The sequence below is a fragment of the Rhodococcus sp. NPDC004095 genome, assembly GCF_053604015.1.
In genome coordinates this window covers 283,633-341,303 of record NZ_JBSGGS010000006.1, presented here as the reverse complement: position 1 = coordinate 341,303, position 57,671 = coordinate 283,633, and the positions used below count along the sequence as shown (strand labels likewise).

Genomic DNA, 57,671 nt, shown 5'->3' with positions numbered 1-57,671 from the left:
GGAAGGGCAGGAACGGCGGTGTCTCGTCCGGGTCGCAGAGCACCTCCACGAACGCCGGTCCGGTATCGAGGGCGACGGCGGCCAGCGCGGCGTCGAGTTCGGCCACCGTGGTCGCGGAATGGGCAGGCACCGTCGGGAACATCGCGGCGACGCCGGCGGCGAGGAACGACGGCGCGAACCGGTTGAGGCTGAACCGGTCCGGGAACAGCAATCGTTCGCGTGTCACGCACATCCCGTGGGCGTTGTTGTTGAAGACGACGAACGTGACCGGCAGCGCATGCTGGACCGCGGTGTGCAGTTCCATGCCGTGCATGTAGAAGGCGCCGTCCCCGGCGATCACGACTGTGCGGCGCCGCCGCTCGAACGCCGACCCGATCCCGGCACCGAAGGCGTAGCCCATGCCGCCCATACCGAGCGCGACGACGAACCTGCCGCCGCGTCGCACCGGCAGGTGGTGCACGGCCGCTGCGCCGGTGTTCCCGGCATCGACGAACACGTCCGCACCGGCCGGCAGGTGCCGGTCCAGAGCGGCCATCGCGTCCCGGTAGCGCAGCCCCGGACCGGTGGCCTCAGGTACGGGCAGCCCGACCGAGCACAGCGGCGGGCCGTCGACCGCGGGGCCCGGGACGGGTCCGAGCAACACGGTGAGGCGGCGGAGCGACGCCCGCAGGTCGACGGAGACGGCATGGGTGGACGGCAGGTACGGGGGCACGGACCCGAGGGACGCGACCACCGAGCCGCGCAGCCCCTCGTCCAGGCCGGTCCGGGCGAGAACCGGCATCCGGGTGCCGACCAGCAGGCACAGCTGCGCACAGTTCAGGGCGTCGAGGACCTCCGGGTGTCCCATGACGCCCGCGACCCCGCAGAATCCGCGGGTGCGCGGATCCACCGTGTCCTTTCCGTCGGGCGTGACCGCGACCGCGGCGTCGAGCACGCGGACCAGATCCGCGAGCTCGCCGCGGGCGTCGGCCCGCGCGACCTCGTCGCCGGCGAGAACCAGGATCTTGCCGCGTCGACGCGCGATTCCCGCGGCGTGCGCGACCCGTGCGATTCCCGGTTTGTCCAGGGCGCGTGCGGGTCTCGGGTCGATCGGCCGCCGGGACGTCGGGTCGGCGGCGGACTGCTGGACATCTTTCGGGAGCAGCAGCACCGCCGGGCCGCCGCGCGTGGCCGCGGACACCGCCCGGGACAGCTGGTCGGCGAGATCTCCGGCCCGCTCGACCCGCGCGCAGTACCGGGACACCTCGGCGAACAGCCGGACCGCGTCGAGCGATCCGGCGCGGCCACTCGAATCCTGGAACGCTCCAACGCCTTCCAGCGTTCGCGGCGGCTGACCGACCAGGGCGAGGACCGGCACCCGTGACGCGAACGCCTCCCCGAGCCCGGCCACGAGGTTCAGCGCGCCGCCACCGGAGGTGGCGGCGACCACGCCGAGCCGTCCGGTGCTGCGCGCGGCACCGTCGGCCATCGTCGCGGCCGCGAACTCGTGCTTGGCGACCACACCGGTGATCGGCGCGCCACAGCGGGACAGCGCGTCGTACAGATCCTCGATGTTGGCCCCGTCCACCCCGAACACGTGCCGGACCCCGAAGTCGGCGAGCGATTCGACGAGGTGGTCGACCACCCGTGTCACCGTCATCGACACCTCCCGTGCCCGGCCCCAGTGCTTCACCGAGGGACACGAACGTCGGCGTCGAACGGTTCACACCGGTCGTGAACCGCGCCGAGATCCGTCAGAAGGTGCTGGTCAGGATCACCTGATCGGTTGTCACCGAGCGGATGTCGACACGTTCGATCCACAGCATCGGCACACTCGTCGTCGCCGACGGCGTCACCGTTTCCCCGGCCGCGGCGGACCAGGTGGCCAGGGTGGTGCGGGTGCCGCTGTGGTCGGTGAGGATCAGCTCGTAGTCGGACCGTTCGGTCCCGTATCCGCCGCCGGGCGGGGCCTCGTAGCGGCAGACCACGTCGATCCGGCTGCCCCACGACTGCGCGATCACCGACACCTCGGCGGTCACCGAGCTGGGCACGACCGGCTCCATGGCCTGCGCCGTCACCGGCGCCGACGGGCCCTGCGGCATGTTCGGCGACGGACCGGTCGGCTCGGTCGGCAGCAACGTCACGGCCGCCGCCAGCGCGGCCGCCGCGGCCGCCGCACCCACCCCGATCGCCGCGGCCCGGCCCCAGTGCCGCCGCGGACGGGTCGCCGCCATCAGTCTCGGCAGCAGGTCGGGCGGCGGGTCTCCGGCAGCGTCCCCGCGCAGCGGGATCGGCGTCGGACCCGCCGGCGAGGGTGCATCGAGTCCGAGTGCCGTATCGGCGGGCACCTTCCCGAGCAGCGCAGGCAGCCCGGCGACCTCGGCGACGGCCAGCGCACACCGGTCGCAACCGCCGAGGTGCTCCTCGTAGGCACGGCGGTCGTCGGCGTCGAGGGAGCCGAGCACGTAGGCAGCGTCCCAGTCCGCGTAGACGTCCGGGTCGGTGGTCACGGTGTCACCCCCATCTCCTGCAGCGCCAGCCGAAGGGCGCGCAGTGCGTAGTGCAGCCGCGACTTGACGGTGCCGTCCGGGATGTCGAGGTCGTCGGCGATCTGGCGCGTCGACATGCCGCGGTAGTAGGACCGGACCAGCACGGCGCGGTGGTCGGGGCTGAGCTGGGCGAGCGCATCCGCGATCAGCCAGGAGTCGAGGGCGGCCTCGGAGGCGTCCGGTGTCGCCTGCTCCGGGGGACTGTCGGTGCCGAACTCCCGTTTCGCCCGGGCACTGCGGCTCGAGTCGACGACCAGATTCCGGGCGACGGTGAACAGCCAGGCCCGCGCGGACCGCTCGCTCTGGTCGAGGATCCGGGGCCGCTGCCAGGCGCGGAGCAGCGTCTCCTGGACGATGTCCTCCGCCTGGACCCGATCACCGGTCAGTCTCATCGCGTACCGCCACAGCGCCGCCGCGTGCTCCCCGTACAGGACACGCATCAGTTCCGCCTGATCCTGCGGCATCCGTCTCCTCCCGACCGGACCACGGTATCGGGACCGGTTCGGTTCAGGAGGGTTCTACGGGTTACAGGTGTCGCTGCCGGATCAGTTGCGATCGACCTCGATCGGGTGAGTGGCGAGCAGCGAGAGCGGGAGCGGTTGCCTGCGCAGAACCTGCGCCCACAGGTCCACGCGCGGCGGGCCGATCACGTCGGACGGCAACGCGGAGACGACCATCCAGTCGTCGCGCTGCAGTTCACCGTCGAGCTGACCCATCGTCCACCCGGAGTATCCGGCGAACACCCGGAGTCCCTCGATGTGGCTGCCCACCTGGTCGGGGTCGCTGTCCAGATCCACCATCACCACGCGGCCGTGGACCCGGCGCAGGCCGTGAACGCCGTCGATGTTCGCGCCGGTCCGCAGCGTGGCCAGGCACAGGGCGGAGTCGAGCTTGACCGGGCCGCCGACGTGGAGGGCCTTCGGGCGGGTGCACAACTCGGCCCACTGCGGCAGGACGGTGTGCACGGCGGCCTCGCTGGGCCGGTTGAGGACGACGCCGAGGCTGCCCGCCTCGTTGTGCTCGATGACGTAGACGACCGTGCGCCGGAAGGCCGGTTCGGTCAGGTCGGTGGCGGAGACCAGCAGGCTGCCCGGCCGCACCACGGGTTCCGTCGAGGCCGTGCGGTCGTCGGGTTCGTCTGCGGGATCCACCGCACAATCATTGCACCGCAGGGGCCGACCCGTGTCCTGGCCGAGGCGGCCCTCCGCTACAGGCCGACCGTGTCGGCGAGCACGGTCAGGTGGTGATCGAACAGTGCCCGCGGATCGGAGAACGTGTCGGTGCCGTACTGCCCGAACACCTCGAACCCCACGGCGCCGAACAGTGACACCCACAGCAGCACCGCCCTGGCCAGCGCCTCGTCCGGCAGGTCGAGGCCCAGCTCCGCGCGGATGCGCCGGGCGTCGCGACGCAGCGACTCGGCCACCGGCGGGGAGGGCATCGCGCGCAGGGTTCCGGCGCGGTGGGCGTCCTCGACGATCCGGACGAGCGCGGTGATCACCCGGGTTCCGGGACCGGTGGTCCGCTCCGCGGGTGCGTGGTAGCCGGGCACCGGGCTGCCGAACAGCAGGGCGTAGCCGGCGGGTTCGCCGAGCGCCCATTCGCGGACCGCGTGCCCGAGTGCCCGCAGCCGGTCCGGCGCATCCTCGGTGTCGACGGCGGCGAGCGCGGCGTCGACGGCGTCGCCGAGTTCGGTGTAGCACTCGACGACCAGCAGGGTCAGCAGGTCGTCCCGGTTGGCGACGTAGCGGTACACGGCCGAGGACACCACACCGAGGTCGCGGGCGACCGCGCGCAGCGACAGCGCCGCCGCCCCGTCGCGGGCCAGGTGATCCCGGCCGATGCGGGTGATGTCGGCGAGGGTCCGTTCGCGGGCGCGCTGGCGGGGGGTGGCGGTCACGTCGTTCAGCCTGACCGCTGAGCGTGAGCACTGTCAACTTTTGAGAGCACTGCTCTTGACTCCGGCGCGGCGGGGGTGCATTCTCAAAACGAGAGCAGTGCTCTCTAAGTCGAAATCCGACAGCAATCCCGACCAGAGGAGAACGTCATGTCGACACTGCACGTGGTGACCGGGGCCGGACCGGTCGGCTGGGCCGTGGCCACCCGACTCGCCGATCGCGGCGACCGGGTTCGCCTGCTCACCCGGTCCGGTTCCGGCCCCGACCACCCCGCGATCGAGCGCCGCCGCGTCGACGTCTCGGTGCCGGGCGCCCTCGACGACGCGCTCGACGGCGCCGCCGCGGTGTTCCACTGCACCCACGGATCCGCCTACTCCGCGGCCGCCTGGCGCCGCGAGCTGCCGTCCACCGAGGCCGCGGTGCTGGATGCCGCCGGCCGCGCCGGCGCGGTCGTGGTGTTCCCGGAGAGCCTGTACTCGTACGGGCCGGTCGACGGCCCGATCACCGAGCACACCCCGCGCACCGCAACCACCGGCAAGCTCGGAATCCGCGCGGAGCTCCTGCGGGCCCGGGAGCGGTCCGCGACCCCGACCGTCAGCGTCGCCGCCTCCGACTTCTTCGGCCCCCACGCCCTGATGGCCCACGGCGGCGAACGGATGGTCGCGACGCTGCTCGCCGGCCGCCGGATCCGGGTGATGGGCGCCCTCGACGTGCCGCACTCGTTCACCTACGTGCCCGACCTCGCCGCCGCGATGATCGCCGCCGCCGACAACCGGGACCTGTGGAACTCGGTGCTGCACGCCCCGACCGGACCGGCGGTGACCCAGCGGCAGATGGTGCAGGCGTTCGCGGACGCGGCCGGGGTCGAGGACCCGAAGGTCGGCGTGCTGCCGGGCTGGGCACTGCGCGCGGTCGGCCGGGTGCACGGACCGACCCGCGAACTCGCCGAGATGCTCTACCAGTTCGAGCGGCCCTTCGTTCTGGACTCGACCCGCAGCGAACGTCTGCTCGGCCTGACGCCGACCCCACTGCCCGAGGCCGCGGCCACCACCGTGGCCTGGTGGCGGGACCGTGGCTCCGCGCCCGTCGCGGTAGGGTCCGGCCGTGGGCAACACTCCGGCGGGCAACACTGACGTACCGGATGAAACCGGACGCCCGCACCACCGGCTGCGCGCGGCGATCCGCGCCACCCCCGGCCTCGGCCGCCTCGTCACGGTGCGCTTCGCCAGCCAGTTCGGTGACGGCATGTTCCAGGCCGCGCTCGGCGGGGCGATCCTGTTCAACCCCGAACGGAACACCGACCCCCTTGCCATCGCCGCCGGGTTCGCGGTCCTGCTGCTGCCCTACTCACTGATCGGCCCTTTCGCCGGCGCACTACTCGACCGCTGGGACCGGCGGGCCGTACTGAAATGGGCAAATCTTTTGCGGGGCACCCTGATCCTCGCCACCGCGGGATGTCTGCTCGCCGGCGCGCCGAATCCACCGATCCTGCTCCTCGCCCTCGCCGCCGTCGGGGTGAGCCGGTTCGTCCTCGCCGGCGTGTCCGCGTCCCTGCCGCACGTCGTGCGCCAATCCTGGCTGGTGTCCACCAATTCCGTGCTCGCGACCGTCGGCTCCGGCGTCTCCGCCGCCGGTGCGGGCGCCGCGGTGACCGTGATCGGCCTGCTCGGCAGCAGCGACCGCAGCTCCGGGATCGCGGTGGCGGTCGCGGCACTCGGCTCCGTGGTCGGCGCAGTCGCCGCCGCCGGATTCGCCCCGCACCGCCTCGGGCCCGGCGCCACCTCCGTGGTGGCGGGCTCCGCGGCGGCGGGGGGTGCGGGCGGCACCGCCGCCTCAGGTGTGGGCGGCACCGCCGCCTCAGGTGTGGGCGGCACCGCCGCCGCGGCGCGGGCGGTGGCCGCGGGGCTCCGTGTCGGGGCCACCGCGGTGTGGCAGGCGCCCGGCGTCACAACTGCGATGACCGGAATCGGCGCGCACCGCATCGTGTTCGGAATCGACACACTGATCATGGTGCTGTTGCTGCGGGCACCGGCGGCCGAGGGCGCACTGCCCGGCGGGCTGGCCGGTTTCGGAGTGGCCGTCGGCGCAACCGCGGCGGGAATGCTGCTCGCCGCCGTCGCAACCCCGTTGCTGATCCCTCGGATCGGGCGCACCCGCACCGTGGTGCTCGGCCTGACCACCGCCCTCGTCGTCCAGGCGACCCTCATCGCGGCCCTGACCCAGCAGTCACTGCTGATCGGGGCGTTCCTGCTCGGCCTCGCCGGGCAGACCGTCAAGCTCACCGGGGACGCAGCCATGCAGATCGACATCGACGACACCCGGCGCGGTCAGGTCTTCGCGCTCCAGGACACCGTCTTCAACATCGCTTTCCTCGCCGCGCTCGCCGCGGCGGCGACGGTTATCGCCCCCGACGGCCGCACCCCCGCGCTGGTGTACGCCGGGGTCGGCGTCTACACGCTCGGTCTCGTCGCGGTGGCCGCGAACTCGCGTCGCACCGGTTGAACCCCCATCACCATCGCCCGTGAAAACAGGGCTTTCTCAGTATGTTTCACTCACCGGGCGGCCTGCCCCCGAGACATCGAGCAGTCCGTCCCCGTCCGAGTCCACCAGCAGCAGATCCATGCCGCCGTCTGCATCGGTGTCGACCTGTAGTTCGGTGACGCTGCCCCGGGTCGCGAGCACCGCGTCGACCGTGCCGTCGCCGTCGGTGTCGAGCGGAGTGTCTTCCGGCAACCCCGCGGCAGGGGATTCGGCCGGGACCGGGTTGCCCCGAGGTGTCGGTGAGTCGACCTCGACCGCCCACGTGCCCGACCCGTCGGGATCGGTGAAGAATCGCACCGACTCCGCTCCGGCGTCGAGGACGGAGAACTCGGCCACCCCGTCACCGTCGCGATCCCACAGCGCATCGTCGCACAGGCCGTCCCCGTCGAAGTCGAGCGCGACGGCGTCCGGCCCGCCGGGCTCGCCCAGGTCGAGGTCCGCCGTCGACACCCACTCGTGCGGGTCGTCGACGCCCGTTCCAAAGACGTACTCCACCAGGTCCATACGGGTAGGACGCACTACGGCCGCGGCCGGTTCCGCTCCGCCGCACTGTCGGTCGAACGGTCGACGCGGCGCGAGAGTCTCGGCGTGCGCTGTTAGATTCGACTCGCACGTTCGCCCGACCGGCCGTCACGGCCACCCGACCGAAGAGGGGGCTCGATGTACCGCCGGATCGGAGCACCGCTGTGTGCGCTCGCGCTCGTCACATCGGGATCACTGCTGGCCGCACCGTCGGCGTCCGCGGCCCCGAGTGTACCGACCAACGCCTGCGGTGAAACCGGTTTCGACCCATCCGCGGCCGCCGGGGGCGGACCGGCCCTCCCCGGCAACATCGACATCCGGTACCCGTGGCCGCAGATCGTGCCGGTGCCGGTGCCCGACCCGCCGCAGGACCAGACCCGCGTACCGCAGGCGCCGTTGCCCGCCGACCCGTGCGCCGACCCCTGCCCGGATCTGACCGACCCTGCGCCCGAGGGACCGGACGGCGACCCCGGCTCGTCGGGTTCGGCGTCGTCGGGATCGGAATCGTCGGGGCCGGAGTCGTCGGGACTCGGGTCCACCGGCTCGTCCTTCGGGTCGTCCCTCGGGTCGAACGGGTCGTCGGTGCCGCGGTTCTCGATCACCCCCGACCCCGAGCCGATCCCGATTCCCGTTCCCGGTCCCGGTCCGTCCGAGCCGCTTCCTCCGGCGCCGGCACCGCAGTCGCCGCCCGTCGAACCGGCACCGGTGACCGCCGCCCCGCCCGCGGCGAGCGTCGAATCCACTTCCCTGGTCGCGCAGCTGACCGGACACGGTTCGATCAACCGCACCGACAAGCGCTGGCAGGTCAACGGCACGGACCTGGGCATCACCTGGGAGTCCAAGCCCGGAGAGGTGACGATCGCGTTCGGCGACACCTTCGGCAAGGACTGGACCCCGCCCGGAGCCAACGGCACCGACTGGCGCTCGAACGTGGTGGGACACAGCACCGACCGCGACCTGTCCGACGGGCTGACCATCGACTCGATGGTGCAGGACAGCCGCTGCCACGCCGCCGAGGTACTCGGCAGCCGCAAGATCAAGAACTGGGAGACCACCACCATCCCCACCTCCGGCTTCGCGCTCGGCGACCGGCAGTACATGAGCTACATGTCCGTCCGGCGCTGGAGCGTCGTCCCCGGACTCTGGTACACGAACTACGGCGGGATCGCCTACTCCGACGACAACGGCCGGACCTGGACCAAGGATCCGTACGCCCGATGGGAGAACATCTTCGGGCTCAACAACTTCCAGGTCGCGAGCATGGTTCCGGCCGGTGACCACGTCTACCTGTTCGGTACCCCCAACGGCCGGCTCGGCACCGTCGCGGTGGCCCGGGTGGCGAAGGACCAGGTGCTCAACAAGACCGCCTACCAGTACTGGGTCAACGGCGAGTGGACGCCGGTGGGGGAGAAGTGGCCCACCCCGATCCTGCACGACACCGCCGCCGAACTGTCGGTGCGATACGACGAGGCGCGCGGGCTGTGGCAGATGAGCTACCTCGACACCGTCGCAGGCGCGATCGTCCTGCGGCAGTCGACGAGTCCGCAGGGCACCTGGACCAAGGGCGTCCCCGTCGTCCGGTCCGCCGACTACCCCGCGATGTACGGCGGCTTCATCCACCCCTGGTCCACCGAACACGACCTGTACTTCACGATGTCCGAATGGGACAGCTACAACGTCTATCTCATGCGCGCGCAGCTGAACTGACCGGCGAGGGCACACTGGTGCGATGACAGCCGACATCATCGCCCCCGCCGATCTGCTGACCCGGCTCGGTCGAGGGGAGGACATCGTGATCCTCGACGTCCGATGGCGGATCGACCGGCCGGACGGGCGAACCGAGTTCGACGACGGTCACATTCCGGGTGCGGCATATGTGGACCTGGAGTCCGAGCTCAGCGACCACGGCGTCCCCGGCCGCGGTCGGCATCCGCTGCCGAGCGGCGGCCGGCTCGCGGAGGCCGCGCGTCGGTGGGGCGTCCGCGCGGGCGTTCCCGTGGTGGTCTACGACGACTGGAACAACGTGCCCGCCTCGCGCGCCTGGTGGCTGCTCACCGCCGCAGGCGTCCCCGAGGTCACCGTCCTCGACGGCGGCTGGGCGGCCTGGCTGTCCGCGGGAGGGGCCGTCCAGACCGGCTCCCACGAACCGGAGATCGGCGACATCGCCTTCACGGCAACGGACCTGTCCGCCGCGGCGCTGCCGACCACCACGGCCAACGGGGCCGCGGACCGGGCCCGCGACGGGGTGCTGGTCGACGCCAGGGCCGGTGAGCGCTACCGCGGCGAGGTCGAGCCGATCGATCCGGTCGCGGGTCACATCCCGGGTGCGGTGAACGTCCCCGCGACGGAGGTCCTCGCCGCCGACGGCCGGTTCCGGTCTGCCGACGAGCTGCGGGCCCGCTTCGCCCGAGCCGGAATCGACGGCTCCCGGCCCGTGGCCGCGTACTGCGGCTCCGGCATCAATGCCAGCCAGCTGATCGTCGCGCTGCGGCTCGCCGGGATCGACGCGGCGCTGTTCCCGGGCTCCTGGTCGGAATGGACCTCCGACCCGGCCCGCCCGATCGGTTAGCGCTCGGCCCACCACTTCAGCAGCTCGGCCTCGGCCTCCTCGCGGGGCAGGGGCCCACGGTCCAGGCGCAGTTCCTTGAGGAACGTCCACGCCTGGCCGACCTCCGGTCCCGCCGGGATGCCCAGCAACTGCATGATCGCGTTGCCGTCGAGGTCGGGGCGCACCCGCGCCAGATCCTCCTGCTCCGCGATCCGCGCGATCCGCACCTCGAGATCGTCGTAGTTGGCCCGCAGCTTGGCGGCCCGCCGCTTGTTCCGGGTGGTGCAGTCCGCCCGCACCAGCTTGTTCAGCTTCGGTAGCAGGTCGCCGGCGTCGGTGACGTAGCGGCGCACCGCCGAGTCCGTCCACTGCCCGTCGCCGTAGCCGTGGAACCGCAGGTGCAGGAACACCAGCCGGGAGACGTCCTCGACCATCTGCTTCGAGTACTTGAGCGCCCGCATCCGCTTGCGCACCATCTTCGCGCCGACCACCTCGTGGTGGTGGAAGCTGACCCCGCCGCCCGGTTCGTTGCGTTTGGTGTCCGGCTTGCCGATGTCGTGCAGGATCGCCGCCCAGCGCAGCACCAGGTCCGGGTCGCCCTCCTCGAGGTCGATCGCCTGCTGCAGCACCGTCAGCGAATGCTGATACACGTCCTTGTGCTGGTGGTGCTCGTCGATCTCGAGGGTCAGCGCCGGGATCTCCGGCATCACCCGGGCCGCGAGCCCCGTCGTGCACATCACCTCGATGCCCTCACCCGGGTACTCGCCGAGGATCAGCTTGTCGAGTTCGGCGCGGACCCGTTCCGCGGTGATCCGGTCGATCTGGTCGGCCATCGCGACGATCGCGTCGTGCACCCGGGGCGCCAGGGTGAAGCCGAGCTGGGAGACGAACCGCGCGGCGCGCAGCATCCGCAGCGGATCGTCGTTGAACGAGATCTCCGGGGCGGCCGGCGTGTCGAGGACGCCGGCGAGCAGCGCGTCCATCCCGCCGAGCGGGTCGACGAACTCCTGCTCACCGGCCGGGCCGATGCGCACGGCCATCGCGTTGACGGTGAAGTCGCGGCGGACCAGGTCCTCGTCGAGGCTGGTGCCGTAGGCGACCTCCGGGTTGCGGGTCACCCCGTCGTAGGCGTCGGTGCGGAAGGTGGTGATCTCGATCTGCTGACCGGCCTTCGCCGCGCTGATCGTCCCGAAGGCGATGCCGGTGTCCCACTGGTTGTCCGCCCACCCCTTCAGCAGCGCCTGCACCTGCTCGGGCCGGGCGTCGGTGGTGAAGTCCAGGTCGGTGCCGAGCCGGCCGAGCACCGCATCCCGCACGCTGCCGCCGACCAGGTACAGCTCGTGCCCGGCGTCGGCGAAGCGCGCCCCGAGCGGGGTCAGCACGTCCGACAGGCCGCGCAGGGTGACGGTCGCTGCGTCGAGCAGGCGCGCGCGACGCTCGGCATCGGGAGTTGGGGAAACCACGACTGTGCAGCTTACCGACCCGAGCAGCCACGGCCCGAGCCCGCCGACGGTCCACCGGTGTGGGATTCGGGAGCACCCGCACGCGACAACTAGTATCGATTGGGTGTCTCCTGCCGAACGCGCGAACCGCAGCCGCCGCAACCCGCGGCGTCGCGGTGGGCACGGCGACCGCCCGAACCCGCGAATGCGCACGGTGCGGGAAACGTCCGCCGGCGGACTCGTCGTCGACGGGCTCGACGGCCCGAGCGAACTGCAGTGCGCGGCACTGATCGGTCGCACCGACCGCCGCGGCCGACTGCTCTGGTCGCTGCCGAAGGGCCACATCGAGCAGGGGGAGACCGCCGAGCAGACCGCGATGCGTGAGGTCGCGGAGGAGACCGGAATCCGCGGCACGATCCTCGCCTCGCTCGGCAGCATCGACTACTGGTTCGTCACCGAGGGGCGGCGCGTGCACAAGACCGTGCATCACTACCTGCTGAGGTTCCAGGGTGGCGAACTGTCCGACGAGGACGTCGAGGTCACCGAGGTCGCGTGGGTGCCGCTGACCGAGCTCGAGTCCCGGCTCGCATACGCGGACGAACGCCGGCTCGCGGAGGTCGCCGGGGAGCTGATCGCACGGATGGCCACCGGCCCGACCGGTGACGACACCTCGAACGTCGGCGACGGGACCCGAGAGAACGGATGAGGACGGCCCTACGTCGGCTTGCCGCGACGACCCTGACTGCACTGGCTCTCGCCGCCCCACTCGGATCCCCCGCCCTCGCCGGCGCGGCTCCGACGACCACGACACCGACGACTTCCCAGCCCGGCACGCGCCCGGGGCAGTCGCAGCAGTTCGTGTCCCTGACGGTCGACACCGTCACCCCCAGCACCGTGACCACGTCCAGCGCGCCGACCGTCACGGTCACCGGCACCGTCGCCAACGTCGGCGATCGCGCGGTCTCCGACGTCCAGGTGCGGTTGCAGCGGGCACCGATGGTGACGACACCGGACCGGCTGCGCACCGTGCTCGCCGCCGACCAGGACGAGTTCGACATCGTCGGACCGTTCGCCGAGATCCGGGACCGCCTCGAGATCGGCCAGTCCGCCCGCTTCACCGTCGCGTTGCCGCTCCGGTCGTCGGACGCGTCGTCCCTGGACATCGACGAACCCGGCGTGTACCCGCTGCTGGTGAACGTCAACGGCACCCCCGAGTACGGCGGGGCCGCCCGCCTCGACGACGCCCGCTTCCTGCTCCCGGTCCTGGGTCTGCCCCGCGACCCCGATGCCGCCGACCCGTCCGACCCGGATGCCGGGCCGGTACCCCCGTCGACCACCGATCCCGTCGCGGTGACCCTGATGTGGCCACTCGCCGACCGCCCGCGGCTGGCGGCCGGGATCCCCGGGTCCAACGACGAGAAGGTGCGGCTCGTCGACGACGAGCTGGCCACGTCGCTGGCACAGGGTGGCCGGCTCGAACAGCTCGTCGCGGCCGCCGACTTCGCCACCGGCGAGGACCTGGACCGCGACCGCCAGCTCGGGCGGAGCATGTGCCTGGCCGTCGACCCGGACCTGCTGGTCACGGTGGCCAACATGACCCGCGGCTACCTCGTCGTCGACGATCCCGACGACCCGACCGGTCCCACCCACGACGGCACCGGGCAGACCGCGGCGAGCGAGTGGCTGGGCCGGCTCCGGGACCTGGCGTCCCGGATGTGCGTCACCGCGGTCCCGTTCGCCCAGACGGATCTGACCGCACTGCACCGGGTGGGCGACGCGACGTTGACCGCCCGCGCGCTCGAGCGGCCCGCCGACATCGTCGACGGCGTGCTCGGCGTGACCTCCGTGCGGGGTCTGACGTGGCCGGACTCCGGCGTGCTCGACCCCGCCGCCGCCGCCGGCCTGCCGGGGCTGGGGCCGACGACACTGCTGGCCGCGAACGCGGTCACCGACACGACCACGGTCGCGAAGGTGCCACTCGAGGGTGGCAACAACGGCGGGCCGCTGTACGCGACCCTGTTCGACGTCGCCGCCGCCACCGCGTTGGCCGCCGTCGGCGCGAGCCCGCAGACCCCGACGTTCACCCCGGAGTCGGCCCGCTACGAGCTGGCCGGCGACTCCCGCACCGCCCGCCTGCAGGACGCCCTGGGAGCGATGACCTGGGAATCGTTGACCGCCCGCAGCACCGCCTCCCGGCTCGCCGACGCGGCGCCCCGCTCCCTGCTGCTGGTGCCGCCACAGCAGTGGACACCCGACGGCGACGAGGCCCGCGCGGTGCTGTCCACGGTGTCGACGATGCTGCGGTCCGGGCTGGCGACCTCCCGTTCCGTGCCTGACCTGCTCGACCTTCCCGCAGCGCCACCGCCGCTGCAGCTCGACTACCCGGACCAGGCGGCCGCGGACGGCGCCCCGGCGGCGGTCGCCACGGACGTCACCGCGGCGGCCCCCGAGATCGACGCGCTGACCGAGACACTGGTGTACGAACCCCAGTCCGCGCTGACCCCGACCGATTTCACCGGACCGCTCGAGGAAGACCTGCTTCGCGCGATGAGCACCGCGGGGCGCCGCGACGCCGACCGGAACGTCGCGACGATCGACGCGGAACAGCGGGTCACGCAGGTGCAGGCCGCGCTCGGCCGGATCTACGGTTCGGTGACGGTGCTCGCCCCAGGTGGCGCGTACACCCTCGCCTCCGAGCAGAGCCCACTGCTGTTCGTCGCCCGCAACGACCTGCCGGTCGGCATCACCGTGCGGTTGCGGCTGTCGGCACCGCCGGGCATGACGATCACCGACATCGGCGACCAGCAGCTGCCTGCGCGCGGCAGCCGCGCGCTCCAGGTCCCGGCAAAAGTGACGGAGACCGGCAAGATGGTCGTCGACGTGGCACTGACCACCGCGAACGGCCGCGAATTGGGCGAATCGACCTCCGTCTCGGTCCGCTCCAACTCGTACGGCAAGTTGCTGGCGATCATCACCGGCGGCGCGGGCACATTACTGTTGTTGCTTGCGGGACGGCGGCTCTGGCACCGGTTCCGGGGTCAGCCGGACCCAGCGGACGAAGGGTACGAAGGCCGATGACGGGCAGCACGCGACGACCACCGGGCACCGGCCCGGAGCAGGCGCGGCAACCGGTCGAAACCGGTCGCGACCAGCAGCCTCATCCCTCACGGGCCCCCTGGGAGCGGAACCCCGCCGGACCGCCGCCGGATCCGCGGCGACAGCCGCCCGCTCCGATGCGGCCGTATCCACCGCAGCAGCCGTATCCGCCGCAGTCCCGGCCGTACCCGCCCCGGCCCCACCCGAATCAGTCGCAACCGGCACCGCCCCATCCACCGCAGCAGTACCCGCCGCGCCCCGCACCGGCGGCGGCGCCCGGCTCCGACGCCACGCGGGCGATGCCGCAGCGTTTCGTGCCACCGGTCGCCGAATCCGGCCCGCCGCCCCAACCGGCAACGACGCGGCCGACGACGACCGCACCTCAGCAGGTGGTGCCGTCGACCGACACCGACGAGTACGACGACGACACCGAGCCGGACAACTCGAACTCCCGGCTGATCGCGTCGACCGGGTCGATCGCGATCGCGACACTCGTCAGCCGGATCACCGGGTTCCTCAAGCAGGTGCTGCTGCTGACCGCGCTGGGCTCGGCGGCGGCGAGCTCGTTCACCGTCGCAAGCCAGCTGCCGAACATGATCTCGGAGCTGGTGCTCGGAGCGGTACTCACCGCGATCGTCGTTCCGGTGCTGGTGCGGGCCGAGAAGGAGGACGAGGACGGCGGCGCCACCTTCGTCCGAAGACTGTTCACCCTGTCGGTGGTCACCCTCGGACTGGCCGCGACCGCCGCGGTGCTCGCCGCGCCGCTGCTGACCCGCCTGTTCCTGCCGAACGACGGCAAGGTCGATGCGCACCTGTCGACCAACTTCGCCTATCTGCTGCTGCCTGCCATCCTGTTCTACGGCCTGTCCGCGCTGCTCACGGCGATCCTCAACACCCGGCAGGTGTTCAAACCGGGTGCCTGGGCGCCGGTGCTGAACAACCTGACGGTCCTCGCCGTGCTGGCCGTGTACTGGCTGCTGCCCGGCGGTGACGAGGTCACCACCACGCGGCTGCTGGTGCTCGGCCTCGGCTTCACCCTCGGCGTGGTGGTGCAGGTGGTGACGCTGCTGCCCGCGATCCGGCGGCAGGGCATCAACCTGCGCCCGCTGTGGGGTCTCGACACCCGGCTCAAGATGTTCGCCGGCATGGGCGTCGCCATCGTGCTGTACGTGCTGATCAGCCAGATCGGTTTCGCGATCGGCACCCGCATCGCGGCGGACGCGGACGCCGCGGGACCGGTCATCTACCAGCAGGCGTGGCTGTTGCTGCAGCTGCCGTACGGCATCCTCGGCGTCACCGTGCTGACCGCGATCATGCCGCGGCTCAGCCGCAACGCCGCCGACGAGAACACCCCCGCCGTCGTCGACGATCTCTCTGTCGCGACCCGCCTGACGATGGTGTCGCTGCTGCCGATCGTGGTGTTCCTGACCTTCGCCGGACCCCAGGTCGGGCACGCGCTGTTCGGCTACGGCAACTTCGGCGAGCACGACGCCGAACGCCTCGGCCACGCGGTGAGCTGGTCCGCGTTCACCCTGATCCCGTACGCCCTGGTCCTCATCCACCTGCGCGTCTTCTACGCCCGCGAGCAGGCGTGGACGCCGACCTGGATCATCCTCGGCATCACCACGGTGAAGGTCGTGCTGTCGGTCCTGGCGCCGGTGGTGGCGACCGACGACGAGCAGGTGGTCAGCCTGCTCGGTGTCGCGAACGGTCTCGGGTTCACCGCCGGTGCGGTGATCGGTGCGGTGCTGCTGCGCCGCAGCCTCGGGTCGCTGCGCATGGCGAACGTCGGCAAGACGGTCGTGCTGGTGGTCATCGCCTCGGTGGCCGGTGGCATCGCGATGCTGGCCGCCGAGGAACTCCTCGGCCTGGACCGGCTCGGGGACCGGTTCGGCGGGCCCGGCGCCTTCGTCCAGGTCGGGCTGTGCGCCGTGCTCATGCTCGCGGTGACGTTCACGCTGCTCCGGATCGCCGGCGTCCCCGAGGTCGTCGCCGGGACGGTCGCGGTGACCCGCCTGGTCAACCGGGTGCTGGGCCGGACGCCGGCACAGCCGGTCGTGGCACCGGCCGAGGCCGGAGCGGTCGCCGCGACGGCACCCGCCGCACGGTCCGACACGGGGTCGATGGCACGCCTCGACGCCGTGTCGATCTACGAGGCAGACACCGAACTGCTACCCGTCATCGGGCGTCCTCTGGTAGAACGCGGCGGCGGCGAACAACTCCCGTACCCTGGTGCCCGACGTACCGGGGCGCCGACCACGGGAGATTCAAACGAGCTGCACGAAGGAGCGAGGGTGAGCGACGAAAACGTTGCCGGCGGCCAGACCGGCAGTTCCACGGTGGAGGCGTCCGCGCCGGCACCACGCGCATCCGAATCCGAGTCCAGTCGCCCCGCCGACAAGCGTCCGGCCACACCGGCGAACGACGCCGACCAGCGTCCCGCCGACAAGCGTCCGGCGGACAAGCGTGCCGCCGACAGCCGGGTCCGCCCGGAGCGCGACCTCACCGTCGACACCGGCGTCATCCCGATCGGCTCGCCGCAGCTGCCCCCGATGCGGGTCGGCGACGGCAGCGGGACGGCACGCCGCAGCGCTCCCCGCGGCCCCAAGCTGATCGCCGGAGCCTCCGTCGCCGGTGGCCGGTACCGGCTGCTGGCCCCGCACGGTGGCGCCCGGGGCCTGAAGTTCTGGCAGGCCCACGACACCAAGCTGGACCGCGAGGTGGCACTGACCTTCGTCGACGCGGAGCAGCGCGCCGGCAACGACACCTCCGACGCCACCGGTCCGCAGGCGGTGCTCTCGCGCACCCTGCGGCTCGGCCGGATCAACTCGCCCGGCCTGGCCCGGGTCCTGGACGTGGTCCGCGGCAGCTCCGGCGGCATCGTCGTCGCCGAGTGGACGCCGGGCCGGTCGCTGCGCGAGATGGCCGACACCACGCCGTCCCCCGTCGGCGCCGCCCGGGCGATCCGGGCACTGGCGTCCGCGGCGGAGTCGGCACACCGCAGCGGCAGCGCCCTGTCCATCGACCACCCCGACCGGGTGCGGATCTCCGTCGACGGCAACGCGGTCCTCGCGTTCCCCGCGACGCTGTCCGACGCCGACGCACCGTCCGACGTCCGCGGGCTGGGCGCGATGCTCTACGCACTGATCACCGCGCGGTGGCCGCTCGGGGAGCCGGCCCCGGCGCCCGAGTCCGGAGCTCCCGCCGACACCCGGCCCGTCAACACGGTCGGTGGCATGAAGCTCGCCGACCGGGACGGCACCGGTCCGGTCGAACCTCGGGTCGTGCGACCGGAAGTGCCGTTCGAGATCTCCGCGGTCGCGGTCCGGGCCCTGGAGAGCGACGGCGGCATCCGCACCGCCGCGACGGTCCAGCACGTCCTGGACCAGGCATCGGTCGTCGACCAGAAGACCGACATGATGCCCGCGTTGCGGCTCGGTCAGCGGCCGGCCGGTTCGACCGGGCACGCGCTGTCCGAGGAGGAGAGCGCGGAGGTCGCGAAGACCCGCAGCAACCGGATGCTGATCGCGCTGTCGACGCTCGGCGTGCTCACCGTGATCGTGCTCGCGCTGGCCGGCTGGTGGCTCACCAACCTGTTGGCCGGTAGCAGCTCCGACGAGCCGCTCAACGAGCAGAACATCGGCCTGACCACCGGTCAGGAGGCACCCTCGGCCGCGACCAGCGCCGCCCCGGCACCGGTGGCACCCACCCCGGTGACGCCTGCGGGTGCGACGGTGTTCTCGCCCCAGGGATCGGCCGACAATCCGACCACGGCTGCGCTGGCGGTCGACGGCGACCCGGCCACGAAGTGGAGCACCGACGCGTACTTCGACCAGTTCCCGAGCTTCAAGAACGGTGTCGGGCTGCTGGTCGGTCTGGCGCAACCGGCGCGGCTGAGCGAGGTCACCATCACCTCGCCGAGCGTCGGCACGCAGGTCGAGATCCGGACCGCGCCCAGCGACCGGCCCACACTCGACCAGACCCAGGTGATCGGCCGCGCGACCCTCGAGAACGGCGTCACGACCATCCCGGTGACCATGGACAGCAGCACCGGCCGCGTGCTGGTGTGGATCACCAAGCTCGGCACCGACGGCGGCAAGAACCAGACCACGATCGCGGAGATCGGACTCGAGTCCACTCGTTAGACACTTCGCTCCCGAGGGAGTGACTGGAGACCCCCCGGTCGGTTAGCATCGCGCGTGCGAATCAACAGGGGGATCGCCGTGGCTGGGTTGTCCGATGCCCAGCTGCTGGCGGCGCACGCGGCGGGGGAGCCACGTGCATTTGCGGAGTTGCTGGGCCGACATCAGGACCACTTGTGGCAGACGGCGCGCCGCACCAGCTACACGATCCAGGATGCCGAGGACGCGCTGCAGGAGGCGCTGCTGTCGGCGCACCGCACTGCCGCGACATTCCGGGAGGACGCCGCGGTCCGGAGCTGGCTGCACAAGATCGTCGTCAACGCGTGCCTGGACCGGATCCGCCGCAACCGCGCCCGACCGACGGTGCCGCTGGCCGAGGGGGAGGGTGCGGAGCCCGCGGAAACCCGCGACGCGATGGCGGAGCGGGAGACGGCGCTGACGATCGAGGACGCGCTGTCGACGCTGCCACCCGAGCAGCGCGCCGCGATCGTGGTCGTCGACCTCGAGGGCTACTCGGTGGCGGAAGCGGCCGCGCTGCTGGGGGTTCCGGAGGGCACCGTGAAGAGCCGGTGCTCGCGGGCGCGTAACAAACTCGCGCAACAGTTGAAATACATTCGAGCAGAGCGGAACCAAATCGGCCCGCGCGGGGTCTAATCCTTGTGACGCACGGTGTGAACCGGCGCCATCGGGGAGGGTCCACAGTCAACGATCGCAGGGGAGGTGCCATGGTCGCCGAGGGTGACGACACGCTTCGCCCCCCGTTCACTCCCGAACAACTCGCCGATCTGCACGGTGACGTACTGCCCGCCGACGTGTCGGACCGGATGCGGACCGCCGTCGCGCACGACCCGGAGGCCCGCGCGACCCTGACCGCTCTCGACCGGGTCCGCGCCGAACTCGGCGCCCTGCGCACCGACCCCGCACCCGCGCCGCCTGCTCCCGACGATGTGATCGCCCGGCTGCACGCCGCGCTCGACGACGCCACGGCCGCCGGCGACCTGGCGTCGACCGTCGCACCGCGGACCCGCCGTTTCGACCCTGTTCGGGTCGCTGCAGCGGCCGCCGCCGCGCTGGTGGTGTTCGCGGCCGGTGCGATCGGCTTCTCCCGAATCGTGGCCGACGACCCCGACACCGCACCCGGCACCACCGCGCTCGCCGATCCGCCGGGGACCGTCCAGCTGGGCGACGACCTGCGGCCCGACACCGCGCTCGCCATGCTCGGCCACACCGCGCTGGGCAGCCTCTCCGATCCGGGTCAGCGTGCGGAATGCCTGCGTGCCAACGGAATCGACCCAACGACGGCGCTACTCGGATCCGGGCCGGTCCGGTTGCGGGGCGCCGCCGGTGTGCTGCTGCTCTTCGCGGGACCGCGACCGCCTCAGATCACCGCGCTGGTCGTCCGATCCAGTTGCAGCGCAGACGATCCCGCGACCCTGGCGCGCGCCGAAATCGGCTGACGCAGGGCCCCTGAGCTGATCTACCCGGACGGCTCGACCCCGGCACCGGGCAACAGGACGGCCAGGATGGCCTCGCGCACCTCGTCGGTGTCCTCGCTCGGCGCGATCAGGGACAGGAACATCGCCGCGCCTGCCCCCAGTGCGAGCAGGGCCCGGGCGGTGTCCGGGTCGGTGCCGTCGTGCGCGGTGCGTCCGGGGAACAGCGCGGCGGCCGGCCCGGCGAAGTTGCGCCACAGCGCGGTGCGCAGGTCGTCGTGATCGCGGAGGGTGGCCAGCAGCCCCGGCACCGCCGCCCGCACGGCCGGTTGCCGGAACAGTTCGGAGCTGCCGGTGACCACCCACCGGATCCAGCCCTCCCGGTCGGCGCCGTCGAAGGGAGCCAGATCCGGGGTCACGCCGAGGACGGCGTCGAGGACGAGTTGCGCCTTCGAGTCCCACCGGCGCCCGATCGCGGCCCGGCTCACCCCGGCACGATTCGCGATGGCGCGAACGCTCAGCTGGTCGAATCCGACCTCCAGCAACAACTCTCGCGTTGCGGTCAAGACCTCGGTGTCGATGCGGGGGTCACGGGGCCGACCCGATGTGGTGGTGTTCATCGCTCCTGATTGTCGCCCCTGGAACCGGTCGGGGCCACCGGTTCGGGCCCCACGCCGATCTTGACGACTCGGTGTTGGTATCTTTGCCGACACACTGTCGTGAAAATGCCCCCAGGGCTCAGGAGATGCCATGTTCCTCGCACTACGGGAGTTGCGGTTCGCCCGCGCCCGCTTCGGACTGATGGGCGGCGTCGTCGCCCTCATCGCAGTCCTCACCGTTCTCCTGTCCGGACTCTCGTCCGGACTGGTCGAGGACGGCGTCTCCGGGCTCAAACGACTGCCGGTGACCGCATTCGCCTTCGGGGCAGGCACCAAGACGGACAGCGCCTTCTCCCGGTCGGTCGTCGACGAAGAGCAGGTGCAGGCCTGGCGGCAGCAACCCGGTGTCGCGGACGCCGCCCCGTTCGGCAACTTCCTCGTCAACGCCCACAGCGACAGCGGGGTGCCGGTGGACCTGGCCCTGTTCGGGGTCGAGCCGGACTCCTTCCTGGCCCCGGCCGCCGCGGCGGGCAGCGGGCTGGCCGACCCGGACGGCCTGGTGGTCAGCAGCACCGCCCTCGACGCCGGCCTGAAGATCGGCGACACGATCACCATCGACCGGCTCGGAACCACACTGCGGGTGGTCGGCGCGACCGCCGAGCAGCACACCTTCGGCCATGTCGACGTCGCGTTCGTGCCGCTGCGCACCTGGCAGGAGATCCACGCGGGCACCCGCCCCGACGACACCGCACCCGCGCAGGCATACACCGAAGCGACCGCCGTTGCGCTGCAGTCGCTTCCGGGTTCCAAGCTGGATCTCGCGGCGGGTGACGCGGCCGCGAACACGTCCTCCGTGAAGCTCGAGGACTCCTTCGCCTCCTCGCCCGGTTTCTCCGCGGAGACCAGCACGCTGTCCCTGATCCAGGTGTTCCTGTACGCGATCTCAGCTCTGGTGGTCGGGGCGTTCTTCACCGTCTGGACGATCCAGCGCAAGCACGAGATCGCGGTGCTGCGCGCACTCGGTGCGCCGACCCGATACCTGTTGCGGGACGGGCTCGCCCAGGCTCTTCTCCTGCTGCTCGCCGCGACCGCGGTCGGGGCGGCCATCGGCTCCGGCCTCGGGGCGCTGATCGGCGGGGGAGTGCCGTTCGCCCTCGATCCGGCCGCCGTCGTGACCGCCTCGGCACTGCTGATCGTGCTCGGTCTGCTCGGCTCCGCCGCCGCCATCGCCCGCATCGCATCCGTCGACCCCCTGACCGCACTCGGAGGTGCCCGATGACCACCCGGAATGATTCCACCGCAACCGATTCCACCGAAGAGACCACGGACGCCGGTCTGTCGCTGCGCGGGGCGAACCTGACCCTGGGGGACGGGGCCGGCACGGTCGTCGCGCTCGACGCCGTGGACCTGACCGTCGCACCCGGTGAGTTCGTCGCGGTCGTCGGACCCTCCGGCTCGGGCAAGTCGAGCCTGCTGGCCGTCGCGGGTGGCCTCGGTCGCGTCGATTCCGGCACCGTCCTCGTCGACGGCCACGACCTGACCGCGCTGTCCCGCCGGGAACTGGCCCGGTTCCGGGCAACCCACATCGGGTTCGTCTTCCAGTCCGGCAACCTGCTCGCCGCGCTCACCGCCACCGAGCAGCTGCAGCTCCTCGCCCGCATGGCGCCCCGGTCGGAGCGGTCCCGGTTCCGCGACCCGCGCGAACTGCTCGAGGCGGTCGGGCTCGGGGACAAACTGGATCGTCGCCCCGACCAGCTCTCCGGCGGCGAACGCCAGCGGGTCGGCATCGCGCGAGCCCTGGTGGCCCGCCCGTCGGTGCTGCTGGTGGACGAGCCGACCGCGGCCCTGGACCGGGCCCGCAGCCAGGACATCGTGCGGCTGCTGGCGCAGGAGACCCGGCAATCGGGCACCGCCACCGTCATGGTCACCCACGACTACGATGTCCTCGACCACTGCGACCGGGTGGTGACGATGACCGACGGTCGCCTCACCGCCGTCTGAGCCCCGCCCGGATCGGCCGAACCGGGGAAGGGGACGGCGTTTGCCACGGATCACCGCACCGACGGTCGCCGAGCACCGGGCCGCGCAGCAACGCGCCCTGCTCGACGCCGCCCGCGAGGTGCTCGCCGAGGGCAACCCCGAGGTCCTCGGTTTCGCCGAGGTCGCGGCCCGGGCCGGCCTGGCCCGGTCCAGCATGTACCAGTACTTCCGGTCACGGCAGCACCTGCTCGAGGCGCTGATCGAGGACGCGTTCCCGCGCTGGTCGGCGCGCGTGGAGGAGGCGATGGCCGCGGCGGGTCCCGCCGACCGCCGGGTCCTGGCGTACGTGCGCGCCAACCTCGACCTGGTCGCCGAGGGCGAGCACGCCATCGCGTCCGCGATCGCGGCCGCCGCGCCGAGCGAGAAGCTGAACGAGGCAAGCGCGGAACTGCACCACCAGCTCAAGGCCCCGTTGGTGACCGCGCTCGACGAGCTCGGGGTGACCGATCCGGCCGAGACGGCCGACCTGGTGAGCGCCGTCGTGCACGCCGCGTCCCGGCAGATCGAGGCCGGCGCGGACGTGGCGGCGGCGCGGTCCCGGGCCATCGAGCTGATCGAGCCGTACGTGACGTTCCTCGCTGCACGGGGCCTGCCGGGGAACATCACCCCCTAGTCTGGTGTTGAGCCAGTCAACATCCCCATCTCCCGGAAGGCCCGCATGACTACTCCGACCTCGGTTCGTGACCTGATCATCGTCGGTTCCGGACCCGCCGGATACACCGCCGCGGTCTACGCCTCGCGTGCGGAACTGCAGCCGCTCCTGTTCGAGGGCACCCAGTTCGGCGGGGCCCTGATGACCACCACCGAGGTGGAGAACTTCCCCGGCTTCCGCGAGGGCATCATGGGCCCGGACCTGATGGACGAGATGCGCGAGCAGGCCAAGCGCTTCGGCGCGGACATCCGCACCGAGGACGTCGACGAGCTGGACGTGACCGGCCCCGTGAAGAAGGTCGTCGCGAACGGTGAGACGTACTACGCGCACGCCGTGATCCTCGCGATGGGCGCCGCAGCCCGCTACCTCGGCATCCCCGGCGAGGAGACCCTGCTCGGCCGCGGAGTGTCCGCCTGCGCCACCTGTGACGGCTTCTTCTTCAAGGACCAGGACATCGCCGTCATCGGCGGCGGCGACTCGGCGATGGAGGAGGCCACGTTCCTGACCCGCTTCGCGCGTTCGGTCACGCTGGTGCACCGTCGCGAGGAGTTCCGCGCGTCCCGGATCATGCTCGAGCGCGCGAAGGCGAACGAGAAGATCCGCATCGTCACCAACGCCGAGCCGGTCGAGGTGGTGGGCGAGAACAGTGTCACCGGTCTGGTGATCCGCGACACCGTCACCGGTGAGAAGTCGACGCTGCCGGTCACCGGCATGTTCGTCGCGATCGGTCACGATCCGCGCAGCGAGCTGGTCAAGGGCCAGGTCGACATCGACGACGAGGGCTACGTGCGCGTGCAGGCGCCGACCACGTACACCTCGGTGGAGGGCGTGTTCGCCGCGGGTGACCTCGTCGACCACACCTACCGCCAGGCGATCACCGCCGCAGGCACCGGTGCGTCCGCGGCGATCGACGCCGAGCGCTGGCTCGCCGAGCGCGGCGACATCACCGCCAACACCGTCGAGGCGGCCGGCAACACGGTGTCCGTCGACGCCTGACCCCGTCCCCGCACCCATTCGATCCACCCCGTCCCCGAGGAGACACCCATGGCGAACACCATCACCATCACCGACGACTCGTTCAAGCAGGACGTGCTCGACTCCGAGAAGCCCGTGCTCGTCGACTTCTGGGCCACCTGGTGCGGTCCGTGCAAGATGGTCGCGCCGGTGCTCGAGGAGATCGCCGGTGAGCATGCCGACAAGCTGACCATCGCCAAGCTCGACATCGACGCCAACCCGTCCGCGGCCCGGGACTTCCAGGTGATGTCCATCCCGACGATGATCCTGTTCCAGGGCGGCAAGCCGGTGAAGCAGATCGTCGGCGCCAAGGGCAAGGCAGCACTGCTCAAGGACCTTTCCGAAGTTCTGTAACGGTCGCCACGGCCCCCGGGATTGCCGATTCCCCGGGGGTTTCTGCGAGAATCACCCCTGGGTGTTGCCGTCAGGACGAGAAAGGTTTCATACGCATGCATCGACTCTGTCACGGCGACCACGGTCCCGCCGTTGCCGAGGTTCGAGGCACTCTCTCCGCCCTGGGTTACCTCCGCGGTGGCGTCTCCACCTCCCCCAGGGAGGCGGTGAACGGTTCCCAGTGGGTGGCCCCGGACGCGGTGTTCGACCATCACCTCGACAGCGCGGTGCGCGCCTTCCAGCAGCAGCGTGGGCTGCTGGTCGACGGAGTGGTCGGAGCCGCGACGTATCGAGCGCTGCGAGAGGCGTCCTACCGGCTCGGCGCCCGCACCCTCGCCTACCAGCTCTCGGCGCCGCAGTACGGTGACGACGTCGCCGCGCTGCAGACCCGATTGCAGGACCTGGGCTTCTACTCGAGCCGGGTCGACGGCTACTTCGGGCCGAAGACACACGAGGGCCTGTCGTCGTTCCAGCGGGAGATCGGCATCGCGTCCGACGGGATCTGCGGTCCGCAGACGCTGCGGTCCCTTGACCTGCTCGGCACCCGCGTCACCGGGGGCTCCCCGCACGCGATCACCGAGGAGGAGTCGGTACGGCGGTCGGGCCCGCAGCTGAGCGGCAAGCGGATCGTCATCGACCCCGATCTCGGCGGCGACACCAGCGGTCTCGTGCTGCCGACGCCGCACGGTCCGATCACCGAGGCCCAGATCCTCTGGGACATCGCCAGTCGGCTCGAGGGCCGGATGGCCGCGACCGGCATGGAGACCTTCCTCTCGCATCCGGCCAACAGCAACCCGTCGACGGCGGAACGGGCCGAGACGTCCAACTCGTTCGACGCGGACCTGATGATCTCGCTGCGCTGCGCCACCAGCCCGAGCCCGCACGCGAACGGTGTCGCCAGCTTCCACTTCGGCAACTCGCACGGCGCGTCCTCCCGGATCGGACAGGTGCTTGCTAGCTTCATCCAGCGTGAAATCGTCGCTCGCGCACCACTTCAGGACTGCCGCACCCATGGTCGTTCGTGGGATCTGTTGCGGCTCACCACGATGCCAACGGTCCAGATTGACATCGGTTATCTCACAAACGATTCCGACGTGAAGACCCTCATCAACCCGCGCAACCGGGACATCATCGCCGAGGCGATCCTGGTCGCCGTCAAGCGTCTGTACCTGCTCGGGCAGGACGACCAGCCGACCGGCACGTACACGTTCAAGGAACTGCTCGCCGAAGAGCTCGCGAAGGCCGACCGGGCCTGAGCGGGCGGCCTTCGCCCCGAGGGGTTACGGCGCGCCGGTCACAGCACGCCCACGGCCGCCCGCTGGCCGCTGTCGGCCGCGGTCACCGCCGCCGCCATCAGGAGCCGCTCGAGCGCCGATTCGACGTCGGCCTTCCAGCCGTGGTCGCGGTCGAGCTCCAGTCGCAGGCGCGGGTAGCGGTGGTGCGCCGCAACAACTTCGAAGCCCATGTCCTCGAGGAAGCCGGCGTCGATCATGCACTCGGTGGGACCGCACTCGTGCGTACTGCCGGGCGTGCGCTCGTCGTCAGGTCCGCGCACGATGCCGAACGCCTCCAGCGCACGCACGCCACGGCGCACCAGATCGCTCACAACGGCCTGAATGAGGCTCGGCCCCACTCCGTCCAGCTCCGCCGCCGGTTCGAGCCGCATCGTGGTCAGGAGGACCGCGTCCGGGCTCACCGGCGAGGTGGGGAACAGCTTGGACCGGGGCACGTTGCCGGGTGGCGAGTAGAGCGCGCAGCCGGCCGGCTTCCCTTCGAGGGTCGCGACCTGCCCGCACGAACCCCACTCGAGCATGACCATCGACAGCCACGCTTCCTTCTCGAACTCGGGGTCCGCGTAGATCCGAGAGTCCCGCAACGCGTCGGGGTCCATCTCCCAGAAGACGCAGCGGCGGGAATGCCTGGGGAGTTGGTCGAAGCCGTCGAGGGTGAGCGGACTGATGCGCATCGACACCCTGTCTCTCGCCTCCACGACCTCGCACGCGGGGACCACGATCCCCGAATTACCGGCTTCTCACCGTCAAGAATAGGCGATCGGGTCGGTGCCGACCCTCCACGGCCGCACCGGCTACCAATCACCTTGCACATCAAGAGTTTTCGTTCCACGTCGGGGTCGAACCGGGGCCCGCGCCCACCAAAACGTCACGGTGACGTAACGGCCGCGGGTGGTTCGACCCCGACGGACCGGGACTAGTTCGCCCCGTTCGTCTCCATCATCTCGACGATCCGCTGCAGATCGTCCACCGACCCGAACTCGACGACGATCTTGCCCTTCCGCTTGCCGAGGCTGACGGTGACCCGGGTGTCGAACGCCCCGGACAACCGATCCGCGACATCCTGCAGACCAGGCATCTGGATCGGCTTGCGCTTGACCGGGGGAGCGGGGAGTTCGCCGCCGTCCCGGTTCGCGAGGGTGACCGCCTCCTCCGTGGCGCGGACGGACATGCCCTCCGCGACGATCCGGGCGGCGAGCAGTTCCTGCGCATCGGCACCGGCCTCGAGGGAGAGCAGCGCCCGGGCGTGCCCGGCGGAGAGAACCCCGGCAGCGACCCTGCGCTGCACCGGAATCGGAAGCTTGAGAAGGCGGATCATGTTCGTCACGACCGGCCGCGACCGACCGATCCGCGACGCCAACTCCTCGTGGGTGACGTTGAACTCCTCGAGCAGCTGCTGGTAGGCCGCCGCCTCTTCGAGGGGGTTGAGCTGCACCCGATGAATGTTCTCGAGCAGGGCGTCGCGAAGCATGTCGCCGTCACCGGTCTCTCGCACGATGGCGGGGATCTTCTCGAGGCCGGCGGCCTGGCTGGCCCGCCACCGGCGTTCGCCCATCACCAGCTGATAGCTGTCGGGGCCGGTCGTGCGCACGACGATCGGCTGCATGAGCCCGAACTCGCGGATCGAGTGCACCAGTTCGGCGAGGGCCTCCTCGTCGAACACCGACCGCGGCTGCATCGGGTTCGGCTGGATCTGCGCCGCCGGGATCTCCCGGTAGCTCGCGCCGACCGGAGCCAGATCGACGTCCTCGTCGGCGGCCGTTTCCACCTTCGCCGCCTTCGGGGAGGCCTTGGTCCTGGCGGCCTTGCGAGCGGGCGCGGGTGCGCTGGCCGGGGTGGGCGCGGCGGTGGGGGAGGGGACCGGCTCCGGGGCGGGTTCCTCCGTCTTCGGCGGCACCGGGGCCGTGACGTTGCCGATGATGACGTCGGCGGCCGCGGACCCGAGGCGGGGTCCGGCGTCGGGGCCGGTCGGGATGAGCGCGGCAAGCCCGCGACCGAGACCGCCCTTGCTTCTCTGTGCCACTAGTTCTCCTGCGCGTTGGTCGTTGCGGTACGGGCGGCGAGCTCGCGGCCGGCGTCGAGATAACTCATGGCGCCGCGTGATCCGGGATCGTAGTCGAGGACGGTCATCCCGTACCCGGGGGCCTCGGAAACCTTGACGCTCCGGGGAATCACGGCCCGCAGGACCGCGTCCCCGAAGTGGGTCCGGACCTCCTCGGCGACCTGATCGGCCAGCTTGGTGCGGCCGTCGTACATGGTCAGCAGCACCGTCGAGACGTGCAATTCGGGGTTCAGGTGCGACTTGACCATGTCGATGTTGCGCAGCAGCTGCCCGACGCCCTCCAGTGCGTAGTACTCGCACTGGATCGGGATGAGCACCTCGTTCACGGCGACCAGCGCGTTGACGGTGAGCAGCCCGAGCGACGGCGGGCAGTCGATGAGGACGTAGTCCACGTCGAGCTCGGAGAGGAAGGCCTCGGACAGCGCGTTCTTGAGCCGGTTCTCGCGGGCCACCATCGAGACCAGCTCGATCTCGGCGCCGGCGAGGTCGATGGTGGCGGGGATGCAGAACAGGCGCTCGCTGTGCGGGCTCTGCTGGACCGCTTCCTTCGCCGTGGTCTGGCCGATGAGCAGCTCATAGGTAGAGGGCACCCCGGAGTGGTGGGGGACTCCGAGCGCGGTGCTGGCGTTGCCCTGCGGGTCCAGATCGACCACGAGCACCGTCAGGCCCTGCACCGCCAACGCGGACGCCAGGTTGACGGCTGTGGTGGTCTTGCCCACCCCACCCTTCTGGTTCGCCACGGTGAGCATCCGGCGGTGGTCCGGCTTCGGGATGGTCACGCTGCCCGGGTGCAGAACCTGACTGGCACGCTGGGCCGCCGCCCCGATCGGCGTCTCCTCCAGGGAGATGCCGTCGTAGGGGCCGGGGGCGTGCGCACCCTGCCCGTTCGGGGACGTGATGCCGGTGGATCGCGAGGAATTGTGGTCCGTTTCATGTGAAACAGTGGATTCGGGTCCACCCGACATGTATTGCTCCTTCACTGAAGTGACTCGATCACCGGCACGACCCGACGCCGACCATCATCGGCGATGCGACCGCTTCGGAATGCGTTCCGCCCGAACCACAATCGTCGGTGTCGGGAGAATCCCGACACCGCACTCGACGATCTCCAGCTTGCCAGCCCCCAGGCGGGTGAGGGAAGCACGATCGCGTTCGATCTCCTCGGCGGCGCTGGACCCCTTCATCGCCAGCATCCGACCGTGTTCGTGGACCAGCGGCATCGACCACCGAGCCAGCTTCTCCAGGGGTGCGACGGCCCGTGAGGTGACGACGTCTGCGCCACCGACCTCCTGCACCACCCCGGCCTGTTCGGCGCGACCACGCACCACCCGCACGTCCAGCCCCACCGACTCGATGAACTCCGCCAGGTAGACCGAGCGACGCAGCAGGGGTTCGACGAGGGTGATCCGCAGGTCCGGTCGGGCGATCGCAAGGGGGATGCCCGGCAGGCCCGCGCCGCTGCCGACGTCGACCACGGACTCGCCCTCGCCGATCAGTTCACCGAGCACCGCACAGTTGAGCAGGTGACGCTCCCAGAGTCGGGGAACCTCCCGCGGGCCGATCAGGCCGCGCTCCACACCATCCGTCGCGAGGGAATCGTGGTACTTCTCGGCGATCTCGATGCGGTCCCCGAAAACACGGTGGGCAGCTTCTGGGATGGCGACGGGTTCGGTGGGTTCCACGTGAAACATCTTCCCGCGAGAGTTCGGTATTCCACAAACCAACAGGCCGTATCGCGGTGTCCGACATGAGAAGTTCACAGCCGCGGTCCCTGCGTCGACCGGCGGGGCCCGCGCCGATCGAGATCGCCCGCCCGATCGGGTTCCGGTGGCGGGACGGTCCCGCGGCCGGCACCGCCCGCGCCCTCGTCGACGGAACCACCTCGGTACCCCGACCCGGTCGCCGACGGCGCCGACTCACCACCTGCGCCCGGTCCTCCGGTCCCGCCTACGGCGGAGACATCCGGACCGGTGCGAACGCCCCCACGCCGGGTGCCCTTCCGCGCGGTCCGCCCCGGGCACCGAACCGTTCGGATCCCCGCCATTTCCAGATTCGTGGGGGATGGGCGCCCGGGCATATCGACCGGTGGGCAAGGTCGGCGGTGACGGGTTCGTCGTTCCCCGGACGGATCCACGGAGCCGAGACCGCCACGTTCCCCGCGTCCCACCCGCTCGACAATCCCCGGGCCCACGACGACGAAGTGACTGGACGGTGCGCACCGAGCGATGTCGATCAGGCCCGGGCGCCCGGCGGCACCGTCCCCACCACGGTCACCCCCTCCGCGGCCGTCGGATCACGCGTACCCGACCGCCCGAGCGGTCGGGTACGGCAAGGACCATCGCACCCGGATCCGCCGGAGATTCACGTGACCGGACCTTGCCGGCGGACCGTGAGGCATCCGGTCCTGCCGTCCGCCGCCGGGCCGATTCGCATGAGACTCGGAACCGGTGGGGGAGGGGAGGGGTGCACCCTCGAACGAACGCGGCGAACGCCTCCTCATGCGGACGCCACGACACCCCGGCCGATTCACGTGAAACAGTGGCGACGACGGAGTCGGGAGAACCCCCTGCGATGACCGCGAACCGGAAACCGGATCGGGAGGCGCCCGGCGTAGCCGACGAAGGTGCCCGCCAATCCGTCCGGCCCCGCTGCGCCCGGACGGTCGACCCACCTGAGGCGTGGGCTCCCGGAACGACTGCGACGGCAGCCACGTTCGCTCCGCCTCAGGAAGGGCGACCGCGATCGCCTCGGGCTCGAGCGATCCGCGGCCGGATCGGGCGCCGGCCGGGCCACACCCGCAGCGACACGGGATGACGTGGATGGCTACCGGCAACGACCGGACGCCCGCGCCGCATGCGCGGGAACGTCCGCGCTCGACCCGACAAGGGCACACACCGAGTGCCGAGACAACTGTCCCACGTTCGGATCGAGCGGATATCGGTAGGACTACGTCAGGGTGAGTTCGCGGCCCGAGTCGTCGCGCCGCACGGCCGGGTTGCCCGCACCGGAGGCAGGGCGGCGGCGAGGCATCCGACGCCGTTGCAGGGTGGCCTCCCGGCTCCCGAGTCCGGAACTCACGCGAGCAGCGACACGCACGCTGTTGATGGTCCAGAAGAGCACATCGGGGATCGAGCGTGTGCCATTCGTCGCGCGGACGCACGACGCTGCCCAGACGCGGTGCCGACAACACAAGCCCCTTCGACCAACCGGCCCGGTTCGCGTGCACACCGACTCTGCGGGCAGGCGCGTTACCTACCCCCTGTCGATCCGCCGCGATGACGTGCAACCGATGTTTCACGTGAACCCGAGCGCGCGGACGCCAGGATCGGAGGTTTGGCAGACCCGATGCTCCGCGCGCTGGCGGCTCGGCCTCCAGCCGACATCGCGCGGCTTGGCACGAAGTGCCCTACCTTCGGTCCGGCGCTTGGACCGATTCACGTGAAACATGGCCATCACCCGATGGGGGAGGGGAGGGGCGCGGACAGCGGTGCCGGTGGCGAGGCCGAACTCCGACCCCGGGCGGCGCCGAGGATTCCGAGGGTCCGCGGAGGCCGACGCACCGCGAAGAACCCGTGCAGTAGTCGTCGAAGCGGGTCGACTTGAGCGCGCGGCTCTGCACGAAGGCGCCCTCGATCGCCGACGGCAGCAGTCCCGCCGTCGACCGCGCGGTCGCCTCGCCGAACCTCGCCGCGACCACGCCGCCGGCGGGGCGCCTGGTTCACGTGAAACACCGGACCGACGGTCGAGCACGCTCACGGCGTCACCGGCACCGACTGGAGCCCGGGTCCATCGATCAGCCCTGCAACGCCCGGGTTGGGAGCAACGCCCCAAGCGGTGCGAAATCCTGCCGATCCGCCGAATGCCGCACCGGGGTCGCGCGGCACGATCCTCGCCGGCCCGCGTGACATCGCACCCGAGTCCCGGATGCGGCACCTGCCGAGTGGGACCACTTCCCACCGAGCGGCAAGTACCCACACCACATCGCCCTGCGGACACGAGGGACATGGTGGCCTCCGGCCAGCCGCATGGCCTCCAGCCGACATCGCGAAGCTCGGCGCGAAGCGCCCTGCCTCGGTGCGGCGCCTTCCCCATCCCTCTCGGATGTACCTGGCGAAACACTCGTCGTCCGGCAAGACCTGGGAGTCGCACCGCGGGTTCGTTCATCTCGGCCTCGTTCACGTGTCTGAGTCCGTCGAGTACGTACCCCCGGGCGGCGGCATCCCACCGCCGGGAGGTCATCCAGTAGCCGTCGTCGAACTCCTCGGAACGTCCACGGGCCCCGAAGCACGTTGCCGCCGAGCAGGTCGTCTCGATGCCCCGGCCAGCTCCTGCGCGAAGCCGATACCGCTGTTGTATCGGCGCCGACGACAACGCAGCTGGGCGGCGGTTGGACACCGGGGCGTCGAAACGGCGACCGAGAAACGTGCCCCCAAGGTGCGGAAACCTGCTGATTCCGAATGCCGCACCGGGTTCGCGGGGCCCGGCCCTCGCAGTCCCGCGTGACGCCGCAACAAGAGTCCCGGATCCCGCAGCTGCCGTGTCAGACCGCTTCCCACCGAGCAGCAAGACCCAGGTGGCCTCCGGCACCGATTCACGTGAAACATTCAAAACCCGACCATGTCTCCACGGTCCGAGGACACCGAGGACACCGAGGAACCCTCGCCCCATGCCCCGAGGCGGCAAGAGGTCAGTCGACGACGCCGCGCCGTGCGCCTCTCGCCGGAGACGCGGAGACGCGGAGACGCGGAGAGGATCGTTCGAACCCGAGAACTCGGCGGCACCCGCCGGAGGCGCGACCGCCGAACCCGAACCGATCCACTCGTCTGGGCTTCCAGTAGGCGACCGGGCCCTCGCTCCGGCAACAGGGACTCACGAAGAACAACCGCAATGCACGAGACCGCCGCGGCTCGCATTCTGCCGTCCGGCTGCCTCCGCGCACGGCGTGGTCATCGTCGGCCCCACCGGCAACGCACACCACTCCAGAACTCCCCGCGGTCCTGGCGGATCGGAGGGCGAAGCCGATACGCGGCTCCGTGCTCCCCACCGGCAGGACAGGCAACAACCGAGGCAGCCACGGCAAGTGCTCGTCACCCCGCTGCGGGCCGGCCGACACCGGGAGCCTGAACCATGGAGCGTCGCTCGATCCAACTCGAGCGGCGCCTCGATTCCCTTCGACCGCGACCGGGTGGCCCCACCAGTGTCACAGTGACGAAACGGTCCGGTCTGCGCGGTCATCCAATCGCCGCATCCACCCCGTTTCGTGATCCCATCTCCCCGTCACCACGCCTCGGCCGCAGTCACATACTCGAAAGCTGTTGCGCTCCAGTCGATCACGTCAGAATCTCCGTGCACTCCGGGGCCGGGACACCCCGATGGCGCCTCGGGTGGTCTCCCGATCCCTCTTGGATGCACTCGGCGGAACACTCGCCGTCCGACCAGACGTCGGAGTCGCTCCACGGACTCCGCTCCTGCGCGAAGACAGAGCCGATACCGGCCGTGGCACCGGCGCGGCGACAAACGCGTCAGCGATTGAGCGCCAGGGCGCCGAGGCGGGGGAGTGGGAGCGACGTGCCCTGGCTCGCACTTCCCGGGGACGTTGCGAACGCCGCCGAGGTCGAGATCGGCGACCGTCCCGCGATCCCGATGTGGGGTCGGTGTCGGTCGTAGTTGTGCAGCCGATTCCGGTACGCCGCCGAGCGGGCCGCTTCGAACCGGTGGGAGTCGCCCAACGCCCATTCGACGGCGAGGGTTCGGTTGAATCACTCGTCGGTCGTGCACCGGTGATCCGGTGGGCGGTGAAGAGCGCGTGGGCACGGGTCCACAACCGGGCCGCCGTCTCCCTGCGCCTGTCGGTGAGGATCTCTCCGTCGGTGAAGCGCACTCGGAGTAGACGAGCGAGGGCTGGGCACAACCCACGCCGGAGCATGCCCTGCGGCCGGCGCTCCGAACCCTGTGCGCCCACCGCTGTCCGGGATGCCGCCGAGTCCTTTGAAGTCGATGTGGATCAGCTCGCCGCGCCTGCCGTGTTCATGGCGGTGACGTCTCGGTCGGTGAGCTCAGCAAACATGTTATCCACAACCCTGGGGAAACCTCGGCGACGCCATCCTTCGGGGTCAAAGCGCAATATCCACATCGACGACACCGAATTCCACAGGTTCCGGCCGGCCTGGGGATGAACTGGCCGGCAGGCGACGAACTCGCCGAGAGCGCGTTTCGCGGCGTCCGCCGTTGAGCGCGCGACGGCAGGTGCACGCTCGTCGACGGCCCGGAACCAGGGACCTGTCTCGACGCCCCACCAGTTTCACGGTGATTCACGTGAAACATGCGCCCGTGACACGACGAGGGGCTCCCGACCTGATGGTCGGGAGCCCCTTCGCGAGGATCTACGGTCTCAGTCCTTCAGGACCACCACACGACGCGAGGGCTCGGCACCCTCGCTCTCGCTCGACACACCGTCGACGGAAGCGACCGCGTCGTGCACGATCTTGCGCTCGAACGGCGTCATGGGGGAGAGGGACTCGGGCTCGCCGGACTCGAGCACCCGCTTCGCAGCGGCCAGTCCGATCTCGGTGAGCTCCGTGCGTCGGCCGGCACGCCAGCCCGCGACATCCAGCATCAAGCGGCTGCGCTCGCCGGTCGCCTGCTGCACCGCGAGCCGGGTGAGCTCCTGCAGGGCATCGAGCACCTCGCCCCTGCGGCCGACCAGCTTCGTCAGGTCGTCGCCACCGTCGATGCTGACCACGGCCCGGTCACCCTCGACGTCGAGGTCGATGTCGCCGTCGAAGTCGAGCACGTCCAGCAGCTGTTCGAGGTAGTCGCCGGCGATCTCGCCCTCCTCGACGAGCGCGTCCTCCTCGTCGATCTCGTCCACGGGCGCATCCACAGTCACGTCCGCCACGACCTCGTCGTCTCCGTCCCGTCCGGTTTCCGGATCATTCGCCATCGTCGTTCTCTTCTCTGTGAAGGGGGAGCGCTGCCGCGCTCAGCAGTCGGAGCGCCGGCTCAGCGCTTGCGTTTGGTGTTCTTGCCGCGGTTGCCCGACGGTTTCGCGCCCGGTTTGGGCTTCGATCCCGGTCCGGAAGCCGTCGGCGAATCCTTCGACGAACTCGAGGTGTCGGATGATTCCGCGTCGGCGGCGGGTTCGATCGCGGCGGCCTGCTGCGCGGCGGAGGCGCCCTTGCGCTTCTTCGCCGCCGGCTTCGCACCCGGCTTCGGCGCGTTCTCCGCGCGACGCTCGAGGGCCTTGGCCTTCTTCTCTTCTTCTTCCGCGTCGATGCGGCGGAACACCAGGTGCTGCTGCGCGTAGGTCCAGATGTTGTTCGAGACCCAGTAGAGCAGGATCGCGATCATCAGGAACGGGCCACCGACGAGCACGCCGAGCGGGAACACCCACAGCGACAGCTTGTTCATGATCGCGGCCTGCGGGTTCGCGGCAGCGGCCTCACTCTGGCGGGCCACCGACGCACGGGAGTTGAAGTGCGTGGCGACCGACGCGATGATCATCAGCGGGATCGCGACGGCGGCGATGGTCCACACCGTCGGGATCGGCACACCGTATGCCTCGAGCTGCGCCGTCGGAGTGGTCATCGCTGCGGCGATCGGCGCACCGAAAAGACGCGCGTCGAGGAACGACTGAACGTCGGCGGCCGAGAACGCATAGTTCGCGGTGTTCGCGTTCTCCTCCACCGACATCCCGAGCTGGCCGAAACCGGTGCCGGTGCGGTTGAAGGACCGCAGGACGTGGAACAGACCGATGAACACCGGTGCCTGCAGCAGGACCGGCAGGCAGCCCATCAGCGGGTTGAACCCGTGCTCCTTCTGGAGCTTCTGCATCTCCAGTGCCATGCGCTGGCGATCGTTCGCGTACTTCTTCTGCAGCGCCTTGATCTGCGGCTGCAGCTCCTGCATCTGCCGGGTGGTGCGCACCTGCTTGACGAACGGCACGTACAGGATGGCGCGCAGGGTGAACACGAGGAACATCACCGACAGCGCCCAGGCGAAGCCGTTGTCCGCGCCAAGGAAGGAGCCGAAGACCTTGTGCCAGACCCACAGGATCCAGGACACCGGGTAGTAGATGAAGTCGAGCACGGCTCTAGGTACTCCTCTGTTCGCCCACGTTCACCAGATCGTGGGAGTTCTTGCCAGTGTCCAGGGCCGCGTCGGCACGCTCGCCGCGACGGTCGGATCCGCGCAGCGGCACCGGGTCCCAGCCGCCGGGATGCCACGGTCCGCACTTGAGCAGCCGCACCACGGTCAGGACCGATCCCACCACGGCTCCGCGTTCACGCAGGGCATCGACCGCGTATTCGCTGCAGGTGGGGGTGAATCGGCAGGTCGGCATCCGGGTCGGGGAGACGTAGGTCCGATACAGCTCGATGCAGAAGATCAACACCTGCGCCGGGGCCCGCCGGATGGCTCCGAGCCGACCCGTGATCGCCGAGCGGTTGCTTGTCATGCGACTTACCCACCGATGAGGTTCAACTTGCGCAACCCCGACCGGAGCTGCCGGTCGAGGTCGGTCGACGAGGCCGTCGCGGCGCCGGGGAGCGCGCGGATCACCACGTACGTGCCCTCGGACACCTCGTCGACCAGGCCGGCGCAGATATGACGAAGCCGGCGTGCGACTCGATGTCGAATCACCGCCGGCCCGACAGCCTTGCTCACAACCAAACCGAAACGCGGACCCGGGTCGCTGACCAGCGAATCTGCCCGGACTTCCGTCAGAACGTGAACAACCACGTCCTGACGGGCCGCACGTCGGCCACGACGAACGGTGGACGCGAAGTCCGCCCGACGACGTAACCGGTGCGGCTCAGGCAGCACCCCGAGCTCCCGCGCTCAAACGGGTCAGGCGGAGAGGGAAGCGCGGCCCTTTTGGCGACGCGCAGAGATGATGGAGCGGCCCGCACGGGTCCGCATCCGGAGACGGAAGCCGTGAACGCGCGCGCGGCGGCGATTGTTCGGCTGGAACGTCCGCTTGCCCTTGGCCACGGTCGACACTCCTTGTAAATCGGCGGCGCCGGTCGGCACCGTCTGTAACTGAAATCCGGTGGTCCCCCGACGACAGCGGTGCACCGGCCAATCTCGCGTCCGCAGAGGACACCACGTGGTCAGCACGAAACCGCCACCTCGAATTCGGGTGACTGTACGAGACTACGCAGCCCCAGCGGTCAGGTCAAACCGGCGACGTGGACCGACACGCCACGCTCCCCGGGGTGCTTGCGAAGCGACCACCCCTGTGCACAGGGGTGGTGCGTAGTGTGGTCCTCGGCACCCCGGTCCCGAGTGTCAGCGCCTGAGCCCATCGACATCTGCCCAGGTGAGAGCGGCACGCGGCGGCGCCGGCACCCCGCCGGGGTCGTTCGGCAGCGCAGAAAAGGGTTATCCACACTTGTGGATAATTGTGTGGAAAAACAGATCAGGTGGCATATTCGTACCCTTGTGCGGGGAAGTTATCCCCAGGGGCCAACAGCCCGCGAACGCCGACCGAATCGGGCGGACGCGACTCCCCAGGCACGGATTCGGGAGGGCCGAAGTTGAACGAGGAAGCGAACACACTGGCACGAGTGTGGGTGGAGGTCCTCGCCGAGCTGACGGCTGACGAATCCGGTCACCCGCTCACCAAGGCGCAGAAAGCCATGCTCGCGCTGGTTCGTCCGCTCACCCTCGCTCAGGGGTTCGCCCTGCTGTCGGTTCCATCGTCCTTCGTTCAGGAAGCGATCGAGCGTGACCTGCGCGAACCCATCCTGGGAGCGCTGAACCGCCACGTCGGCGAGGGCGTCGAGGGCCTCGGGGTCCGGGTGGCGGCCCCCACCGAAGCGGAGCCCGCCCCGGCAGTACCCCTGGCTCCCGCACTCCCTGCGGTGCCCGCGGCACCGGAGCCGACGCCCCTGCGGCAGAGCGAATCGGACGCAGCGAATGCCGGCACCGTCAGTGTCGAGGCATTCCGCCGCCGCCGACCCGGCATCGGCGACGCCGACCTCTTCGAGCCCGACCCCGGTGAGCACGACGAGGTGGACGAGGACGGTGAGGCCATCGCCAGCGTCAACGAGTCGTGGCCGTCGTACTTCACCAAACCAGCCGTGACGCCGAGGACCGTCGCGGACGGGAACAGCCTGAACGCCAAGTACACGTTCGACACCTTCGTCATCGGTGCGTCCAACCGGTTCGCGCACGCGGCGGCGGTCGCGTGCGCCGAGGCACCCGCCCGCGCGTACAACCCGCTGTTCGTGTGGGGCTCCTCCGGGCTCGGCAAGACCCACCTGCTCCACGCCGCAGGCCACTACTCCAGGCGACTGTTCCCCGGTATCCGGGTCCGATACGTCTCCACGGAGGAGTTCACGAACGACTTCATCAACAGCCTCCGCGACGACCGGAAGGTCGCGTTCAAACGCCGATACCGCGAGACGGATGTGCTCCTCGTCGACGACATCCAGTTCATCGAGGGCAAGGAAGGCATCCAGGAGGAGTTCTTCTACACCTTCGAGGCACTCCACAACGCGAACAAGCAGATCGTCATCACCTCGGACCGGCCGCCCAAGCAGCTCGCGACGCTCGAGGAGCGGCTGCGGACGCGGTTCGAGTGGGGGCTGATCACCGATGTCCAGCCGCCGGAACTCGAGACCCGGATCGCGATTCTCAGCAAGAAGGCGCGGATGGACCGGCTGGACGTCCCCCACGACGTCCTGGAGTTGATCGCGAGCCGACTCGACCGCAACATCCGCGAGCTCGAGGGCGCGCTGATCAGGGTGACAGCGTTCGCCTCGCTGAACCGACAGGCGCTGGACCTCAGCCTGGCCGAGGTGGTGCTGCGGGACCTGATGCCCGACGCGACCCCACTCGAGATCGACGCTTCCACCATCATCGCGGCCACCTCGGACTACTTCGGGATGGCCATCGAGGATCTGTGCGGGCCCGGAAAGACGCGTCCGCTGGCCCAGGCCCGGCAGATCGCGATGTACCTGTGCCGCGAGCTGACCGACCTCTCGCTGCCGAAGATCGGCAACACGTTCGGCCGCGACCACACCACCGTCATGTATGCGGACAAGAAGATCCGCAAGCAGATGACGGAACAGCGCAAGGTCTACGACCAGGTGCAGGAACTCACCGCGCGCATCAAGCAGCGCGCCCGCTGACCCGTTCCCACTGCTGTTTCCGGCGGACCGTCGTCCTCATGACGGTCCGCCGTTTCCGTATTCCCAGCACATCGCCGTGTCCGGCGCATCATCCCCAGGTCTCCACAGGGATGTGAACGATATTGGGGAGCAATCGGCGCCTCCACCCCACAGGGATGTGAACAACAGGGGGTACAACGGGGGATCAATTGTGGACAGACGGTGGATGAACATGCACAACTCCGTGGACATCCACAGCCACCCACAATTGATCCCCGGCCCGTCCACACGGATTCCCCACGCCGGTATGCGCGGAGACCTGCGCGGACAGGCCCTTGTGCACAGAATTCACAGGACCTACTACTACTGCTTGATTCTCTTCGAAGATCTTCTTCTGAAAACAGGTTGTGTGGAGAGAAGCCATTCACAGTCCATCCGTGGGCACTCGCGCCACGCTCGGACATGAACCGCCTCCGGCTTTCAACTTCTCGCCGGAGGGCTTACGGTGGGCTTCTGTCCGCTGTTCGCACCAACGCAGCGGCGACGCGATGTGCCTACGGAGAGGATCAGCCCAGCGATGGAGCTCGGGAGCATGAAATTTCGGGTCGCCCGGGAAGACTTTGCAGATTCCGTCGCATGGGTGGCCCGCAGTCTCCCGTCGAGGCCTCCGGTACCCGTTCTCGGTGGTGTGCTCATCTCCGCCGACGAGCAGGGTCTGACGATCTCCGGGTTCGACTACGAGGTCTCCGCTCAGGTCCGGATCTCCGCCGAGGTCTCCGAGCCCGGGCAGGCCCTCGTCTCCGGCAAACTCCTCGCCGACATCACCCGGTCCCTGCCGGCCAAGCCCGTCGACCTGGTCGTCGACGGCGCCCGCGTGCTGATCACCTGCGGCAGCGCGAAGTTCTCCCTGCCCACCATGCCGGTCGAGGACTATCCCCAGCTTCCCGAACTTCCGCAGCAGACCGGCTCGCTGCCCGTCGATGTGTTCTCCGAGGCGATCGGTCAGGTCGCGGTCGCGGCAGGCAAGGACGACACCCTGCCGATGCTCACCGGAATCCGGGTCGAGATCGAGGGCACCAATGTGGTGCTCGCGGCGACCGACAGGTTCCGGCTCGCGGTCCGACAGATCGAGTGGATGCCCGCCAACCCCGACACCAGTGCCGCCGTCCTGATCCCGGCGAAGACGTTGTCCGAGGCAGCGAAAACCCTTGGTGGCGGATCGAATTCGCCGGTCGAACTCGCCTTCGGCGCGGGCTCGTCGGTGGGCTCGGAGGGCCTGCTCGGCATCGTCGGTGAGGGGCGTCGCACCACCACCCGTCTGCTCGACGCCGAGTTCCCGAAGTTCCGGCAGCTGCTGCCGCCCGAGCACACCGCGGTGGCGACCGTCGAGGTTGCGCCGCTGGTGGACGCGATCAAGCGCGTCGCACTCGTCGCCGAACGGGGCGCCCAGGTCCGGATGCAGTTCTCCGAGGACGGACTGCTGCTCGCCGCCGGTGGGGAGGATGCCGGCCGTGCCGAGGAGGCCCTCGAGGCCCAGTTCCAGGGCGAGGCGCTGACCATCGCCTTCAACCCGACCTACCTGACGGAGGGTCTGACCTCGCTGCACAGCGACCGGGTCACCTTCGGGTTCACCACCCCGAGCCGTCCGGCCGTGCTGCGTCCGGCCGCGGAAGAGGAGCCGCAGCCGGGGGAGAGCGGGACGTTCGCCGCGCCCGACAGTGACTACACCTACCTGCTGATGCCGGTCCGGCTCCCGGGCTGATCGCCGAACGGCAACCGTCACCGCATTCTCCGTCCTCGACCGAAGGGAACCGCCCGATGCAACTGGGACTGGTCGGCCTCGGGAAAATGGGCTTCAACATGCGCGAACGGTTGCGTCGGGCCGGGCACGACGTGGTCGGGTACGACCCGCGGCCCGAAGTGTCGGACGTTCCCTCGCTGTCGGAGCTGGCGGCCGCCCTCGAGGCACCTCGGGTGGTGTGGGTAATGGTGCCGTCCGGGCAGATCACCCACGAAACCGTGACCGAGCTCACCGAGATCCTCGAAGGCGGCGACCTGGTCGTCGACGGCGGAAATTCACGGTTCACCGAGGACGGTCCACACGCGGAATTGTTGGCGCGCAACGGAATCGGCTTCCTCGACTGCGGCGTCTCCGGAGGGGTGTGGGGCCTCGAGAACGGGTACGGGCTGATGGTCGGCGGCGCGGAGTCCGATGTGGCTCGCGCGATGCCGATCTTCGACGCACTGCGGCCCGAGGGCGAGCGGGCCGACGGCTTCGTGCACGCCGGACCGGTCGGAGCCGGGCACTACGCGAAGATGGTCCACAACGGCATCGAGTACGGGTTGATGCACGCCTATGCCGAGGGCTACGAACTCCTCGACGCGGAGGGCCTCGTCACCGACGTTCCCGGGGTGCTGCGGGCCTGGACGAAGGGCACCGTCGTCCGGTCGTGGCTGCTGGACCTGCTGGTCAAGGCGCTCGCGGAGGATCCCGAGTTCGCGGAGATCTCCGGATACACCCAGGACTCCGGAGAGGGCCGCTGGACCGTGGAGGAGGCGATCCGGCACGCCGTGCCCGCCCCGGTGATCTCGGCCGCGCTGTTCGCACGGTTCGCGTCGCGGCAGGCCGACTCCCCGGCGATGAAGGCCGTCTCCGCACTGCGAAATCAGTTCGGAGGCCATGCCGTGCAACGGATTTCGGAATCCGAGCAGCCATAGGGTGTTCGTCCGTAAGTTCACGCTCCGCGACTTCCGATCGTGGGATGCGGTCACCCTGGAGCCGGGGCCGGGGATCACGCTGTTCCTCGGCCCGAACGGTCACGGCAAGACCAACCTGCTCGAGTCACTCGGCTACCTGGCGACGTTGTCCTCGCACCGGGTGTCCACGGATGCGCCCCTGATCCGGGCCGGGGCGTCGTCCGCGCAGATCGGGGCCGTGGTCGTCAACGACGGTCGTGAGCTCGCGATCGACCTCGAGATCAACGACGGCAAGGCCAATCGGGCTCGGATGAACGGCTCACCGTTGCGCCGGCCTCGCGAGATCCTCGGAGTGCTTCGCGGCGTCCTGTTCGCGCCGGAGGACCTGTCGCTGGTCCGGGGCGACCCGGGAGAGCGGCGCCGGTTCCTCGACGAACTGCTCAGCAGCCGAATTCCCCGGATGGCCGCGGCCCGTGCGGATTACGACAAGGTGCTGCGGCAGCGGTCGGCGTTGCTCAAGACCGCCGGCGGGGCGTTGCGGCGTGGCACCCGGGCGAGTGATGGCACGAGTGCCCTTGCCACCCTTGATGTTTGGGACGGCCACCTCGCTGCGCACGGCGCAGAGTTGTTGGCGGCCCGGATGCGTCTGGTCGCCGAACTGGGCCCGCACGTGGCCGCGTCCTATGCCCGCATCGCGCCGGAATCGCGGCCGGCGGCGATCGGCTACCGGTCGAGTCTGGGTGCGTCGATGCCGCCGGAGCTGACCGATCCGCAGCGGCAGTGGACCCGAGACGACGTCGAACTGCTCGAGGCATGCTTTCTGAACGAACTGGCCCAGGCGCGGCCCAGGGAGATCGACCGCGGCGTCTGCCTCGTCGGGCCGCACCGCGACGACCTCGACCTCCGGCTGGGGGACCAGCCGGCGAAGGGGTTCGCCAGCCACGGCGAGTCGTGGTCGTTCGCGCTGTCGCTGCGGCTGGCGGCGTTCTCCCTGCTGCGATCCGACGGTACCGACCCGGTGCTGATGCTCGACGACGTCTTCGCGGAACTCGACCGCAAGCGGCGGCGGGCTCTTGCCGAGGTGGCGGCCGACGCCGAGCAGGTGTTGATCACGGCCGCCGTTGCCGAGGACGTGCCGGAGGAACTGGACGCCACCCGGTTCGCGGTCGAAGCCGTCGAGCGGCCCGACGGCCGCACCTCGACCCTCCGCTGACTGCCGCCGGCGGAGTGAACGGAAGCGTTCGGTCGATCTCGTCGAGTGACGGCTTCCGTTCACTCGGATGTCGGGGAGCCCTCGCGGGCGGGCTGCCTGGGATGATCGAGAGGAGAAGGGAGTGCCGATGAGTGCTGAGTCGAAACCGGCGGGCGAGAGCGCCGGTGGAGGAGAGCCGGAACTGCGCGGCATCGACCTGGCCCGGCGCGCGCTGGAGGAGGCCCGGGCCGCGGCGAAGGCCAGCGGGAAGTCCGTCGGCCAGGGCCGGTCGTCGCCGAAACCCCGGGCTCGGACGACGGGCCGACGTGGCTGGTCCGGTGCGCGTCCCGATGCCCGCGATCCGCAACCGTTCGGCGCCCTCGCCAGTTCCGTCGCGAAGAGCCGGGGCTGGTCGCCGAGGGTGTCCGAGGGCACGGTGCTCGGACGGTGGCCGCAGGTGGTCGGGGAGGACATCTCCGCACACGCGGAACCCGTGGCGTTGCGGGACGGTGTGCTCAGCGTCGCCGCCGAATCCACCGCGTGGGCGACGCAGCTGCGGTTGATGCAGACCCAGATCCTCGCGAAGATCGCGGCCGCGGTCGGGGACGGTGTGGTCACCAGCCTGCGGATAACCGGGCCGACGGCCCCCAGCTGGCGGAAGGGCGAGCGGCACATTCGCGGTCGCGGCCCGCGGGACACCTACGGATAGCCGAATCCGGGCCCCTCGAGGGGTGGGATTGTCTATTACCCAGTGTTACAGTTACCTGAATTCGTGAACTGTGTCACTGGCGACGCCGCACGTCGCCGGAAGGGGAACGACCATGACCGCCGAAGCCGTCGAACCCGATCATCTCCTGCTGCACGCGCGCAACGTCCGGTTCGACTGGTCGGATCTGCCGATGCACTGGGTCGACGGGGATCCGTTCACCACCCACGTGTTCAACGTGATGCACATCCTGCTGCCCGCCGGCGAGGACTGGTTCGTCGAGACGTTCAAGGAAGCGCTCCCGCTGATCGAGGACGAGAAGCTGCGCGACGACGTCGCCGGTTTCATCGGCCAGGAGGCGATGCACTCGAACGCCCACTCCGGCGTTCTCGAGCATCTGCGGGCGAAGGGGTTGGACACCACCGCCTACACGGACCAGATGAACTGGGTCTTCACCACGCTCCTCGGCCCCCGGCCGCTCACCGCCGGGCGCCGGGAGAACTACCTCGTCGAGCGGCTCGCGCTGATCGCGGCGATCGAGCACGTCACCGCGTTCCTGGGGGACTGGGTTCTCAATGCGAGAGCCCTCGACGGCGCCGGTGTGCACCCGACGATGCTCGACCTGCTCCGGTGGCACGGTGCGGAGGAGGTCGAGCACCGGTCCGTCGCGTACGACGTGATGCGCTACTTCGACACACGTGAGTCCCGGCGGCTGCGCACGCAGCTGGTGGCCACGCCGGCGCTGGTTTACCTGTGGATCCGCGGTACCCGGTTCCTGATGGCCAACGATCCCGACCTCGCGAACTGGGCGCCGCACCGGCGGCGGCCGCACTGGTCGGACTTCCGGTCCGCCGGCAAGAGGGGGGTGCTGCCGACCGCGACCGACCTGGTCAAGCGGATGAGTCGGTACTTCCGGCGCGAATACCACCCGTCCCACGAGGGGTCCACCGCGCAGGCCGTCGCCTACCTCGCGTCCTCGCCCGCCGCGCGGACTGCTGTCCGCTGAAGAGTCCGGAGCACGAGAAGTGATGTTGCCGAAGATGATTCACCGACCCAGGCCCACGATTCCCCGGGATCTGCGCGGTCGCGGCCGCCCCGACCGGGTGATGGGTGCGCTCGAGGCGGTCGTCGAGCGCTACGTCGGGGTGGTCGGCCGCCGCGACTACGACCCCACGCACGCCGGGCCGGGCCCCGACTCCGCGATGACCCTTGTGGTCACGGACCGGCGGATCGTGGCCCGGGACCGGAACGTCGTCGCCCTCACGTTCGGCGCCGTCGACGGCACCGACCTGCCCGCCTGGCAGCCGGGATGTCACCTGGACTTCCACCTGCCGTCGGGTCGGCGCAGGCAGTACTCGCTGTGCGGCGACCCGGCCGACCGCGCGCACTACACGGTCGCGGTGCGGGCCGTGCCGGACGGCGGGGGCGGCTCGTTGGAGATGCACGCCCTCGAACCGGAATCCACCGTCACCGTGCGCGGCCCCCGCAACGGCTTCCCGTTCGTCGGGCACGGCAGCGCGTTGTTCGTTGCGGGCGGTATCGGGATCACCCCCGTCATCGCGATGGTCCGCCGGGCGCGCATCCTGGGGATGGACTGGCAACTCGTGTACTCCGGCCGGTCGCGGGAGACGATGCCGTTCCTCGAGGAGATCGAAAAATGGGAACAGGAAAGGGTTTTCGTCCGAACGGACGACGAACACGGACTGCCGACCGCGGCCGACCTGCTCGGGCGGGCGGTGTCGGGCGGCGCGGTCTACTGCTGCGGCCCGGCTCCCATGCTCGACCTCGTGCGCACCTCGTTCGCGTCCACCCCTGCCGCCGCGCTGTACCTCGAAAGATTCGGAGCTCCAACGGTTCTCGACGGAACTCCGTTCGAGATCGAACTGGCCCGCAGTGGGGAGGTTCTCACGGTGCCCGCCGACGAGTCGGTGCTCGAGGTGGTGCGGCGGAGGCAGCCCGGGGTCGGCTATTCCTGTCAGCAGGGGTTCTGTGGAACCTGCCGGGTGCGGGTCATCTCCGGCGCGCCCGAACACCGGGAATCGCGGCTCACCCCCGAACAGCAGCGCGACGAGATGCTGATCTGCGTGTCCCGGTCCGCCGGGGATCGCCTCGTGCTCGATCTCTGAGAGCCACAACCCGAAGGAACGACGAATGAGAAACGGCACCAACGACATTCCCTCGTCACTCCCCGTCGCGACCACGGTCCGCAACGGCGACATCGAACTCGCGGTGTTCGAGCAGGGGAACCCCGACGGCCCGACACTGGTGCTCGTACACGGCTGGCCGGACACCCACCTGCTGTGGGATCACGTAGCCGGACTGCTCACCGACCGGTTCCGGGTCGTCACCTACGACACCCGCGGCGCCGGCCGGTCCACCTCGCCGGGGGCCGTCGCCGACTACGACCTCGAGTGCCTCGCGAGCGACCTGTTCGCGGTCATCGATGCGGTCGGCCGCGGCGAGCCCGTGCACGTGCTCGCGCACGACTGGGGGTCGCTCGAGTCGTGGGAGGCGGTGTGCGCGCTCGGGGCGGGGGAGCGGATCGCGTCGCTGACCTCGACCTCGGGATGGTGCTTCGACCACCTCGGCCACTGGATGCGGCGGAACCTGCGCAACCCCACCCCCCGGGGTGTCGGGCAGGTGCTGGCGCAGGCGGCGGCATCGTTCTACGCGCTGCTCTTCCACGTACCCGTGGTGCCGGAACTGGTCACGGGCCGCCTGCTGGCTCCGCGCTGGCCGCTGTTCCTGTCCCTGTTCGACAGGATGGAGCCGACACTCGCGCGGCCGGCGGTGACGATCGGCCGGGACGCCGCGAACGGACTCAAACGTTATCGCGCGAACACCCGGCACCGGCTCCTGCGGCCTCGTGAGCGCAGCACGGACGTGCCGGTGCAGTTGATCGTGAACACCAGGGACAAGGCGGTGCTGCCGTTCGCCTTCGAGGAAACCGCCCGCTGGGCCTCTGACCTGCGGCGCGTCGAGATCCCGGCCGGGCACTGGGCTCCGCTCTCACACGCGCCGGACATCGCGCGGCTGACCGCGAGCTTCGTGGAGGACGTGATCGCACGTCCGCAAACGAACGGCTCCGCGGTCACCGCCTGACGGTCTTCCCGGGGTAGCCGAGTCGCCGAAACTGCGTCTACGGGCAGCTCAGGGGTGTCGCAGGTGCCCTGCTGTCCGGGTCAACCAGTAGGATGGTTCGGTACCTCGCGGCCGCGTCGCCGGCCGCGATCGCCATGCCGGCGAAACCGTTCGCGCGATCGACCGTCGTGCGGGGGACCGTCGTGTGAACGAGAAGGAGAGCACACCTCCCGTGGCTGCCCAGAAGTCAGACAAGAGCACTGGTAACAAGGAGTACGGCGCTTCCTCGATCACCGTCCTCGAGGGTCTCGAGGCGGTCCGTAAACGTCCCGGCATGTACATCGGCTCCACGGGGGAGCGCGGTCTGCACCACCTGATCTGGGAGGTCGTCGACAACTCGGTCGACGAGGCGATGGCCGGTCATGCCACCAAGGTCGAGGTCACGATGCTCGCGGACGGCGGCATCGAGGTGGTCGACGACGGCCGTGGCATCCCGGTCGGCATGCACGCCTCGGGCGCCCCGACCGTCGAGGTCGTGCTCACCCAGCTGCACGCAGGCGGCAAGTTCGACTCCGACGCCTACGCGGTGTCCGGTGGTCTGCACGGCGTCGGCATCTCCGTCGTGAACGCGCTGTCGACGAAGCTCGAGGTCGAGATCGACACCGACGGACACCACTGGTTCCAGACCTACACCAAGGCGGTGCCGGGCGAGCTGATCCAGGGGGAGCCGACGAAACGGACCGGCACCACCGTCCGGTTCTGGGCGGACCCGGAGATCTTCGAAACCACGAACTACAACTTCGAGACGGTTGCGCGTCGCCTGCAGGAGATGGCGTTCCTCAACAAGGGTCTGACCATCACCCTCACCGACGAGCGCGTCGCGGAGGAGGAGATCACCGACGACGTCGTCAGCACGACTGCGGACGCGCCGAAGACCGCGACGGAGAGCGAGGCCGAATCGGCGGCCCCCGTTCACAAGGTCAAGTCCCGCGTCTACCACTACCCGGGTGGCCTCGAGGACTACGTCCGGTTCATCAACCGCGCGAAGCAGCCCATCCACAACTCCGTTGTCGGGTTCACCGCCAAGGGCACCGGGCACGAGCTCGAGATCGCGATGCAGTGGAACTCCGGTTACTCCGAGTCGGTGCACACCTTCGCGAACACCATCAACACCCACGAGGGCGGAACGCACGAGGAGGGCTTCCGTGCGGCCCTGACGTCGGTGGTGAAGAAGTACGCCAAGGACAAGAAGCTGGTCAAGGACAAGGATCCCGAGCTCAGCGGTGACGACATCCGCGAGGGACTGGCCGCGATCATCTCGGTCAAGGTCGGCGAGCCGCAGTTCGAGGGCCAGACCAAGACCAAGCTCGGCAACACCGAGGTCAAGTCGTTCGTGCAGAAGGCGTGCAACGAGCACCTCGCGCACTGGTTCGAGTCGAACCCGGCCGATGCGAAGACGATCGTGAACAAGGCGGTGTCCTCGGCGCAGGCGCGCACCGCCGCCCGCAAGGCACGCGAACTGGTTCGCCGGAAGAGCGCCACCGACATCGGCGGCCTGCCCGGCAAGCTGGCCGACTGCCGCTCCAACGACCCGAGCAAGTGCGAGATCTACATCGTCGAGGGCGACTCGGCCGGCGGCTCGGCCAAGTCCGGCCGCGACTCGATGTACCAGGCGATCCTGCCGCTGCGCGGCAAGATCATCAACGTCGAGAAGGCCCGCATCGACCGCGTCCTCAAGAACGCCGAGGTCCAGTCGATCATCACCGCGTTCGGTACCGGCATCCACGACGAGTTCGACATCAGCAAGCTGCGGTATCACAAGATCGTGCTGATGGCCGACGCCGACGTCGACGGCCAGCACATCTCGACCCTGCTGATGACGCTGCTCTTCCGCTTCATGCGTCCGCTGATCGAGCACGGCCACGTCTACCTGGCGATGCCGCCGCTGTACAAGCTCAAGTGGCAGCGGACCGAGCCGGAGTTCGCCTACTCGGATCGCGAACGGGACGGGCTGCTCGAGGCCGGTCTCGCGGCGGGCAAGAAGATCAACAAGGACGACGGTATCCAGCGCTACAAGGGTCTGGGCGAGATGAACGCCAAGGAGCTCTGGGAGACCACGATGGACCCGTCGGTACGCGTCCTGCGGCAGGTCACCCTCGACGACGCCGCTGCGGCCGACGAACTGTTCAGCGTCCTGATGGGCGAGGACGTCGAGGCCCGGCGCAGCTTCATCACCCGTAACGCGAAGGATGTCCGTTTCCTGGACGTCTGAGCGTTACTAACGAGGCCGCACATCGAGGTGATACATGTCACACCGATGTGCGGCCTTGTTGGTGGCAAATGGCCCCCGTGGGGGTAAACGTGAATCGGGAGTGACGGATGATGCTCACGAGGCATCATGTGATTGAGGCCGCGCCCGATTTGATAACGACACGATAACCAAATGGGTACATTCGCACTTCTGCGACCGGTTCCCAGCATCTACACTCCGGTATCGCCCAGCAGTCTGATTCGGCGCCCGTGAGAGCACTCGGTGGTAGGGGAGGACGGTGCAGGTCGGCGGACCGGTACCGGACCTGGGTGGAAAGTGAGCCGTTGGAGAGATGAACGAACAAGCACCGCCTGCACGCAGGCTCTGGAACCTCGAGGGTTGGGGACTGCGGTGGAAGGTCACCGCAGTGCTCGCGATCCCCCTCACCGTCGCCATGGTGCTCGGTGGCCTGCGGGTCCAGGACGAGCTGAGCCGCGCCGTGAACTACAGCTCGGCGGCGGACCAGGTCGCGGCCGTCCCGAACATCGTCCGGCTCGGCACCGATTTCGGCCTTCTCTCTGCCGCCTACAACTCCAGCACGCTCCAGCCCGAGGACATCGCGGACGCGGAGAAGTCGCTCGAGAGGGCCAAGGCGGACGCGGCCAACCCCGAGATGCCTGCTGCGGTCACCGATCAGCTCCAGGCCAACATCCGTGCCATCGAAGAGATCCTGGCCGGCATGAAGTCCGGTGCGCCGATGCCCGCCGATCTGCCGGCCCGCACGACGGTCATCCGCCAGGATCTCACCAGCGTCATCGACTCCATCGTCGCGCCGATCGACGACCGCGAGGTCATCACGGCGCACACCCACCTGGTGGACGCCTGGTCCGCGCAGCGTCGTCTCGCCGACCAGGTCACCGCGGCACTGGTGCTGATCAAGAATTCCAACGGGTCGCTCACCGACCTGATCACCGCCTCCGGTGCCGAGATCGCGATGATCGACTCGCTGGGCCGCTCCTTCCCCGGCGCGGAGGACAAGCTCGACGACCTGCGGAACGGTGTGCACACGCGACTGCAGCTGATCGACTCGTCCCTCGGTGGAACCATGCCGCAGCTCGAACTGCGTGACTCGCTGGTCAAGAGCGTGGCGATCTACAGCTCGCTGGTGAACGAGGCCGCCGACGCCATCTCCACCACCGTCAACACGCGAGCCGACGAGACCCGCTCGGCCGCCCTGCGTGACGCGGCCATCGTTCTCGCCACGCTGCTCGCGGCATTGGTGCTGGCCCTGCTCGTCTCCCGGTCACTGGTCGGCCCGGTCCGCCGGCTCCGCTTCGGTGCACTGCAGGTGGCCCGCAAGGACCTGCCCGAGGCGATCGACCGGGTCATGACCGGTGACGCGGAGGCGGTCAAGCACTTCGAACCGGTCCCCGTCCAGACCACCGAAGAGATCGGGCAGCTGGCCCGCGCCGTCGACGACATCCACGCCCAGGCCCTCAAACTCGCCGGTGAGCAGGCCAGCCTGCGACTTCAGATCGGCGACATGTTCGAGACCCTGGCCCGCCGCTCGAAGTCCCTCGTCGACCAGCAGCTCGGTCTGATCGAGACCCTCGAGTTCGAGGAGAAGGACCCGAAGCGTCTGGAGAGCCTGTTCCGGCTCGACCACCTGGCCGCACGCATGCGCCGAAACGGCGACAACCTGCTCATCCTCTCCGGCACCCAGACCCGGCGCACCCAGTCGGCGCCCGTTCAGCTCGGCGACGTGGTGCGTGCCGCGATGTCCGAGGTCGAGGAGTACCAGCGCGTCCAGGTCGGGCCGACCCCGCACGGTGCCCTCGGTGGTGGCGTCGCGACCGACATCATGCACCTGCTCGCCGAGCTGCTCGACAACTCGCTGCGAGCGTCTCCGCCGGACACCAAGGTGCGGATCGCCTTCGCCCGGGCGGCGGACGGCGGGGTCCTGCTCGAGGTCACCGACCAGGGCATCGGCATCCCGGCCGCGGATCTCGCGGTGATCAACGAACGCCTCGCCTCCGGCGGCCAGATCGGACCCGAGACGGCGCGTCACATGGGCCTGTTCGTGGTCAGTCGGCTCGCGGCACGGCACGGCCTGACCGTCCGGCTGCGGCACTCGATGCGAGAGGGCCGCGAACAGGGCATCACCGCGAGCGTGCACATCCCGGCGACGCTGCTGATGTCGCCGGTGGAGATGGAGTTGACCGGTCCGCAGCAGCGAATCGAGACCAGCGCTCTGCCGCAGGTGACCGTCGTCCAGTCGGGCGCGATGCCGCAGCTCGTCACGGGGCCGACGCCGGCCGTGCCGACCCGTTCCGCACCGCCTCCGGCCCCCGCTCCCGCCTCGTCGGCACGGCCGGTCGAGTCGCCCGTGCCTCCGGCGAACCCCGTGAGCGCTCCGGCCGGCGGCCTGCCGCAGCGGGTGCCGGGTGCGACCGCAGGACTCCCGCAACGCACACCCGGCGCCAGCGGCGCGCCGCGTCCGGAGACGGCCGCCCCCGCGGTCCAGGCACCGCCGGTCGTGGCGCCCCCCGTGGCCCCGAGCCCGGAGTTCCCGTCGGACGAGTCCGCGCCGGGTACCCGGCACCGCTACCGGAGCAACCCGGTCAAGACCGCGTCGTTCTTCCAGAACCGGCCGAACCCCGGTGCGACGCAAGATGTCACGGCCACCGGAACACCCATCTTCTCGGGCATGGTGTCCGACTGGCTGACGGACCCGACCGAAGAGCGCAGCCAGGGACGGTCGTGGAATTCCGCGTCCGACGAGGGCTGGCAGGCGGCGGGTCGTGCCGCCGAAGCCCCGATCGACGGCCGGACCGAGTCGGGTCTGCCGCAGCGGACCCCGGGCCGGCGTCTCGTGCCGGGCAGCGCGGAGTCGGCGGCGGCGCGGAGTCGGGTGCGAGACCCGGAGGCCGTCCGTGAGAACCTCAGCCGTCATCAAATGGGAATTCGCGCGGGCCGTGCCGCCGGCACCGTCGAACGCAACAGCAACGGAGGAGACTGATGAGCAGCGACCTGGTGTCCGACGGCCATCCGCTGGACTGGCTCGTGTCGAACTTCGCCCGCGACGTGCCGGGCGTCTCGCATGCGGTCCTCGTCTCCGCGGACGGTCTCCTGATGGCCGGCAGCGCACACCTGCCGACCGACCGGGCCGAGCAGCTCGCCGCCGTCACGTCCGGGCTGGCCAGCCTGTCCGCCGGTGTCTCGAACCTGTTCGACGGTGGCGGAGTGCTGCAATCCGTCGTCGAGATGCAGCACGGCTACCTGCTGCTGATGAGCGTCGGCGACGGTTCGCACCTCGCGGCACTGACCTCCACCAACTGCGACATCGGCCAAGTCGGCTACGAGATGGCACTGCTCGTCGACCGGGTCGGCGCGTCCGTCCAGGCGGTGCCGCGTTCGTCGATCGGCACCTGAGCCGGGAGACACGATGGACGAGCCGTACATGAACGCCCACGGTGGGTCCGGACCGAGCCTGGTCCGGCCCTACTCGCTCACCTCGGGACGCACGAAGCCCAAGGTGGAGCTGGCCATCGAAGCGTTGATCCAGTCGTTGCCGGACCCCGAGAACCGGACTCTCGAACTCGGCGACGTCGATGCGGCGATCGTGGCACTGTGTGTCCAATCGCCGTCGGTGGCCGAGATCGCCGCCCGCGTGGGCGTTCCGATCGGCGTGGCCCGGGTACTGGTGGCCGATCTCGTCGAGGCCGGCCACGTCCGGATCCAGGCAACCCTTCAGGACGATTCGAGCGACAACGATCGTCGTGAACTGATCGAAAGGGTCCTCGGTGGACTTCGCAAGCTCTGATCCTCGGCCCAGCCGGGTGACCTCGACCAAGATCGTCGTTGCCGGTGGTTTCGGTGTCGGCAAGACAACCCTGGTCGGGTCGGTCTCCGAGATCGTGCCACTGAGAACGGAAGCGCTGGTCACCAACGCCTCGGACGGCGTCGACAACCTCAGCGCCACCCCACACAAGGCCACCACCACGGTGGCCATGGACTTCGGCCGGATCAGCCTGGCCGAGGATCTGGTGCTGTACCTGTTCGGGACGCCCGGTCAGAACCGTTTCTGGTTCATGTGGGACGACCTGATCCGGGGCGCGATCGGCGCGGTCGTCCTGATCGACACCCGGCGACTCGACGAGTCGTTCGCGGCCGTCGACTTCTTCGAGGCCCGCAGCCTGCCGTTCCTGGTGGCGATCAACGAATTCGACGACTCGCCGAGGTACCCGCACGAGGAGATCCGGCAGGCATTGGCGGTCTCCGCCGAGGTGCCGATCATGTCCATTGACGCCCGCAACCGGGAATCCGCGAAGGGCGCGCTGGTCGCCGTCACCGAGTACGCGCTGCGGCGGCTCGGTCAGCCTGTCGCCTGACTGCGCGACATCCCACACCGATGGGCCCGACCACACCGAAAGGCGGCGAGCCGCAAGCATGTCGGACCAAGCTGTGCACCACCTGTCGATGGGACTCTGGGTCGTTTTCCTCGCCGTCGGGACCGCGGCCGTCGGCACGTATGTGGGGATCGCATGCGCGCGGCGCGCCGCCTACGCCGCCAACCGGCGTCGGCTCTGGATGCTGGTCGCCGCGCTGTCGATCGGGGGAGTGTCGTTCTGGCTCGCGAACGTCGTGACGACGGCCGGATTCGCGGTCGACGGCAGCGCGGTCCGCTACGACCCGGTCCGGGTCGTGGGATCGCTGGTCCTGTGCCTGCTCGCCACGGTGGCCGGATTGCTGATCAGCAGCCCGCGCTCCGCGGATGAAGTCGAGTCCGACAGCGACACCCGCATCGTCAAGGTGATGTCGGGTGCGGTGGTCATGGGACTCGGTCTGACGGCCGGCTACTACGTCGCGATGAAGGCCATCGAGGTGCAGGGTCGGACCTACATGGATGCCGCCCTGATCTCCGTCGCGGGAGTGGTCGCCGTCATCGCGTCGATCGGCGTGCTGTGGATGGCAGCCGCGGACGTGCCACGGGTGGTCCTCGCCGGTGGGTCGATCGCGGTCGCGGTGGCCCCGGTGGTGATGCACGGGGCGATGATGGCGGCGCTGCGGGTCCGGCTCGACGGCATTTCGCCGACCCCGCCCGGGGTCGAGGTGTTCGGGATCCTGTTCCCTGCGTTCGTGGTCGGGATGCTGATCCTGACGGTTCCGACCGTCGCGCTGCTGATGGCCTCCGACCGGGCGACCGCGGAACTGGAGGCGCAGGCCCGCCTGTGGATCCAGCAGGACGCGGACCAGCGGCAGCCCTGACCCGTCTCCCCGTGACGGGGTGATCGGCGACAACCAGCCACGGCTGCCGCTTCCGGCTGACCAGCACCTATAGACTTGTGTAGTTGTGCGACGCGGGACGGAAGGGAGCATGCGCTTTCGATGTCGACCGTCGCCCCGGGTTCGCGGGCTCTGCCCGCGGCCGTCGCACCCGGCACCACAGAAGCTGAGAAGAAGAGGAGCCGATGACTGACACCACGATGCCGCCGGACGAACCGGGGCACGATCGCGTCGAGCCGGTGGACATCCAGCAGGAGATGCAGTCCAGCTATATCGACTACGCGATGAGCGTGATCGTGGGCCGCGCCCTACCGGACGTGCGTGACGGTCTCAAGCCCGTGCATCGGCGCGTGCTCTATGCGATGTACGACAACGGCTACCGGCCGGACCGCGGTTACGTGAAGTCCGCGCGACCTGTCGCCGACACCATGGGTAACTACCACCCGCACGGCGACTCCTCCATCTACGACACCCTCGTGCGTATGGCGCAGCCGTGGTCGCTGCGTTATCCGCTGGTCGACGGCCAGGGCAACTTCGGATCCCGAGGCAACGACGGCGCCGCAGCCATGCGCTACACCGAGTGCCGTCTGACGCCGCTCGCGATGGAGATGCTGCGCGAGATCGACCACGAGACGGTCGACTTCGCCCCCAACTACGACGGTAAGACGCAGGAACCGACGGTTCTGCCGAGCCGCATCCCGAACCTGCTGATCAACGGCTCCAACGGCATCGCCGTCGGTATGGCCACCAACATCCCGCCGCACAACCTGCGTGAGGTCGCCGAGGCGATCTACTGGGCGCTCGACAACCCGGACGCGGACGAGGAAACCACCCTCGAAGCCGTGATGGAGCGGGTGAAGGGGCCGGACTTCCCGACCGCGGGCCTGATCGTCGGCGGCCAGGGCATCCAGGACGCGTACCGCACGGGCCGGGGCTCGGTCCGCATGCGCGGCGTCGTGGAGATCGAGGAGAACGCCAAGGGCCAGGCCACGATCGTCATCACCGAACTGCCGTACCAGGTCAACACGGACAACTTCGTCAACGCGATCGCCGAGCAGGTCAAGGACGCGAAGATCGCCGGTATCTCCGACATCCACGACGAGTCCTCGGACCGGGCCGGCCTGCGCATCGTGGTCACCGTCAAGCGGGACGCGGTCGCGAAGGTGGTGCTCAACAACCTCTACAAGCACACCCAGCTGCAGACCACGTTCGGCTGCAACATGCTCTCGATCGTCGACGGAGTGCCGCGCACGCTGCGCCTCGACCAGATGATCCGGCTGTACACGGCCCACCAGCTCGAAGTCATCATCCGCCGCACCCGGTACCTGCTGCGCAAGGCCGAGGAGCGGGCCCACATCCTGCGTGGTCTGGTCAAGGCGCTGGACGCGCTCGACGAGGTCATCGCCCTGATCCGGGCGTCGCAGACCGTCGACATCGCCCGCGCGGGTCTGATGAACCTGCTCGACGTCGACGAGATCCAGGCCGACGCCATCCTGGCGATGCAGCTGCGCCGCCTCGCCGCCCTCGAACGACAGAAGATCGTCGACGAGCTCGCCGAGATCGAGCGTGAGATCGCCGACTACCAGGACATCCTCGCCAAGCCGGAGCGTCAGCGCGCGATCGTCCGCGACGAGCTCAAGGAGATCGTCGACAAGTACGGCGACGACCGCCGCACCCGCATCATCGCCGCCGACGGCGACGTCTCCGACGAGGACCTGATCGCCCGCGAGGACGTGGTCGTCACGATCACCGAGACCGGGTACGCCAAGCGCACCAAGACCGACCTGTACCGCTCGCAGAAGCGTGGTGGAAAGGGCGTCAAGGGCGCGGAGCTCAAGCAGGACGACATCGTCAAGAACTTCTTCGTCTGCTCGACCCACGACTGGCTGCTGTTCTTCACCACCAAGGGCCGGGTCTACCGCGCCAAGGCGTACGAGCTGCCGGAGACCTCCCGCACCGCCCGCGGCCAGCACGTCGCGAACCTGCTGGCGTTCCAGCCGGACGAGCGGATCCAGGGCATCATCCACATCAAGTCGTACGAGGATGCCCCGTACCTGGTGCTCGCGACCCGCAACGGCCTGGTCAAGAAGTCCAAGCTGTCGGACTTCGACTCGAACCGGTCCGGCGGCATCGTCGCGATCAACCTGCGCGGTGAGGACGAGCTGGTCGGTGCGGTGCTGTGCTCCGCGGACGACGACCTGCTGCTCGTTTCCGAGCAGGGACAGTCGATCCGGTTCTCCGCGACCGACGAGGCGCTGCGCCCGATGGGTCGTGCCACGTCCGGTGTGCAAGGCATGCGGTTCAACGGGGACGACGCGCTGCTGTCGCTGAACGTCGTCAAGGAGGGCACGTACCTGCTGGTCGCGACGTCCGGCGGTTACTCCAAGCGCACCCCGATGGACGACTACCCGGTCCAGGGTCGCGGCGGCAAGGGCGTACTCACGATCCAGTACGACCCCAAGCGTGGCACCCTGGTCGGAGCGCTCATCGTCGAAGACGACGACGAGCTGTACGCCATCACCTCCGGCGGAGGTGTGATCCGTACGGCGGCCAAGCAGGTGCGCAAGGCCGGCCGTCAGACCAAGGGCGTGCGGTTGATGAACCTCGGGGACGGCGACAACTTGCTCGCGATCGCGCGCAATGCCGACGAACCGGAGGAGTCCGACGCCGCCGCGACCGATGCAGCGAAGGAGTCGTAAGTGAGCACTCCCCACCAGCCCGGCAGTGACCGGCCGAACCCGGCGGGTCCCGCCGCGCAGGGGCAGCAGCCTCCCGCCGCGAAGACCGGGCCCACCGGGGCCGCGAACGGGGCCGCGTCCGCGGCCCCGGCCGCGAACGGTTCCGCGCCGGGTCGGCCGGGTCCCGAACCGGTGGTGCCCGTCGCCGCGTCCGGGAAGGGAACACCGTCCGGGCCTGCGGCTCCCGGATCCGGGGACCCGAAGGCGCCCGAGGCGAAGGCCGCCCCGGTGACGTCGCAACCTGCGCAGCCCGCGGCGAAGGACGTTCCCGCGGGGCAGCCGACTTCGGCGCCGGCCGCACCGCGGGCGGCGGGTGCCGACGCGCCCACCACGAAGGCGCCCGCGGCCAAGACCGGGGCACCCGCGGCGGGCGCCCCGGGTGGACCGTCGGCCCAGCCCGCGTC

Annotated in this window: 48 protein-coding genes (2 of these 48 only partly in view); 31 read left to right on the top strand and 17 right to left on the bottom strand. The window is 70.0% G+C overall.

The window, feature by feature from the left end; translation table 11 throughout:
* From ACWEPG_RS14620 to ACWEPG_RS14600, 5 genes are all read right to left on the bottom strand, one after another.
* Positions 1 to 1,639 carry the 5' portion of a thiamine pyrophosphate-binding protein gene (locus tag ACWEPG_RS14620; protein ID WP_452594667.1) on the bottom strand. 29 nt of this gene lie to the left of the window's left edge, so only the first 1,639 of its 1,668 coding nucleotides appear in the window; it begins with the start codon at positions 1,637 to 1,639; the stop codon falls past the left edge of the window.
* Between the two features lie 94 nt (positions 1,640 to 1,733).
* On the bottom strand, positions 1,734 to 2,489 hold the full coding sequence (locus tag ACWEPG_RS14615) for an anti-sigma factor family protein (RefSeq protein ID WP_452594666.1): 756 nt from the start codon (positions 2,487 to 2,489) through the stop codon (positions 1,734 to 1,736).
* Positions 2,486 to 2,992, bottom strand: coding sequence for a sigma-70 family RNA polymerase sigma factor (locus tag ACWEPG_RS14610; RefSeq protein WP_450113834.1), 507 nt, complete (start codon positions 2,990 to 2,992; stop codon positions 2,486 to 2,488). Before ACWEPG_RS14610 ends, ACWEPG_RS14615 begins: the two co-directional genes overlap by 4 nt.
* Positions 2,993 to 3,073: 81 nt before the next feature.
* The gene (locus tag ACWEPG_RS14605) at positions 3,074 to 3,679 is read right to left on the bottom strand and encodes a YqgE/AlgH family protein (RefSeq protein ID WP_450113835.1); all 606 of its coding nucleotides are present in this window, start codon (positions 3,677 to 3,679) and stop codon (positions 3,074 to 3,076) included.
* Between the two features lie 56 nt (positions 3,680 to 3,735).
* Entirely contained in the window at positions 3,736 to 4,428 is a 693-nt protein-coding gene (locus ACWEPG_RS14600; protein ID WP_450113836.1) for a TetR/AcrR family transcriptional regulator, read from the bottom strand.
* A 147-nt stretch (positions 4,429 to 4,575) separates the two neighbouring features.
* Here ACWEPG_RS14600 and ACWEPG_RS14595 point away from each other — a divergent pair, with 147 nt between their 5' ends.
* Both ACWEPG_RS14595 and ACWEPG_RS14590 read left to right on the top strand, forming a co-directional pair.
* Entirely contained in the window at positions 4,576 to 5,559 is a 984-nt protein-coding gene (locus ACWEPG_RS14595) for an NAD-dependent epimerase/dehydratase family protein (RefSeq protein WP_452594665.1), read from the top strand.
* A 34-nt stretch (positions 5,560 to 5,593) separates the two neighbouring features.
* Positions 5,594 to 6,928, top strand: a complete 1,335-nt coding sequence (locus ACWEPG_RS14590; protein ID WP_452594687.1) for a hypothetical protein — start codon at positions 5,594 to 5,596, stop codon at positions 6,926 to 6,928.
* 36 nt (positions 6,929 to 6,964) lie between these two features.
* On the opposite strand, the gene ACWEPG_RS14585 is transcribed toward ACWEPG_RS14590, so the two are convergent.
* Positions 6,965 to 7,471 carry a hypothetical protein gene (locus ACWEPG_RS14585; protein ID WP_452594664.1) on the bottom strand — a complete coding sequence of 169 codons (507 nt, stop codon included), beginning with the start codon at positions 7,469 to 7,471 and terminating at the stop codon, positions 6,965 to 6,967.
* 156 nt (positions 7,472 to 7,627) lie between these two features.
* Between ACWEPG_RS14585 and ACWEPG_RS14580 the strand changes: the two genes are divergently transcribed.
* Together ACWEPG_RS14580 and ACWEPG_RS14575 are read left to right on the top strand one after the other, a co-directional pair.
* Complete coding sequence (locus ACWEPG_RS14580) at positions 7,628 to 9,196, top strand: DUF4185 domain-containing protein (protein WP_450113839.1); 1,569 nt, start codon at positions 7,628 to 7,630, stop codon at positions 9,194 to 9,196.
* A gap of 22 nt (positions 9,197 to 9,218) precedes the next feature.
* Complete coding sequence (locus ACWEPG_RS14575) at positions 9,219 to 10,058, top strand: sulfurtransferase (protein WP_450113840.1); 840 nt, start codon at positions 9,219 to 9,221, stop codon at positions 10,056 to 10,058.
* Here the strand turns inward: ACWEPG_RS14575 and ACWEPG_RS14570 are convergent.
* The gene (locus ACWEPG_RS14570; protein ID WP_450113841.1) at positions 10,055 to 11,500 is read right to left on the bottom strand and encodes a CCA tRNA nucleotidyltransferase; all 1,446 of its coding nucleotides are present in this window, start codon (positions 11,498 to 11,500) and stop codon (positions 10,055 to 10,057) included. The genes ACWEPG_RS14575 and ACWEPG_RS14570 overlap by 4 nt on opposite strands.
* Positions 11,501 to 11,603: 103 nt before the next feature.
* On the opposite strand from ACWEPG_RS14570, the gene ACWEPG_RS14565 reads away from it, so the two are divergent.
* From ACWEPG_RS14565 to ACWEPG_RS14545, 5 genes are all read left to right on the top strand, one after another.
* Positions 11,604 to 12,185, top strand: coding sequence for an NUDIX hydrolase (locus tag ACWEPG_RS14565; protein ID WP_450113842.1), 582 nt, complete (start codon positions 11,604 to 11,606; stop codon positions 12,183 to 12,185).
* A complete protein-coding gene (locus ACWEPG_RS14560) occupies positions 12,182 to 14,557 on the top strand; it encodes a DUF6049 family protein (RefSeq protein ID WP_450113843.1) in 2,376 nt (791 codons plus the stop codon). Before ACWEPG_RS14565 ends, ACWEPG_RS14560 begins: the two co-directional genes overlap by 4 nt.
* A gap of 317 nt (positions 14,558 to 14,874) precedes the next feature.
* Positions 14,875 to 18,720: a murein biosynthesis integral membrane protein MurJ gene (gene murJ, locus ACWEPG_RS14555; protein ID WP_452594663.1), complete on the top strand. Its 3,846-nt coding sequence runs from the start codon at positions 14,875 to 14,877 to the stop codon at positions 18,718 to 18,720.
* A 54-nt stretch (positions 18,721 to 18,774) separates the two neighbouring features.
* Positions 18,775 to 19,371 carry an RNA polymerase sigma factor SigM gene (gene sigM, locus ACWEPG_RS14550; protein WP_452594662.1) on the top strand — a complete coding sequence of 199 codons (597 nt, stop codon included), beginning with the start codon at positions 18,775 to 18,777 and terminating at the stop codon, positions 19,369 to 19,371.
* A gap of 71 nt (positions 19,372 to 19,442) precedes the next feature.
* A complete protein-coding gene (locus tag ACWEPG_RS14545) occupies positions 19,443 to 20,174 on the top strand; it encodes a hypothetical protein (protein WP_452594661.1) in 732 nt (243 codons plus the stop codon).
* A gap of 20 nt (positions 20,175 to 20,194) precedes the next feature.
* Here the strand turns inward: ACWEPG_RS14545 and ACWEPG_RS14540 are convergent, their stop codons facing one another.
* Entirely contained in the window at positions 20,195 to 20,770 is a 576-nt protein-coding gene (locus ACWEPG_RS14540) for a helix-turn-helix domain-containing protein (RefSeq protein ID WP_450113847.1), read from the bottom strand.
* A 130-nt stretch (positions 20,771 to 20,900) separates the two neighbouring features.
* Between ACWEPG_RS14540 and ACWEPG_RS14535 the strand changes: the two genes are divergently transcribed.
* The 6 genes from ACWEPG_RS14535 (at position 20,901) to ACWEPG_RS14510 (ending at position 26,104) form a co-directional block, all read left to right on the top strand.
* A complete protein-coding gene (locus tag ACWEPG_RS14535) occupies positions 20,901 to 22,028 on the top strand; it encodes an ABC transporter permease (RefSeq protein WP_450113848.1) in 1,128 nt (375 codons plus the stop codon).
* Positions 22,025 to 22,750, top strand: coding sequence for an ABC transporter ATP-binding protein (locus tag ACWEPG_RS14530; protein WP_450113849.1), 726 nt, complete (start codon positions 22,025 to 22,027; stop codon positions 22,748 to 22,750). The genes ACWEPG_RS14535 and ACWEPG_RS14530 overlap by 4 nt, the downstream gene beginning before the upstream one ends.
* A gap of 40 nt (positions 22,751 to 22,790) precedes the next feature.
* Positions 22,791 to 23,402, top strand: coding sequence for a TetR/AcrR family transcriptional regulator (locus ACWEPG_RS14525; protein WP_450113850.1), 612 nt, complete (start codon positions 22,791 to 22,793; stop codon positions 23,400 to 23,402).
* Positions 23,403 to 23,447: 45 nt separating this feature from the next.
* Positions 23,448 to 24,437 (top strand): thioredoxin-disulfide reductase, encoded by a 990-nt coding sequence (gene trxB / locus ACWEPG_RS14520; RefSeq protein ID WP_450113851.1) that lies wholly within the window; start codon positions 23,448 to 23,450, stop codon positions 24,435 to 24,437.
* A 48-nt stretch (positions 24,438 to 24,485) separates the two neighbouring features.
* Positions 24,486 to 24,809, top strand: coding sequence for a thioredoxin (trxA, locus tag ACWEPG_RS14515; protein WP_450113852.1), 324 nt, complete (start codon positions 24,486 to 24,488; stop codon positions 24,807 to 24,809).
* A gap of 95 nt (positions 24,810 to 24,904) precedes the next feature.
* Complete coding sequence (locus ACWEPG_RS14510; RefSeq protein WP_450113853.1) at positions 24,905 to 26,104, top strand: N-acetylmuramoyl-L-alanine amidase; 1,200 nt, start codon at positions 24,905 to 24,907, stop codon at positions 26,102 to 26,104.
* A gap of 38 nt (positions 26,105 to 26,142) precedes the next feature.
* On the opposite strand, the gene ACWEPG_RS14505 is transcribed toward ACWEPG_RS14510, so the two are convergent.
* The 9 genes from ACWEPG_RS14505 to rpmH form a co-directional block, all read right to left on the bottom strand.
* Positions 26,143 to 26,820 (bottom strand): GNAT family N-acetyltransferase, encoded by a 678-nt coding sequence (locus tag ACWEPG_RS14505; protein ID WP_450113854.1) that lies wholly within the window; start codon positions 26,818 to 26,820, stop codon positions 26,143 to 26,145.
* Between the two features lie 236 nt (positions 26,821 to 27,056).
* Positions 27,057 to 28,163, bottom strand: coding sequence for a ParB/RepB/Spo0J family partition protein (locus tag ACWEPG_RS14500; protein ID WP_450113855.1), 1,107 nt, complete (start codon positions 28,161 to 28,163; stop codon positions 27,057 to 27,059).
* Positions 28,163 to 29,167 (bottom strand): ParA family protein, encoded by a 1,005-nt coding sequence (locus ACWEPG_RS14495; protein WP_450113856.1) that lies wholly within the window; start codon positions 29,165 to 29,167, stop codon positions 28,163 to 28,165. Before ACWEPG_RS14495 ends, ACWEPG_RS14500 begins: the two co-directional genes overlap by 1 nt.
* Positions 29,168 to 29,221: 54 nt before the next feature.
* Positions 29,222 to 29,893, bottom strand: a complete 672-nt coding sequence (gene rsmG / locus ACWEPG_RS14490) for a 16S rRNA (guanine(527)-N(7))-methyltransferase RsmG (RefSeq protein ID WP_450113857.1) — start codon at positions 29,891 to 29,893, stop codon at positions 29,222 to 29,224.
* A gap of 4,700 nt (positions 29,894 to 34,593) precedes the next feature.
* Positions 34,594 to 35,145 (bottom strand): Jag family protein, encoded by a 552-nt coding sequence (locus ACWEPG_RS14485; protein WP_450113859.1) that lies wholly within the window; start codon positions 35,143 to 35,145, stop codon positions 34,594 to 34,596.
* Between the two features lie 59 nt (positions 35,146 to 35,204).
* Positions 35,205 to 36,290, bottom strand: a complete 1,086-nt coding sequence (gene yidC, locus ACWEPG_RS14480) for a membrane protein insertase YidC (protein ID WP_450113860.1) — start codon at positions 36,288 to 36,290, stop codon at positions 35,205 to 35,207.
* A gap of 4 nt (positions 36,291 to 36,294) precedes the next feature.
* Positions 36,295 to 36,657 (bottom strand): membrane protein insertion efficiency factor YidD, encoded by a 363-nt coding sequence (gene yidD, locus ACWEPG_RS14475; protein ID WP_450133843.1) that lies wholly within the window; start codon positions 36,655 to 36,657, stop codon positions 36,295 to 36,297.
* A 5-nt stretch (positions 36,658 to 36,662) separates the two neighbouring features.
* Positions 36,663 to 37,025, bottom strand: coding sequence for a ribonuclease P protein component (gene rnpA, locus ACWEPG_RS14470; protein WP_450113862.1), 363 nt, complete (start codon positions 37,023 to 37,025; stop codon positions 36,663 to 36,665).
* 24 nt (positions 37,026 to 37,049) lie between these two features.
* Positions 37,050 to 37,193 carry a 50S ribosomal protein L34 gene (gene rpmH, locus ACWEPG_RS14465; RefSeq protein ID WP_084734434.1) on the bottom strand — a complete coding sequence of 48 codons (144 nt, stop codon included), beginning with the start codon at positions 37,191 to 37,193 and terminating at the stop codon, positions 37,050 to 37,052.
* Between the two features lie 545 nt (positions 37,194 to 37,738).
* Between rpmH and dnaA the strand changes: the two genes are divergently transcribed.
* The 16 genes from dnaA to ACWEPG_RS14385 form a co-directional block, all read left to right on the top strand.
* Entirely contained in the window at positions 37,739 to 39,337 is a 1,599-nt protein-coding gene (dnaA, locus tag ACWEPG_RS14460) for a chromosomal replication initiator protein DnaA (protein WP_450113863.1), read from the top strand.
* A gap of 556 nt (positions 39,338 to 39,893) precedes the next feature.
* Positions 39,894 to 41,078 (top strand): DNA polymerase III subunit beta, encoded by a 1,185-nt coding sequence (dnaN, locus tag ACWEPG_RS14455; RefSeq protein ID WP_450113864.1) that lies wholly within the window; start codon positions 39,894 to 39,896, stop codon positions 41,076 to 41,078.
* 56 nt (positions 41,079 to 41,134) lie between these two features.
* Positions 41,135 to 42,034: a phosphogluconate dehydrogenase (NAD(+)-dependent, decarboxylating) gene (gene gnd, locus ACWEPG_RS14450; protein ID WP_452594659.1), complete on the top strand. Its 900-nt coding sequence runs from the start codon at positions 41,135 to 41,137 to the stop codon at positions 42,032 to 42,034.
* Position 42,035: 1 nt separating this feature from the next.
* The gene (recF, locus tag ACWEPG_RS14445) at positions 42,036 to 43,226 is read left to right on the top strand and encodes a DNA replication/repair protein RecF (RefSeq protein ID WP_452594658.1); all 1,191 of its coding nucleotides are present in this window, start codon (positions 42,036 to 42,038) and stop codon (positions 43,224 to 43,226) included.
* Between the two features lie 127 nt (positions 43,227 to 43,353).
* Positions 43,354 to 43,914, top strand: coding sequence for a DUF721 family protein (locus ACWEPG_RS14440; RefSeq protein ID WP_450113867.1), 561 nt, complete (start codon positions 43,354 to 43,356; stop codon positions 43,912 to 43,914).
* Between the two features lie 112 nt (positions 43,915 to 44,026).
* On the top strand, positions 44,027 to 44,917 hold the full coding sequence (locus tag ACWEPG_RS14435; protein WP_450113868.1) for a metal-dependent hydrolase: 891 nt from the start codon (positions 44,027 to 44,029) through the stop codon (positions 44,915 to 44,917).
* Positions 44,918 to 44,951: 34 nt separating this feature from the next.
* Entirely contained in the window at positions 44,952 to 46,037 is a 1,086-nt protein-coding gene (locus ACWEPG_RS14430) for a PDR/VanB family oxidoreductase (RefSeq protein ID WP_452594657.1), read from the top strand.
* 25 nt (positions 46,038 to 46,062) lie between these two features.
* Positions 46,063 to 47,013 carry an alpha/beta fold hydrolase gene (locus tag ACWEPG_RS14425; protein ID WP_452594656.1) on the top strand — a complete coding sequence of 317 codons (951 nt, stop codon included), beginning with the start codon at positions 46,063 to 46,065 and terminating at the stop codon, positions 47,011 to 47,013.
* 211 nt (positions 47,014 to 47,224) lie between these two features.
* Positions 47,225 to 49,264: a DNA topoisomerase (ATP-hydrolyzing) subunit B gene (gyrB, locus tag ACWEPG_RS14420; RefSeq protein ID WP_450113871.1), complete on the top strand. Its 2,040-nt coding sequence runs from the start codon at positions 47,225 to 47,227 to the stop codon at positions 49,262 to 49,264.
* 331 nt (positions 49,265 to 49,595) lie between these two features.
* On the top strand, positions 49,596 to 52,262 hold the full coding sequence (locus tag ACWEPG_RS14415) for an ATP-binding protein (RefSeq protein WP_452594655.1): 2,667 nt from the start codon (positions 49,596 to 49,598) through the stop codon (positions 52,260 to 52,262).
* Positions 52,262 to 52,675, top strand: coding sequence for a roadblock/LC7 domain-containing protein (locus tag ACWEPG_RS14410; RefSeq protein WP_450113873.1), 414 nt, complete (start codon positions 52,262 to 52,264; stop codon positions 52,673 to 52,675). The genes ACWEPG_RS14415 and ACWEPG_RS14410 overlap by 1 nt, the downstream gene beginning before the upstream one ends.
* Before the next feature lie 13 nt (positions 52,676 to 52,688).
* Positions 52,689 to 53,066 carry a DUF742 domain-containing protein gene (locus tag ACWEPG_RS14405; RefSeq protein ID WP_450113874.1) on the top strand — a complete coding sequence of 126 codons (378 nt, stop codon included), beginning with the start codon at positions 52,689 to 52,691 and terminating at the stop codon, positions 53,064 to 53,066.
* 16 nt (positions 53,067 to 53,082) lie between these two features.
* Entirely contained in the window at positions 53,083 to 53,634 is a 552-nt protein-coding gene (locus ACWEPG_RS14400) for a GTP-binding protein (RefSeq protein ID WP_452594654.1), read from the top strand.
* Positions 53,635 to 53,692: 58 nt separating this feature from the next.
* Positions 53,693 to 54,511, top strand: a complete 819-nt coding sequence (locus ACWEPG_RS14395) for an MHYT domain-containing protein (RefSeq protein ID WP_450113876.1) — start codon at positions 53,693 to 53,695, stop codon at positions 54,509 to 54,511.
* Positions 54,512 to 54,714: 203 nt separating this feature from the next.
* Positions 54,715 to 57,228, top strand: a complete 2,514-nt coding sequence (gene gyrA / locus ACWEPG_RS14390) for a DNA gyrase subunit A (RefSeq protein WP_450113877.1) — start codon at positions 54,715 to 54,717, stop codon at positions 57,226 to 57,228.
* Positions 57,229 to 57,671, top strand: the start of a protein-coding gene (locus ACWEPG_RS14385) for a DUF3566 domain-containing protein (RefSeq protein WP_452594653.1). 964 nt of this gene lie beyond the right edge of the window; 443 of the gene's 1,407 nt are visible here — the first part of the coding sequence; the start codon lies at positions 57,229 to 57,231; its stop codon lies off the right edge, out of view.

Coding starts and splice junctions, on each gene's coding strand:
- ACWEPG_RS14405 (WP_450113874.1), top strand. CDS start 52,689: ATGGACGAGCCGTACATGAACGCCCACGGTGGGTCCGGACCGAGCCTG.
- ACWEPG_RS14610 (WP_450113834.1), bottom strand. CDS start 2,992: ATGCCGCAGGATCAGGCGGAACTGATGCGTGTCCTGTACGGGGAGCAC.
- ACWEPG_RS14495 (WP_450113856.1), bottom strand. CDS start 29,167: ATGTCGGGTGGACCCGAATCCACTGTTTCACATGAAACGGACCACAAT.
- ACWEPG_RS14595 (WP_452594665.1), top strand. CDS start 4,576: ATGTCGACACTGCACGTGGTGACCGGGGCCGGACCGGTCGGCTGGGCC.
- ACWEPG_RS14585 (WP_452594664.1), bottom strand. CDS start 7,471: ATGGACCTGGTGGAGTACGTCTTTGGAACGGGCGTCGACGACCCGCAC.
- ACWEPG_RS14440 (WP_450113867.1), top strand. CDS start 43,354: ATGAGTGCTGAGTCGAAACCGGCGGGCGAGAGCGCCGGTGGAGGAGAG.
- ACWEPG_RS14535 (WP_450113848.1), top strand. CDS start 20,901: ATGTTCCTCGCACTACGGGAGTTGCGGTTCGCCCGCGCCCGCTTCGGA.
- gnd (WP_452594659.1), top strand. CDS start 41,135: ATGCAACTGGGACTGGTCGGCCTCGGGAAAATGGGCTTCAACATGCGC.
- gyrA (WP_450113877.1), top strand. CDS start 54,715: ATGACTGACACCACGATGCCGCCGGACGAACCGGGGCACGATCGCGTC.
- ACWEPG_RS14485 (WP_450113859.1), bottom strand. CDS start 35,145: ATGGCGAATGATCCGGAAACCGGACGGGACGGAGACGACGAGGTCGTG.
- ACWEPG_RS14560 (WP_450113843.1), top strand. CDS start 12,182: ATGAGGACGGCCCTACGTCGGCTTGCCGCGACGACCCTGACTGCACTG.
- ACWEPG_RS14415 (WP_452594655.1), top strand. CDS start 49,596: ATGAACGAACAAGCACCGCCTGCACGCAGGCTCTGGAACCTCGAGGGT.
- ACWEPG_RS14580 (WP_450113839.1), top strand. CDS start 7,628: ATGTACCGCCGGATCGGAGCACCGCTGTGTGCGCTCGCGCTCGTCACA.
- ACWEPG_RS14540 (WP_450113847.1), bottom strand. CDS start 20,770: ATGAACACCACCACATCGGGTCGGCCCCGTGACCCCCGCATCGACACC.
- ACWEPG_RS14575 (WP_450113840.1), top strand. CDS start 9,219: ATGACAGCCGACATCATCGCCCCCGCCGATCTGCTGACCCGGCTCGGT.
- murJ (WP_452594663.1), top strand. CDS start 14,875: ATGCCGCAGCGTTTCGTGCCACCGGTCGCCGAATCCGGCCCGCCGCCC.
- ACWEPG_RS14510 (WP_450113853.1), top strand. CDS start 24,905: ATGCATCGACTCTGTCACGGCGACCACGGTCCCGCCGTTGCCGAGGTT.
- trxA (WP_450113852.1), top strand. CDS start 24,486: ATGGCGAACACCATCACCATCACCGACGACTCGTTCAAGCAGGACGTG.
- ACWEPG_RS14545 (WP_452594661.1), top strand. CDS start 19,443: ATGGTCGCCGAGGGTGACGACACGCTTCGCCCCCCGTTCACTCCCGAA.
- yidD (WP_450133843.1), bottom strand. CDS start 36,657: ATGACAAGCAACCGCTCGGCGATCACGGGTCGGCTCGGAGCCATCCGG.
- ACWEPG_RS14435 (WP_450113868.1), top strand. CDS start 44,027: ATGACCGCCGAAGCCGTCGAACCCGATCATCTCCTGCTGCACGCGCGC.
- ACWEPG_RS14425 (WP_452594656.1), top strand. CDS start 46,063: ATGAGAAACGGCACCAACGACATTCCCTCGTCACTCCCCGTCGCGACC.
- ACWEPG_RS14530 (WP_450113849.1), top strand. CDS start 22,025: ATGACCACCCGGAATGATTCCACCGCAACCGATTCCACCGAAGAGACC.
- ACWEPG_RS14395 (WP_450113876.1), top strand. CDS start 53,693: ATGTCGGACCAAGCTGTGCACCACCTGTCGATGGGACTCTGGGTCGTT.
- trxB (WP_450113851.1), top strand. CDS start 23,448: ATGACTACTCCGACCTCGGTTCGTGACCTGATCATCGTCGGTTCCGGA.
- rsmG (WP_450113857.1), bottom strand. CDS start 29,893: ATGTTTCACGTGGAACCCACCGAACCCGTCGCCATCCCAGAAGCTGCC.
- ACWEPG_RS14430 (WP_452594657.1), top strand. CDS start 44,952: ATGATTCACCGACCCAGGCCCACGATTCCCCGGGATCTGCGCGGTCGC.
- ACWEPG_RS14410 (WP_450113873.1), top strand. CDS start 52,262: ATGAGCAGCGACCTGGTGTCCGACGGCCATCCGCTGGACTGGCTCGTG.
- dnaN (WP_450113864.1), top strand. CDS start 39,894: ATGGAGCTCGGGAGCATGAAATTTCGGGTCGCCCGGGAAGACTTTGCA.